Annotated in this window: 55 protein-coding genes, 3 tRNA genes, 3 rRNA genes, 1 other RNA gene and 1 other annotated feature (2 of these 63 running past the window's edge); of the genes, 7 read left to right on the forward strand and 55 right to left on the reverse strand. The window is 43.6% G+C overall.

All coding sequences use genetic code 11. The features are described 5' to 3' along the window. The 26 genes from ACXAFV_RS01370 to metG form a co-directional block, all read right to left on the reverse strand. Positions 1–176, reverse strand: partial view of a S1 domain-containing RNA-binding protein gene (locus tag ACXAFV_RS01370; protein ID WP_475123938.1) — the beginning only. 247 nt of this gene lie to the left of the window's left edge; the window shows 176 of its 423 coding nt (coding positions 1–176); the start codon lies at positions 174–176; the stop codon falls past the left edge of the window. 74 nt (positions 177–250) lie between these two features. Further along, on the reverse strand, positions 251–643 hold the full coding sequence (locus ACXAFV_RS01375) for an FtsB family cell division protein (RefSeq protein WP_475123940.1): 393 nt from the start codon (positions 641–643) through the stop codon (positions 251–253). Positions 644–690: 47 nt separating this feature from the next. Further along, positions 691–1,338 carry a spore cortex biosynthesis protein YabQ gene (gene yabQ / locus ACXAFV_RS01380; RefSeq protein ID WP_475123941.1) on the reverse strand — a complete coding sequence of 216 codons (648 nt, stop codon included), beginning with the start codon at positions 1,336–1,338 and terminating at the stop codon, positions 691–693. Next, the gene (gene yabP, locus ACXAFV_RS01385) at positions 1,335–1,637 is read right to left on the reverse strand and encodes a sporulation protein YabP (RefSeq protein ID WP_175989764.1); all 303 of its coding nucleotides are present in this window, start codon (positions 1,635–1,637) and stop codon (positions 1,335–1,337) included. The genes yabQ and yabP overlap by 4 nt, the downstream gene beginning before the upstream one ends. Before the next feature lie 83 nt (positions 1,638–1,720). Next, positions 1,721–1,990 carry an RNA-binding S4 domain-containing protein gene (locus tag ACXAFV_RS01390; protein ID WP_071618324.1) on the reverse strand — a complete coding sequence of 90 codons (270 nt, stop codon included), beginning with the start codon at positions 1,988–1,990 and terminating at the stop codon, positions 1,721–1,723. A gap of 22 nt (positions 1,991–2,012) precedes the next feature. Continuing rightward, the gene (yabN, locus tag ACXAFV_RS01395; RefSeq protein ID WP_475123943.1) at positions 2,013–3,479 is read right to left on the reverse strand and encodes a bifunctional methyltransferase/pyrophosphohydrolase YabN; all 1,467 of its coding nucleotides are present in this window, start codon (positions 3,477–3,479) and stop codon (positions 2,013–2,015) included. A 10-nt stretch (positions 3,480–3,489) separates the two neighbouring features. Further along, complete coding sequence (locus ACXAFV_RS01400; protein ID WP_475123944.1) at positions 3,490–5,112, reverse strand: putative polysaccharide biosynthesis protein; 1,623 nt, start codon at positions 5,110–5,112, stop codon at positions 3,490–3,492. 275 nt (positions 5,113–5,387) lie between these two features. After that, positions 5,388–5,924 carry a stage V sporulation protein T gene (spoVT, locus tag ACXAFV_RS01405; RefSeq protein ID WP_475123946.1) on the reverse strand — a complete coding sequence of 179 codons (537 nt, stop codon included), beginning with the start codon at positions 5,922–5,924 and terminating at the stop codon, positions 5,388–5,390. A gap of 518 nt (positions 5,925–6,442) precedes the next feature. Then, on the reverse strand, positions 6,443–9,976 hold the full coding sequence (gene mfd, locus ACXAFV_RS01410) for a transcription-repair coupling factor (RefSeq protein ID WP_475123947.1): 3,534 nt from the start codon (positions 9,974–9,976) through the stop codon (positions 6,443–6,445). Between the two features lie 136 nt (positions 9,977–10,112). Beyond that, positions 10,113–10,343, reverse strand: a complete 231-nt coding sequence (locus ACXAFV_RS01415) for an anti-sigma-F factor Fin family protein (protein WP_475123948.1) — start codon at positions 10,341–10,343, stop codon at positions 10,113–10,115. Between the two features lie 84 nt (positions 10,344–10,427). After that, positions 10,428–10,985: an aminoacyl-tRNA hydrolase gene (gene pth, locus ACXAFV_RS01420; protein ID WP_475123949.1), complete on the reverse strand. Its 558-nt coding sequence runs from the start codon at positions 10,983–10,985 to the stop codon at positions 10,428–10,430. Positions 10,986–11,068: 83 nt separating this feature from the next. Further along, the gene (locus ACXAFV_RS01425) at positions 11,069–11,722 is read right to left on the reverse strand and encodes a 50S ribosomal protein L25/general stress protein Ctc (RefSeq protein WP_475123950.1); all 654 of its coding nucleotides are present in this window, start codon (positions 11,720–11,722) and stop codon (positions 11,069–11,071) included. Positions 11,723–12,595: 873 nt separating this feature from the next. Then, on the reverse strand, positions 12,596–13,555 hold the full coding sequence (locus tag ACXAFV_RS01430) for a ribose-phosphate diphosphokinase (protein ID WP_475123951.1): 960 nt from the start codon (positions 13,553–13,555) through the stop codon (positions 12,596–12,598). 14 nt (positions 13,556–13,569) lie between these two features. Continuing rightward, complete coding sequence (gene glmU / locus ACXAFV_RS01435) at positions 13,570–14,943, reverse strand: bifunctional UDP-N-acetylglucosamine diphosphorylase/glucosamine-1-phosphate N-acetyltransferase GlmU (RefSeq protein WP_475123952.1); 1,374 nt, start codon at positions 14,941–14,943, stop codon at positions 13,570–13,572. Positions 14,944–15,573: 630 nt separating this feature from the next. Next, complete coding sequence (gene spoVG, locus ACXAFV_RS01440; RefSeq protein ID WP_172255667.1) at positions 15,574–15,867, reverse strand: septation regulator SpoVG; 294 nt, start codon at positions 15,865–15,867, stop codon at positions 15,574–15,576. A 194-nt stretch (positions 15,868–16,061) separates the two neighbouring features. Continuing rightward, the gene (locus tag ACXAFV_RS01445) at positions 16,062–16,436 is read right to left on the reverse strand and encodes a RidA family protein (RefSeq protein ID WP_475123954.1); all 375 of its coding nucleotides are present in this window, start codon (positions 16,434–16,436) and stop codon (positions 16,062–16,064) included. Between the two features lie 15 nt (positions 16,437–16,451). Next, complete coding sequence (gene purR / locus ACXAFV_RS01450; protein WP_475123956.1) at positions 16,452–17,288, reverse strand: pur operon repressor; 837 nt, start codon at positions 17,286–17,288, stop codon at positions 16,452–16,454. Positions 17,289–17,357: 69 nt separating this feature from the next. Then, positions 17,358–18,212, reverse strand: coding sequence for a 4-(cytidine 5'-diphospho)-2-C-methyl-D-erythritol kinase (gene ispE / locus ACXAFV_RS01455; RefSeq protein ID WP_475123957.1), 855 nt, complete (start codon positions 18,210–18,212; stop codon positions 17,358–17,360). A gap of 215 nt (positions 18,213–18,427) precedes the next feature. Next, on the reverse strand, positions 18,428–18,610 hold the full coding sequence (locus ACXAFV_RS01460; RefSeq protein WP_475123958.1) for a small, acid-soluble spore protein, alpha/beta type: 183 nt from the start codon (positions 18,608–18,610) through the stop codon (positions 18,428–18,430). Between the two features lie 495 nt (positions 18,611–19,105). Beyond that, positions 19,106–19,375: a biofilm formation stimulator Veg gene (gene veg / locus ACXAFV_RS01465; protein ID WP_064091133.1), complete on the reverse strand. Its 270-nt coding sequence runs from the start codon at positions 19,373–19,375 to the stop codon at positions 19,106–19,108. A 375-nt stretch (positions 19,376–19,750) separates the two neighbouring features. Then, positions 19,751–20,632, reverse strand: a complete 882-nt coding sequence (gene yabG, locus ACXAFV_RS01470; RefSeq protein WP_475123960.1) for a sporulation peptidase YabG — start codon at positions 20,630–20,632, stop codon at positions 19,751–19,753. A 550-nt stretch (positions 20,633–21,182) separates the two neighbouring features. Then, positions 21,183–22,061 (reverse strand): 16S rRNA (adenine(1518)-N(6)/adenine(1519)-N(6))-dimethyltransferase RsmA, encoded by an 879-nt coding sequence (gene rsmA / locus ACXAFV_RS01475; protein WP_475123962.1) that lies wholly within the window; start codon positions 22,059–22,061, stop codon positions 21,183–21,185. Further along, the gene (rnmV, locus tag ACXAFV_RS01480) at positions 22,054–22,614 is read right to left on the reverse strand and encodes a ribonuclease M5 (RefSeq protein ID WP_475123964.1); all 561 of its coding nucleotides are present in this window, start codon (positions 22,612–22,614) and stop codon (positions 22,054–22,056) included. Before rnmV ends, rsmA begins: the two co-directional genes overlap by 8 nt. Positions 22,615–22,771: 157 nt before the next feature. Beyond that, positions 22,772–23,992, reverse strand: a complete 1,221-nt coding sequence (locus ACXAFV_RS01485) for a ubiquitin-like domain-containing protein (protein WP_475123965.1) — start codon at positions 23,990–23,992, stop codon at positions 22,772–22,774. Positions 23,993–24,242: 250 nt separating this feature from the next. Beyond that, on the reverse strand, positions 24,243–25,010 hold the full coding sequence (locus tag ACXAFV_RS01490; RefSeq protein ID WP_475123967.1) for a TatD family hydrolase: 768 nt from the start codon (positions 25,008–25,010) through the stop codon (positions 24,243–24,245). Between the two features lie 510 nt (positions 25,011–25,520). Next, positions 25,521–27,560, reverse strand: coding sequence for a methionine--tRNA ligase (metG, locus tag ACXAFV_RS01495; protein ID WP_475126037.1), 2,040 nt, complete (start codon positions 27,558–27,560; stop codon positions 25,521–25,523). A 397-nt stretch (positions 27,561–27,957) separates the two neighbouring features. Between metG and ACXAFV_RS01500 the strand changes: the two genes are divergently transcribed. Then, a complete protein-coding gene (locus tag ACXAFV_RS01500; RefSeq protein ID WP_224878283.1) occupies positions 27,958–28,239 on the forward strand; it encodes an AbrB/MazE/SpoVT family DNA-binding domain-containing protein in 282 nt (93 codons plus the stop codon). A gap of 50 nt (positions 28,240–28,289) precedes the next feature. Here the strand turns inward: ACXAFV_RS01500 and rsmI are convergent, their stop codons facing one another. From rsmI to ACXAFV_RS01580, 16 genes are all read right to left on the reverse strand, one after another. Then, positions 28,290–29,168 (reverse strand): 16S rRNA (cytidine(1402)-2'-O)-methyltransferase, encoded by an 879-nt coding sequence (gene rsmI, locus ACXAFV_RS01505; protein WP_475123968.1) that lies wholly within the window; start codon positions 29,166–29,168, stop codon positions 28,290–28,292. Positions 29,169–29,197: 29 nt separating this feature from the next. After that, positions 29,198–29,941, reverse strand: a complete 744-nt coding sequence (locus tag ACXAFV_RS01510) for a tRNA1(Val) (adenine(37)-N6)-methyltransferase (RefSeq protein ID WP_475123969.1) — start codon at positions 29,939–29,941, stop codon at positions 29,198–29,200. A 109-nt stretch (positions 29,942–30,050) separates the two neighbouring features. Beyond that, entirely contained in the window at positions 30,051–30,425 is a 375-nt protein-coding gene (gene yabA, locus ACXAFV_RS01515; protein ID WP_175989784.1) for a DNA replication initiation control protein YabA, read from the reverse strand. Between the two features lie 14 nt (positions 30,426–30,439). Further along, positions 30,440–31,267 (reverse strand): PSP1 domain-containing protein, encoded by an 828-nt coding sequence (locus ACXAFV_RS01520; RefSeq protein ID WP_475123970.1) that lies wholly within the window; start codon positions 31,265–31,267, stop codon positions 30,440–30,442. 7 nt (positions 31,268–31,274) lie between these two features. Then, positions 31,275–32,258: a DNA polymerase III subunit delta' gene (holB, locus tag ACXAFV_RS01525; protein ID WP_475123971.1), complete on the reverse strand. Its 984-nt coding sequence runs from the start codon at positions 32,256–32,258 to the stop codon at positions 31,275–31,277. A gap of 13 nt (positions 32,259–32,271) precedes the next feature. Then, a complete protein-coding gene (locus ACXAFV_RS01530; protein WP_475123972.1) occupies positions 32,272–32,712 on the reverse strand; it encodes a YaaR family protein in 441 nt (146 codons plus the stop codon). A gap of 20 nt (positions 32,713–32,732) precedes the next feature. Next, positions 32,733–33,062 carry a cyclic-di-AMP receptor gene (locus ACXAFV_RS01535; protein ID WP_175989788.1) on the reverse strand — a complete coding sequence of 110 codons (330 nt, stop codon included), beginning with the start codon at positions 33,060–33,062 and terminating at the stop codon, positions 32,733–32,735. 309 nt (positions 33,063–33,371) lie between these two features. Further along, on the reverse strand, positions 33,372–34,001 hold the full coding sequence (gene tmk, locus ACXAFV_RS01540; RefSeq protein WP_475123973.1) for a dTMP kinase: 630 nt from the start codon (positions 33,999–34,001) through the stop codon (positions 33,372–33,374). Between the two features lie 17 nt (positions 34,002–34,018). After that, positions 34,019–35,443 carry an aminotransferase class I/II-fold pyridoxal phosphate-dependent enzyme gene (locus ACXAFV_RS01545; protein ID WP_475123975.1) on the reverse strand — a complete coding sequence of 475 codons (1,425 nt, stop codon included), beginning with the start codon at positions 35,441–35,443 and terminating at the stop codon, positions 34,019–34,021. A 234-nt stretch (positions 35,444–35,677) separates the two neighbouring features. Continuing rightward, positions 35,678–35,878, reverse strand: coding sequence for a sigma factor G inhibitor Gin (locus tag ACXAFV_RS01550; RefSeq protein ID WP_475123977.1), 201 nt, complete (start codon positions 35,876–35,878; stop codon positions 35,678–35,680). Positions 35,879–36,395: 517 nt separating this feature from the next. Then, a 5S ribosomal RNA gene (rrf, locus tag ACXAFV_RS01555) occupies positions 36,396–36,512 on the reverse strand. Positions 36,513–36,613: 101 nt separating this feature from the next. Then, positions 36,614–39,549 (reverse strand): 23S ribosomal RNA (locus tag ACXAFV_RS01560). A 170-nt stretch (positions 39,550–39,719) separates the two neighbouring features. After that, positions 39,720–39,792: transfer RNA gene (locus ACXAFV_RS01565), tRNA-Ala, on the reverse strand. A gap of 13 nt (positions 39,793–39,805) precedes the next feature. Then, positions 39,806–39,882: transfer RNA gene (locus tag ACXAFV_RS01570), tRNA-Ile, on the reverse strand. A gap of 115 nt (positions 39,883–39,997) precedes the next feature. Continuing rightward, positions 39,998–41,549: ribosomal RNA gene (locus ACXAFV_RS01575) — 16S ribosomal RNA — on the reverse strand. The 16S, 23S and 5S rRNA genes sit together here with 2 tRNA genes alongside, the layout of an rRNA operon. 373 nt (positions 41,550–41,922) lie before the next feature. Beyond that, positions 41,923–42,744, reverse strand: coding sequence for a hypothetical protein (locus ACXAFV_RS01580; RefSeq protein ID WP_475123978.1), 822 nt, complete (start codon positions 42,742–42,744; stop codon positions 41,923–41,925). A gap of 198 nt (positions 42,745–42,942) precedes the next feature. Between ACXAFV_RS01580 and ACXAFV_RS01585 the strand changes: the two genes are divergently transcribed. After that, positions 42,943–43,431, forward strand: coding sequence for a PaaI family thioesterase (locus ACXAFV_RS01585; RefSeq protein ID WP_475123980.1), 489 nt, complete (start codon positions 42,943–42,945; stop codon positions 43,429–43,431). A gap of 48 nt (positions 43,432–43,479) precedes the next feature. Here ACXAFV_RS01585 and ACXAFV_RS01590 read toward each other — a convergent pair whose 3' ends face one another. The 8 genes from ACXAFV_RS01590 to tadA form a co-directional block, all read right to left on the reverse strand. Continuing rightward, entirely contained in the window at positions 43,480–44,619 is a 1,140-nt protein-coding gene (locus ACXAFV_RS01590) for a glycerate kinase (protein WP_475123981.1), read from the reverse strand. Between the two features lie 112 nt (positions 44,620–44,731). Then, positions 44,732–44,995 (reverse strand): pro-sigmaK processing inhibitor BofA family protein, encoded by a 264-nt coding sequence (locus tag ACXAFV_RS01595; RefSeq protein ID WP_175989794.1) that lies wholly within the window; start codon positions 44,993–44,995, stop codon positions 44,732–44,734. Positions 44,996–45,056: 61 nt separating this feature from the next. Continuing rightward, positions 45,057–45,275 (reverse strand): YaaL family protein, encoded by a 219-nt coding sequence (locus ACXAFV_RS01600; protein ID WP_475123983.1) that lies wholly within the window; start codon positions 45,273–45,275, stop codon positions 45,057–45,059. Between the two features lie 16 nt (positions 45,276–45,291). Continuing rightward, positions 45,292–45,888 carry a recombination mediator RecR gene (gene recR, locus ACXAFV_RS01605; protein ID WP_175989796.1) on the reverse strand — a complete coding sequence of 199 codons (597 nt, stop codon included), beginning with the start codon at positions 45,886–45,888 and terminating at the stop codon, positions 45,292–45,294. Between the two features lie 11 nt (positions 45,889–45,899). Next, positions 45,900–46,223 carry a YbaB/EbfC family nucleoid-associated protein gene (locus tag ACXAFV_RS01610; RefSeq protein ID WP_475126039.1) on the reverse strand — a complete coding sequence of 108 codons (324 nt, stop codon included), beginning with the start codon at positions 46,221–46,223 and terminating at the stop codon, positions 45,900–45,902. A 60-nt stretch (positions 46,224–46,283) separates the two neighbouring features. Then, positions 46,284–47,972 carry a DNA polymerase III subunit gamma/tau gene (gene dnaX, locus ACXAFV_RS01615; protein WP_475123984.1) on the reverse strand — a complete coding sequence of 563 codons (1,689 nt, stop codon included), beginning with the start codon at positions 47,970–47,972 and terminating at the stop codon, positions 46,284–46,286. Positions 47,973–48,231: 259 nt separating this feature from the next. Then, an RNA gene (gene ffs / locus ACXAFV_RS01620) (signal recognition particle sRNA large type) lies at positions 48,232–48,496 on the reverse strand. A gap of 98 nt (positions 48,497–48,594) precedes the next feature. Next, entirely contained in the window at positions 48,595–49,089 is a 495-nt protein-coding gene (gene tadA / locus ACXAFV_RS01625; protein WP_475123986.1) for a tRNA adenosine(34) deaminase TadA, read from the reverse strand. Positions 49,090–49,175: 86 nt separating this feature from the next. Here tadA and ACXAFV_RS01630 point away from each other — a divergent pair, with 86 nt between their 5' ends. Together ACXAFV_RS01630 and ACXAFV_RS01635 are read left to right on the forward strand one after the other, a co-directional pair. Beyond that, positions 49,176–49,721 carry a cysteine hydrolase family protein gene (locus tag ACXAFV_RS01630; protein ID WP_475123988.1) on the forward strand — a complete coding sequence of 182 codons (546 nt, stop codon included), beginning with the start codon at positions 49,176–49,178 and terminating at the stop codon, positions 49,719–49,721. A gap of 192 nt (positions 49,722–49,913) precedes the next feature. Continuing rightward, a complete protein-coding gene (locus tag ACXAFV_RS01635) occupies positions 49,914–51,194 on the forward strand; it encodes a glycoside hydrolase family 18 protein (RefSeq protein ID WP_475123990.1) in 1,281 nt (426 codons plus the stop codon). A 3-nt stretch (positions 51,195–51,197) separates the two neighbouring features. Here the strand turns inward: ACXAFV_RS01635 and ACXAFV_RS01640 are convergent, their stop codons facing one another. Continuing rightward, a complete protein-coding gene (locus tag ACXAFV_RS01640) occupies positions 51,198–51,905 on the reverse strand; it encodes a hypothetical protein (protein WP_475123991.1) in 708 nt (235 codons plus the stop codon). Positions 51,906–52,492: 587 nt separating this feature from the next. On the opposite strand from ACXAFV_RS01640, the gene ACXAFV_RS01645 reads away from it, so the two are divergent. The 3 genes from ACXAFV_RS01645 to ACXAFV_RS01655 all read left to right on the forward strand — a co-directional run bounded on the left by ACXAFV_RS01645 (position 52,493) and on the right by ACXAFV_RS01655 (position 54,284). Next, complete coding sequence (locus ACXAFV_RS01645) at positions 52,493–53,149, forward strand: deoxynucleoside kinase (protein ID WP_475123993.1); 657 nt, start codon at positions 52,493–52,495, stop codon at positions 53,147–53,149. Continuing rightward, positions 53,133–53,801, forward strand: a complete 669-nt coding sequence (locus ACXAFV_RS01650; protein WP_475123995.1) for a deoxynucleoside kinase — start codon at positions 53,133–53,135, stop codon at positions 53,799–53,801. Before ACXAFV_RS01645 ends, ACXAFV_RS01650 begins: the two co-directional genes overlap by 17 nt. Before the next feature lie 123 nt (positions 53,802–53,924). Next, entirely contained in the window at positions 53,925–54,284 is a 360-nt protein-coding gene (locus ACXAFV_RS01655) for a hydrolase (protein WP_475123996.1), read from the forward strand. Positions 54,285–54,753: 469 nt separating this feature from the next. Here ACXAFV_RS01655 and ACXAFV_RS01660 read toward each other — a convergent pair. From ACXAFV_RS01660 to pdxS, 4 genes are all read right to left on the reverse strand, one after another. Further along, positions 54,754–54,846: transfer RNA gene (locus ACXAFV_RS01660), tRNA-Ser, on the reverse strand. Between the two features lie 105 nt (positions 54,847–54,951). Continuing rightward, complete coding sequence (serS, locus tag ACXAFV_RS01665; protein WP_475123997.1) at positions 54,952–56,226, reverse strand: serine--tRNA ligase; 1,275 nt, start codon at positions 56,224–56,226, stop codon at positions 54,952–54,954. Between the two features lie 83 nt (positions 56,227–56,309). Continuing rightward, positions 56,310–56,523: a binding site (T-box leader), on the reverse strand. A gap of 385 nt (positions 56,524–56,908) precedes the next feature. Further along, a complete protein-coding gene (pdxT, locus tag ACXAFV_RS01670; RefSeq protein ID WP_475123999.1) occupies positions 56,909–57,499 on the reverse strand; it encodes a pyridoxal 5'-phosphate synthase glutaminase subunit PdxT in 591 nt (196 codons plus the stop codon). A gap of 10 nt (positions 57,500–57,509) precedes the next feature. Continuing rightward, positions 57,510–57,671, reverse strand: the 3' end of a protein-coding gene (pdxS, locus tag ACXAFV_RS01675; protein ID WP_475124001.1) for a pyridoxal 5'-phosphate synthase lyase subunit PdxS. The gene runs 720 nt beyond the window's last position; the window shows 162 of its 882 coding nt (coding positions 721–882); its start codon lies beyond the right edge, outside the window — the gene reads right to left on this strand; it ends in the stop codon at positions 57,510–57,512.

Here is a 57,671-nt window from a genome sequence, read left to right on the forward strand (position 1 = left end):
TTAACTGTTACTTCGTCGCCAACTTTAAGGTGTTCATTGATATCCTTAACGTAGTTGTCCGCAACCTCACTAATGTGTACTAAACCAGTTGAACCTTCCGATAGCTCCACGAACGCTCCAAAATTTGTAATGCCTGTTACCTTACCCTGTAACTTGCTGCCTACTTCGATTGACATAAAAGAAATGCTCCTCCTTAAAATGATAAAAGATAAACCTTACTATATATTATAGCCAATTAAAAAAAAGAGTGTCAATAAGACTCCTCTTCTTCTTCCTTCTTTTTCTCCGGTTCAGGAATGTTAAAAATAATTTCACCTTCATCGGATAAGAAATAATCACGGCGTGCAAGCTTGGCGATGTATTCATCGTCGTTAAGCTTAACGATCTCTTCTTCCAAGGCACTTTGGTGATCTTTCAGTTGTTCCATTTTATGTTCAAGATGTGCTTTTTCTGCGCGTTTTTCTTCTAACATTTGGGCTCTGGAAATGAGAGTCGAGATCATAAATCCACTAATTGCCAGTACTAAAACGAAAAAAAAGGATAATCTTCGAACTAAACGCTTTTTTCTCTTAGATGAAGACTTATGTATATGCTCCTGGTGACGAACATATTCATTTTCCATAGACGTTACGTTTTTCCCCATTCCCAAACCTCCTTTTTTACTAGAGACAGCAGTAAAGGGAAAAGGCGCTATTTTTTAAAGCGCTTTTTCACCTTTTCTGCGACTCTATATATTTTTTTGATATAGACCGTAATAATTCCTGCCATTTTATTATATAACTTCTCGACTCTTTTTGTAAGATGATTCGGCAATAAATTCCATATACCTTTAATAATCCACCAAACCGGACTCAATACGAGCTTAATCGCCCATTTAATAATCGAATAAACCACCTTCAACAGGAAGGTTACGGCTTTTAAGAGCCCCTTCGCTATAGAAAGAACCAGCGTAATCAGTAAAACCACTAACCATTTTATCGGTGAATACAGTAACTTCTTCACCATTGAAACCAAAAAATTGTAAAGTGAAATGAAAAAAAGGATCAGTTTTTCCAGCAAATGAAGATATCCTTGTTTAAGCAGCGCCTGGTATCCGGCAAATCCGCAAAGCAGCGCGATGAAAATATAAAAGCGAAGCTCCCCGAAGTTGACGGAAAACAAGGTATAAAAAATCGACAGCGCTTGAAAGATCCAGAATAACAGGTCGTTTACGAAAACCAGCCACCGTTTCCTCTGAGACCGGTTTAAAAACCGATTGTAGGTGTCCAGTGACGCACCAAATAATGCTCCCATCCCGATCATTGAAAGCATGGTGTAAAACTGGGTCGTCAGAGTCATCGAAATAGCTTGCTAAAGAGCCCTTTAGCCTTCTCCGTATTGTGTTCATCCAAGTAAATCAGATCAAACACCTTTCCTTTTATCGAGACAATCCCTTTATCGACATCGAGATTTTTCATTTGAAGATTTTGACCTCTTACTGACAGGATCCCCATGACCGTTTCAAGGAGGAATTCTTCGTTATCGAAGCTTTCCACCTGTTTGACACCTGTAATATCAAGCAGCTTCCTGCCTCTCATGATGACATCATGTTCCTGGTAAGAAGTCTTGTCTTTGTTTCCATCATAATATTGGTTCATAATTATCCCTCACATTCACATAGTACTAGCTTTGTACTATATGTATGTAGACAGGGGGAATTTAGAACAAAAATAAGACGGGCTTACTCCGATTCCTCTTTGATTCTTTCTTCAGAAATGACGGAATAGAGGCTCGATGCTTCTTCTTTTTTCGTTGTATCAAGAAGCCTTTCTATCTTTACCCTCATCACTTTTTGTCCAAACCTAACACTCAGCTCGTCTCCCACTTTTACATTGGAGCTTGCTTTGGCCTGCGTGCCATTTACAAGGATCCGGCCCTGGTCGGCGATTTCTTTCGCAAGCGTCCTTCTTTTGATCAATCTTGAAACTTTCAAGTATTTATCTAATCTCATCGATACCATTTATAAAACTCCCCTACTCGATATTTTTCTTTTTCGCTTCATTCCAGAAGGCGTCCAGTTCTTCCAGAGTAAAATCGTCAAAGGTCTTTCCCGAGCTGCGGACTCTTTCCTCTACATAGGAAAAACGACGGTAAAACTTCGTGTTGGTCATCGCAAGCGCTTCTTCGGGAAACACTTTGTAGAACCGTGCAACATTGACAAGAGCAAATAAAATATCCCCAAACTCTTTCTTTATTGCGGTTTCACTATTATTCTCCACTTCGTTCTCGAATTCCTTCAATTCTTCCCATACTTTAGCCCAGGCCCCTTTAACATCCGGCCAGTCGAAGCCAACCTTGGCGGCCTTTTTTTGATATTCATACGCCTTTATGAGAGCCGGCATTCCCTTGGCAGTATCTTTCAGCATAGACACGGGTTCTTCCGTTCCGCCTTTTTCCTGCTGTTTGATCTTTTCCCAGTTCATCTTGACCTGCTCGGTATTTTCGACATCGACCGTTCCGAACACATGAGGATGGCGGCGAACCATTTTAGAAGCGATACTTTCAATCACTTCCTCCATCGTGAACATTCCTTCATCTTCCCCGATCTGGGCATGTAGCATGACTTGGAGGAGTACGTCTCCAAGCTCCTCGACGACATGATCAATGTCATCTTCTTCAATGGCTTCCAGTAATTCATAGGTTTCTTCGATCAAGTACTTTTTCAGGGATTGGTGTGTCTGTTCCCTATCCCATGGGCATCCGTTCGGCCCCCGTAAGGTTGAGATGATTTCTCTTAGCGTTCCATATTGTTTGAAGGAAGCCTCCATTTCTTTGACAGCCGGGACATAAAGACTCGTTAAGTTACTGAGACCTGCCGCGCGGTCAAGTTCTACGAGTGGAATTGTCTCCACTTTTTCTTCCTTGCTGCCTGCAGCCGTTACGAGCTTCACTTCGTAATCATATGGATAAAGCTCCATCAGCGTAAGTTTCACTTCAGAGGCGATAAAACCGTCATACACCTGTCCGATGATGAGCTGCTGGTTCATGTGGATGTCCTGAAGCTTCAGGCTCGTCCCATCCAATAATTGAAATCCGTCGATCGGGTCGGCCCCGACAGATGCAAACAGAGCATCAATGAAACTTTGTCCGCCGCCGACCTTCACTTCAATCTTTCCTTCCTTATGAAGCTCCAATAGAAGCTGAACGGTCTTTTCAGCCACAAGCGGATGACCTGGTACGGCATAGACCAGCGGCCCTTTTTCGGCATGAGACACAAGCACCTCTGTAATTTCCTCATACACCTGTTCAAATCGGTCATGTTTTTCATATATGTCGTCGAAGGATTGATAAGTCACTCCTTCAGCTGTTAAATCGGTCACCACAGGGTGTTCTTTTGTCCGTAAAAATAATGTTTCACCATTTTTAATAATCCGGTAGACACCTAAAGGCAGCTGCTCCAAATCCCCAGCTCCCAAGCCTACAATAGTTATGGTATTCATAACGATTCTCCTATCTGCTTTTTAAAATTGGCTCGATTTTCTCCATCAGCCACACCCACTTGCTTCCAAAGGGCAGAAAGCCGATTTCTTCCTGACTGAGTACATTCCCTCGCAGTAAAACAACCAAAAAAACCGCCCCGCCAATGAACACTCCTCCCAAAGAGAAGATGACTGCCATCTCGCGTTCAGGCATTCCGGCTGTCAAAACGATCTCATATAGCAGCATCAACCCCTGAAGCGCAAGCGTCATCGCTGCCCCGCTTATTAGCAGTGTTCTATAAAAAGAGGTATCGATCAACCTGATCGGGAAGATTTTCTTTAACCTAACAACCATGAGAAGTGTGATTACCGCCAAAGATAATATGGTTGAAAGAGATGTACCCATTGTCCCGAACACAGGAACCAGAATCGCATTCCCTGCATATTTAAGAACGACTCCGGCAATGATGCAAAACGCCGGATAGTAAATGCTGCCGATCCCTTGAAATATCCCGGCGAATGTAAGGATCAGACAGCTGAAAAAAATCGAGACGCAAAATACGGCAATCACACTGGAACCGGAGGCATTCTCGAACAGCATCGTATTCGTAGGAACGATGAGGTTAATCAAACCAAGCGACGCTGCGAAACCTATGATGATACTAATCTTTAACGATAATTGACTGTATTCTCTCACCAGCGACTCTTTCTTACTGATATATGCACTCGTCACCAGAGGAACGATGGTCAGTGAAATAGACGTGGCGACTACATTCCCCAGCTGCACAAAAGGCTGTCCGCGGTCATAGATCCCCTTCCACTTCTTAGCTGCACTTTCTTCCATGCCGGAGGAAGTCAACAACGCGTACACGTTTAACGAATCGATGAATTGAAGAAGAATCAACAGCATGGCACTGACACATATTGCTGTCCCGTCCGTCAACAGCCGTTTCCAAATAGACAGATAATCCTTTGAAAGCGTGAAGATTCCCGATGACAGAGGGTTGTCCTTTTTTAGTGCATGAAAGAATACCAATACGATAATTCCTGCTATCCCCCCGGTTATCGATCCGAATAACGCACCTTTTCCAACCATGTATAAAGAATATCCATGACCAACCAATAGGAATGAAAACACCAGGATCGTCACAACTCTGAAACTCTGTTCCGCCACCTGTGATACAGCGGTCGGGAGCATATTCTCTTTTCCTTGATAATAGCCTCTCAATGCAGACAAAGGGGGCAAAAGCAAAAATGACAGGGAAATGACCTGGATGAGAGGCATGAGGTTCGGGTCCCCCATCCACCCGGCAATGAGCCCTGCACCGAAATAGATGAGCATAAACCATATCAACCCGACGATGCACAAAAAAAGAAAGGAGGTCAGGGCAACATCCTTCGCCCCTTCTTCATCATTCTCTTCAATTTTCTCAGCAACAAGCTTTGAAATGATAACAGGAAACCCGTAAGTGGATAACGCGATGGCTATTCCATAAAAAGGGTAAACCTGCTGATATATATAAAATCCGATATCTCCAACGATATTCTGAAAAGGAACCCGATACACGGCGCTTAATATTTTCGTCACAAGCGCAGCCACGGTCAACACCATAGCCCCTTTAAGAAATTGCTTGGAGGAATACTGCTTCCTCAACGAGCTTCCTGCCTTTCCATATATAACTTCCAACGACCAAGCATATGTACAAACTATTGTCATTTTATCATAAAAGCAGAAAAGCGGAAGCGGCTCGCACAGAGGCGGGTGGCATAAGACGAATCGGTCACGAAGGCGCTCTTTGCCTTCTTGGGCGGTTTGGCTTATGACATGTGCCTCTAGCCGCTGGAGCTGGACAATGAAAAGCGGAAGCGGCTTGGTCAGAGACGCTCCTTCAAAAAAAAAGAAGAGTGGCGGCTGCCACTCTCTTTACATTATGATTCCATTTGTCTTGCCAAGAAGCCAGCTGCCGTTTCCACTGCCTTTTGTTCCACTTCACCAACAGTACGATCCTTTGAAAAGATAGCAACGGCACCAATTGGATCTCCATTTGCTACAATCGGAGCGATCGTATAAGAATTCAAATCTTCATCATGTCCATCAACAAGTTCTGCTTGTCCCTGCTGAGTGTTTAAAAGAGAAGAACGATCATCCATTACTTTTTCAATTAATTCACTTACATTTTTGTTTAAATACTCTTTCTTTGATGCACCGGCGATAGCGATCACTGCATCACGGTCGCAAATCAGGACCGCACTTCCTAAACTGTCGTATAATGCTTCCGCATATTCCTTCGCAAAATCACTGAGTTCACTGATAGGAGAGTATTTCTTTAAGATGACTTCCCCGTCACGATCAACGAAGATTTCAAGTGGGTCTCCCTCGCGGATCCTTAACGTTCTGCGAATTTCTTTCGGAATAACAACGCGTCCTAAATCATCAATACGACGAACAATTCCAGTTGCTTTCATCTATAGTTGCCTCACTTTCATCAGATGATTTTTATTTAGCAAGGCATTCATTTGCTTTGAATACTTTGCCATTGTTGAGTTTAGTATCTTACATCTTAGAAGTTCTATACACATTCAGTTATTTTTTCTGTAATTTCACTAAAATGCTAGTGCAGGTTACTTTTTCCAAAGTTGGCAGCTGCATTAATACTAATACCCTTATCATAGTAAAATAAACCAGTAAACGCGTTTACAGTTCAGTTACAATGTGATAACGAATATTAGAATTAAATGTCGAAAATCATCTGAATGTATCGAAAGTGACGGCTGAATTTTATGATTTAACCCCCGGTGTTAATCACCGCTTTTGATTTCCGTGCAAGACTTCGCTTTCCGCGGGCGAGCGTGGAGCCTCCTCAGCTTCGCTTTTCCCGCAGGAGTCTTCGTCTTGCACTCCAATCAACGCTAGATATTAGTTATATATGACATGTATTTTCAAAGTATCAAATAGTCAACTTAATTCTTTATTCAATAGTTTATCAAGAAACTGTGTTTTCTTCTTTTAGAGCTGTATCCAGTTTTTTTATGATGTCGTATGCCATGTGGAACCATTTTGATGTTTCTAGGCGCGCTGTGTTGATGGAGATTTTTAATTTGGAGCCTTCCATACCAAGGCCTACGGCACGTCCGTGTTTGCTGCAAAGATCGAATACTTTGGATCCGTCAATCCGATTGGTTCCTTCTGGGGACATATAGATATTGACGGTTTTCTGCACCTGTTTGATTGCTTCTAAATCTGTATTTTTGGCAAAAATCTTCATCTCGGATATGAGGAATAGATATTCCACTTCTTTAGGATATTCACCAAATCGGTCGAGCATCTCTTCCTGCAGTTCTTCTATTTCAGGAAGAGTCGAAAGTGAACGGAAGCGTTTGTACATCTCGATCTTCTGATGGCCGTCCTTGATGTAGTCGTCCGGAATATAGGCATCCACTTCAATGTCGACTTCAAAGGTGGACGCAGGCTCTTTAGGAAGATCTCCTTTCCGCTCTTCAATCGCTTCTTTCAGCATTTGCGAATAAAGATCAAATCCAACGGAGTCGATGAATCCATGCTGCTGGGCACCGAGCAGGTTCCCTGCACCGCGAATTGTCAAATCACGCATGGCAATTTTAAATCCGGACCCAAGCTCTGTGAATTCTTTGATCGCCTGCAGCCGTTTTTCAGCTACTTCCGTAAGCACTTTATCTTTACGGTACGTAAAGTAAGCATAGGCTACCCTGTTTGAACGACCTACACGTCCTCTCAGCTGATACAACTGGGATAAGCCCATTCGGTCTGCGTCAAAAACTATGAGTGTATTGACATTCGGTATATCGACCCCTGTTTCGATGATCGTCGTCGTGACGAGCACATCATATTCACCCGCAAGGAAGCTTAATATGACTGACTCCAGTTCACTTTCACCCATTTGTCCGTGAGCATAAGCAACCCTTGCATCAGGGACGAGCATCGAAATTTCATCCGCTTTCCGTTCGATATCCTCCACTCGGTTATAGAGGAAATAAACCTGGCCATTCCGAGCCAACTCCCGTTCAATCGCCTCTTTGATCAGCGGGCCATTGTATTCCATGACATACGTCTGTACGGGGAATCGGTTCTCAGGCGGCGTTTCGATGACAGACAAGTCCCTCACCCCGAGCATCGACATATGAAGGGTACGGGGAATAGGGGTTGCCGTTAAGGTCAACACATCAATATTCGTTTTGAGCTGTTTGATCTTTTCTTTATGAGTAACACCAAATCGCTGCTCTTCATCAATGATCAACAACCCGATTTCACGGTATACGATATCTTTAGATAATAGGCGGTGTGTACCGACAACGATATCCACTGTTCCGGCCTTCAGTCCTTTGATCGTCTCCTGCTGCTGTTTTCTCGTCCGGAAACGGCTTAATAATCCGATTTCAATCGGAAAGTCCTGAAAACGTTCCTTGATGGTTTCATAATGCTGTTGAGCTAGAATCGTCGTTGGTACTAGGAAGGCAACCTGCTTTCCATCTGCGATCGCTTTAAAAGCAGCACGGATGGCCACCTCTGTCTTCCCGTATCCGACGTCTCCACAGAGCAATCGATCCATCGGCCGTTCTTTCTCCATGTCGTGCTTTATTTCATGAATAGACCTTAATTGATCATCCGTTTCTTCATAAGGAAAGGCTGTTTCAAAATCGCGCTGCATATCACCATCCGGGGAAAAGGCATAACCTCTTGCCGCTTCACGTTCTGCGTAGAGCTTGATCAGATCGTCGGCAATATCCTGAACGGACGACTGCACTTTGGATTTAACCTTTTTCCACTCACTGCCGCCTAACTTATAAAGCTTGGGTTCTTTACTCTCAGAGCCGACATACTTCTGGACAAGCTCAATTTGCTCTACCGGAACATAGAGCTTATCGCTGCCTTGGTACTTGACGTGAAGATAATCCTTATGCACGCCATTGATTTCCAGTGTTTCCAACCCTAAATATTTCCCGATCCCGTGGTTGACATGCACCACGTAATCCCCGACTTTCAGTTCTGAGTAGCTTTTGATTCTTTCAGCATTTGAAAGCTTCTGCCTTCTCGGTTTCTTTTTTGTTTTTTTATTGAACAGCTCTTCCTCTGTGATGACAGCAAGCTTCTGCATCGGAAGCTCGAAGCCACTCGTAAGGCTTCCATTGATCATTTGAACCTTGCCCTTTAATAACTTGGAACCATCTTCGACAAACGCAATTTCGATTTTATAGTCATCGAGTACACGTTGAAGCTTCTTTACACGATCTTCATCCGGTCCAAGCAGAACAACGGTGTATTTCCCTTTTTTCCAGCGGTCAAGCTCTGCCTTAAGGACATTCATCTGACCATGAAAACTCTGCATCGGCTTGGCCGAAACATTGAATATGTTCTGCGGGCTTGTATTCGGGATATGGCGCAGAAACAACGAGAAATAAACCTTAGGCAGCTTCGTATTGGCTGTTAAGGATTGAAACTTGTGGGACACTGAAATATCGTGAATGATTTGTCCATCCTGCAAAAGGGACGTGTACCACTCTGCCTCTTCTCTTTCCAGGGATTCACTCATCTCCAGGATCCTGCTGTATTCATCAAAGAAAATCACACTGTCAGCCGGCAAATAGTCTAGCAAACTACTAGGCGTTTCGTAGGCCAGCGAGAGATACTTAAAGATTTGCTCAGGAATCTGCCCGTTTTCAAGCTGTGCGATCTCGTGCCCGATATATTCTGTGAGCTTTTCTTTCACACTGTCCGTTTTTATTTTTTTTAAGCTTTTGGACATGCCGGATTCAATCTTTTGAATTAAGCTCCCCATATCCTCATAATTCATCAATACCTCTGAAGCAGGACCTACTTCAATGGTTTTCAGCTTGTCTATGGACCGCTGATCATCGACTGAAAATGTACGGATGGAATCGATTTCTGTATCAAACAATTCAACACGCACAGGATTCGGTAGGGTTAACGGGTAAATATCGACAATTCCACCGCGGAGACTGAACTCACCCGGGGTGCTTACCATCCCGGTACGCTGATAGCCCATCTGAACCAATTGATTCAACACATCATCGAGATCGATGTCTTCTCCATACGCAAAGGTGATTTGATTTTTTTCCCACAGCTGTTTCTCGGGAAGAATCTTTCTTAACCCTGCAACAGGCACAATGTATACACCTTTTTTATTTTTTGAAAGTTTATTCAACACTTCTATTCGCTGGGACCTCAGCTCAGGACTTGCAATGCTAAGCTCTGCTGCAATCAACTCATTGGCTGAATACAGATAGACTTCATCTTCGGAAAGAAACTGGATCAGGTCATCATATATTTTTTGGGCTTGAAACAAGTTATGGGTAACCACCATGGTGGATTTATTTGTCTCTAGATAAACATCCGCTATATAAGCCGTACGCGAAGATCCTGACAGACCCGCAACAAGCTGTTCCGATAATCGTTCTTCAATTCCGGTAATGAGGGATTGAAGTTCTTCGCTCTGATGAATTTGTTTTACTATACCTTTCAAGAGTACGCTCCTCCCCGTGGATCTTTCTATATCTGCCGCTTCACTATTTTAATAACTTGGTGCAGGCAGTATTAATAAACAGAAAAATGCTTTGGTTCTGCTACCAAAGCGTTGTTCCTTTGAATGTTATATAAACTTACTGAATGATATAATCCAATTGATGATAATCCGGATTTCTTTCAAGACTCTCCTGACAATCTTCACAAATTGTCCGGACGTGGATATCTCCATTGTTCTGATACTGAACCATATGCAGCCGTTCTTCCTCAGTCAGTTTATGAATACCCAGCTGTTCTGAGTGAACCGACTTGTCGGAAATTGTCCCTACAGTTGTTCCACAATGACGACAATGATAGTGGATAGCCAATTGATATCCCTCCATTTACATTTATACGATTAGTATGAACGTATTAGAAGGGACTTATTCAGCTTGCCTATCCTTTTGCCTGGTTTAGTTGAATTTATTCATTACTTCGATAAACGGTTTATCAAACCATGTTTCACATGCTTCGACTGAGTCAGAGATGACTTTATCCAATTCAGCCTGTTCATCCTTGTTGAATTTACCAAGTACATAATCAGGTACGCTCATGCCGTTTGTCGGACGGTCAATGCCGACTCGTATCCGGTTGAAATTCTGAGTGCCTAAATGTGCAATGGTTGACTTGATGCCGTTATGGCCGCCAGCACTCCCCTTCTGACGCAGCCTGATCTTCCCTACAGGCAAGTCCAGATCATCATAGATGACAAGCAGGTTTTCTTCTTCTATATCGAAATAATCCATTAACGGGACGATGCTTTCTCCTGATAAATTCATATATGTAAGCGGCTTTAAAAGAACGATTTTCTCTCCTTTATAATGATAGGTTCCGTAGACCCCTTTAAACTTTGATTGGTTTAAAGAGACACCTAACCGCTCTGCAAGTGCATCCACAATCACAAACCCGATATTATGTCTTGTTTTTTCATATTGCGAGCCCGGGTTTCCGAGTCCAACGATTAATTTCATACTTCCACCTCATTCTGACCTATTACTTCTAGGATAAACGTAAAAAGCGCAACCTGCAAAAGGTTACGCTAAAAAATTTTATTTTATTCTTCAGAAGACTCGCTTTCTTCACTAGCTTCAGTCTCTCTGCCCTCTTCATTCTGAGGAACGCCCTCTTCCTGCTCTTCACCAGTCGAAATTTCTTCTTCTTGTCTAGGGGCAAGGATAGAAGCAATGGTGCGATCATCTTCTTCGTTTAATGTAACACTGTATTTATTACGTACATCACCGATGGTAACCGTGTCGCCAACTTGAAGCTCTGAAATATCCACTTCTATTGATTCAGGGATATCAGATGGCTTCGCAGTGACGGATACTTCATGCAGCGGCTGCTGTAGTACTCCGCCGTCTTTCACGCCTGCAGACTCTCCAGTTAGCTCAATGCGAACGTCTGCATCAATTTCCTGAGACATGTTAACCGCAAGAAAGTCAACGTGTGTAATCTCATCTTTAATATGATCCTGTTGATAATCACTTAAAATGACATTTTGTTTAGTACCGTTGATGTTTAAGGAAATGATTCCGTTTCTACCTACTTCGCGGATTGTTTTAATGAATGTGATCGAGTCAATCGCAATTGGTGTATTTTCTGTTTTATAACCGTAGACAACACCAGGGATACTTCCGCTGTGTCTAAGTTTCGTTAAAGTTGAGCGTTTGAAATCATCTCTTGTATTAGCTTTTAATTCTATTGCCATGTTTAATCCAACACCTTCCCTAATCATATAATTGTCGAGTTCTATATATAGTAATTACCCTATTCATATGGGGAATAAACATGTGAATTTTAGTTAGGTTAAAACTTGTCAGGTGAACCTGTTCTAAATACCGCTAATGATTTCCGTGCAAGTCTTCGCTTTCCGCGGGTAGCCCGTGAGCCTCCTCGGCAAGCCTGCGGGAAGAAAAGCGGAAGGGCTTTGTTCAGAGGCGGTTGGCATAAGACGAATCGGCCTGGAAGGCGCTCTTTGCCTTCTTGGTCGGTTTGGCTTATGACATGTGCCTCTAAGCCCTGGAGCTGGACAAGTCTCACATTAGCTACTCTTCCCGCAGGAGTCTTCGTCTTGCACTCCAATCAACCGCTGGAAAGTTGCGAAAATAGCTTTGATCAAACATCTCAAGAGTTCAGTGCCCCTGCAACTTGACTGTTATTATCGTGTGTAAGTGATTATTTGTCTTTTTTCAGCTAAAAAGGGCTCCAATTTGATTAAAAAGGGGGGCTGCTTACTAAGAACCTGCTGCATAGCATGAGTTCCCGCCCGTATTTATCCGTCAAACTAAGCTTTCCACTATAAGCTCCATAGAATATTATCAAAACCGGCCACTATATTATCAAAAATCCAATTTTATTATCAAAAACAGAAATATATTATCAAAACTGACACTTTTATTATTAAATCCTCTATTCACCGACCTAAAATACCCTCACTTGTATACAACGACCATCTCTGAGGATCGAATCATCTCCAGCGGCTGCGCATAAAAGTCCGTCAATATTCCACATAACAAAAGAACCCGCCTTCTCAAATTGAGAGGACGGGTTCTTTTCACAGCGCAAACACTGATATTAATTCTTAATCGAATAATGTACTTACTGATTTTTGTTCGTATACACGGATGATTGCTTCGCTGATCAGTTTCGCCACTGAAAGCTGCTTGATCTTTCCGATCATTTTCTCTTCAGGAAGCTGAATCGTGTTCAGTACCACTAACTCTTTGATATTCGAATTCTCGATACGCTCGATAGCAGGACCTGAAAGAACAGGGTGTGTACAGCAAGCGAATACTTCTTTCGCACCGTTTTCCACTAATGCGTTTGAAGCTAACGTGATTGTACCTGCAGTGTCGATGATATCATCAATTAAAATCGCAATTTTGCCATCGATATTACCAACGATATTCATGACCTCTGCCACGTTAGGCTTTGGTCGGCGTTTATCAATAATCGCGATCGGTGCTTTCAAGCGCTCTGCAAGTTTACGGGCTCTTGTAACACCGCCATGGTCTGGAGATACGATAACGATGTCTTCATTCTTAAAGCCTTTTTCCTGGAAGTACTCAGCCAAAATCGGCACTCCCATTAAGTGATCAATTAAGATGTCGAAGAAACCTTGGATTTGAGGAGCATGCAGATCCAGTGTGATGACACGTGTTGCTCCCGCAGTTTCCAATAGGTTCGCTACAAGCTTAGCCGTAATCGGTTCACGCGCTCTTGCTTTACGGTCCTGACGTGCATACCCATAATAAGGCATTACGATTGTGATCGTTTTTGCTGACGCACGTTTTAATGCATCTACCATGATAAGAAGTTCCATGAGGTTTTCATTAACAGGCTGAGATGTTGACTGAATAACGAAAACATCACATCCGCGGATGCTTTCTTCGATATTGATTTGGATTTCTCCATCACTGAAACGTTTAACAGAAGATTTTCCTAATTCAAGGCCAACTTCATCTGCGATTTCTTTTGCAAGTTCATGGTTCGAATTAAGAGAGAAAATTTTCAACTTAGAATTAATATAAGAGTTTGGCATGGTGGACCTCCAGTTTATTTCTTATGATTAAGATTTTGTACATAATTTTCTTTATTGACCTGGCGAGCCCTTGCAATTGAAAGCGACTCTCCCGGAACATCTTCAGTGATCGTTGAACCTGCTGCAATATAGGCACCTTTACCAACCTTCACAGGGGCAACTAAATTTGAGTTGCAGCCAACGAACACTCCGTCTTCAATCTTTGTAAGATGCTTATTCTTACCGTCATAGTTGACTGTAATCGATCCACATCCGATATTAACGTCACTTCCTACCTCGGCATCACCGATATAACTTAAGTGAGAAGCCTTACTTCCTTTACCGAATGATGCTTTCTTGATTTCAACGAAGTTACCGACCTTCACTTCATCCGAAATGCTTGAATCTGGACGAATATGAGCGAACGGCCCAATCTGAACATCAGAACCGATGGAACTGTCATGTGCAACGGATTGCTTCACAACCGTCCGATCTCCGATTGTTGAATCCTTTACTTCCGTATTCGGCCCGATCACGGAATCTTCACCGATGGAAGAGTTTCCTTTAATCACAGTGCCAGGCAAGATGACAGTGTCTCTGCCGATGGTCACTCCTGCATCAATATATGTGTTGGCAGGATCTTGAATCGTCACGCCGTTTCTCATATGTTTTTCATTGATGCGTTTTTTCATTGTCGCCTCTGCTTGAGATAATGCTACGCGGTCGTTTACGCCAAGTGTCTCATCAAAGTCGCTTGTTTGATAAGCGCTGACGATCTCGCCCTCTGTCTGAAGGATCTCAATGACATCCGGCAGGTAGTATTCACCCTGAACATTGTCATTTGATACCTTTTTCAACGTATTGAATAATGCTTTATTATCAAAGCAGTACGTACCTGTATTGATTTCTTTTACTTTTCTTTCATCTTCTGACGCATCTTTATGTTCGACGATGCGTTCCACCAAACCTGAATCATTGCGGATGATTCTTCCGTATCCATCAGGAGATTCTGTGTGCCCGGTCAAAATGGTTGCTTTTGCACCCTGTTCTTCATGGTGCTTCACAAGCGCCTCCATTGTTTCTCCCTTGATAAGGGGAGTATCACCGCATACAACCAGCGTTGTACCATCTAAATTGCCCAGTACGTCTTCTGATTGCATCACCGCATGTGCTGTACCCAGTTGTTCTTCTTGAAGCGCAAAATCACTTTTGCCTTCTAAGTGAGATTTCACGAGTTCAGCCCCGTGGCCGATGATTGTAACGGTCTTCTCTATATTTAATGTTGAAATTTGGTCGACCACATGTTCCACCATAGGCTTACCGCATACAGGGTGAAGAACTTTGTATAACTTCGATTTCATTCTTGTTCCCTGTCCGGCAGCTAATATAACGGCATATCGTTTTGTCATTTTTGGTCCTCCAATAACCTTTTTATCCATAACGAATATATCCTAAAAGCTCTTTCATTTCAAGGATAGAGAAAAATATACATATATTTGTCAAGTAATAGGTTTGTTAAAAAATATTTCGGCAGCAGTAACTCATTAAGAAGTATAAAGAAGAATAGTTTGCAGCGTTAATTTTGTTTAAAAAATATTATGCACTTCTAAATGCCGCTTTTGATTTCCGTGGAAGACTTCGCTTTCCGCGGTTAGCCTCCGGGGTCTTTCATGGCCAGCTGCAGGGCTTAGAGGCACATGTCATAAGCCAAACCGACCAAGAAGGCAAAGAACGCCTTCGTGGCCGATTCGTCTTATGCCACCCGCCTCTGTCAAAGCCCTTCCGCTTTTCAGATAGGAGTCTTCGTCTTGCACTCCAATCAACCGCTGGAACAGGTAATTATCCGGCGTTGGTTAATTGAATTTCCTATCTGTCATCAGTGACTATATAGACTGTGTAGATTTTACGATTTTCCCTAATAAAAAAATAAATGAAAATATTTTTTAAAAAAGGTTTCAGGAGGGGTTTATTGGGGTAATGGGAAGAAAAGAAAAAAAGAGCGCTACTGTGGAAGTAGGCTCTTGTTGCAATAGATTCTTTTAGGAAGCGCCAGCTTCTTCTAACTCCACTTCTTCAAGCTCACCTAGACGGTGATACTCTGATAGCACGGCATCTTGTATCTTGCCTCGGGTACCTGAGTTAATTGGGTGAGCGATATCACGAAATTCCCCATCTGGAGTACGCTTACTTGGCATCGCTACGAATAAGCCATTGTTCCCATCAATCACACGAATGTCATGAACAACAAATTCATTATCCAGCGTAATAGAGGCAATTGCTCTCATGCGACCGTCGGTGTTCACTCGGCGTAATCTTACGTCAGTAACTTCCATTCTGTTCACCACCTTTTTCCCTAGATGAAATCTACTGTACTTATTCAACGAAATTATTAGATATTCCTTCTTTAAATGTAAAATTTTTTGAAAAATTTTATTTTTCACTTAATCTTTTTGTGTTTCTTTTGACCTAATACTGCAATAAAAGCGTATATTAAGAGTCCCTGCGCACAAAAAAACACCCGTGAAGATTACTTCACGAGTGCGATTACTTCGATTTCAACCAGGGCATCTTTTGGCAGGCGGGCGACTTCTACACAAGAACGCGCAGGTTTATGTGTATGGAAATACTCCCCGTATACTTCATTGATGGCACCGAAATCATTCATATCCTTAATGAATACTGTGGCCTTTACTACGGTTTCAAGAGAAGCTCCGGCTTCTTCCAGAACAGCTTGCAGATTTTGAAAAACTTGGTGTGTCTGAGCTGCCACATCCCCTTCAATCATTGTTCCTTCTGTCGTCAATGGAATTTGACCTGAACTGTAGAATAAATTATTCACGATGATCCCTTGAGAATATGGTCCAATTGCTGCAGGTGCTTGATTTGTTGAAACAACACGCATCGTAACTGCCTCCCTTTAAGATAAGAATGTCAGATTTGATTGAAAGTAATTTCCTTCTTTCAAGGAAATTTGCTTATTCTTTTCATTTACATGAGATAATTTCAATAGCGAAACATAATCATCCACTAATCGTTCTTCGGCATTTTCCGACTCTACCAATACACCGATGCCCGAGAGCGTCGCAGAGAATTCTTCCAGCAGGTTCTTCATTCCGTTAACCGTTCCACCGGCTTTCATGAAATCATCGACAACCAGTACTTTCGAGCCTTCTTTCAGGCTTCTCTTGGAAAGAACCATTGATTGAATTCTCTTTGAAGATCCGGATACATAATTAATACTGACCGTCGATCCTTCCGTCACGCGGCTGTCCCTTCTGACGATGACGACCGGAACATTCAAGTAAGATGCGATGGCGTTTGCGATTGGAATCCCTTTTGTAGCAACAGTCATAATAACGTCAATTTCTTTTTCGGCAAAAGCTGAGGCAAGGAGCTTCCCTACTTTTTTCATAAGCAGCGGGTTTCCAAGCAGATCCGTCATGAATAAGTAGCCGCCGGGAAGAAGCCTGTCCGAGCTTTCCATGTGTTGGCATAGCTCCTCTATCACCTCTCCTGCTTCACTGCTATTAACCTTGGGGATGTACTTGACTCCCCCTGCCGCCCCCGGTACCGTTTGAACAATTCCTATCCCGCGTCCTTCAAAGGTTTCTTTTACGATCGTCAAATCTTCACTGATGGAGGACTTGGCAGAACCATAACGCTCAGAGAAAAATGTCAAAGGTACAAGTTGGTGAGGGCGCTCCAATAAGTAATGAGTCATATCGATCAATCGTTCACTACGCTTAAACTTCACCAAAATTACCTCCTAAATCCGAATATTATAAAGTAAATATATCATTAATATACGGATTTAAGCAAATACTTATTCACCAAGCATGCGCACTGCAAATACTTGGTCACAAAATCCTCTCAAACCATTATAGATTCGGTGAAGTCTTGATTCATATTGAACTAATCCATATACAGTCGGTCCGCTTCCGCTCATCAATACCGCATCTGCTCCAAAGCGTTCCATCTGATCCTTGATCTGAGAGACTTCAGGATACATATCGAGCGTCACTGACTCGAGGACATTCCCAAGATTGGCACAGATATCGCTGTAGGAACCACGGTTTAGTGCTGAAATCATCGCTTCTGTATCAGGATGCTGAATGTTTGATACGTCTAGATTTTTATAAACATCAGCAGTTGAAACCCCTATAGTCGGCTTGGCCAAAATAACCCAGCAATTAGGAGGGGCGGGTAAGTGTTCGATCTTCTCCCCCCGACCCGTTGCAAGTGCGGTGCCACCGTAAACACAGAAAGAAACATCCGACCCTATCTCTGATCCCAACTCAGCGAGCTCGTCCAAGCTAAGTCCCAGATCCCATAAACGGTTCAGTCCTTTTAACGTAGCAGCCGCGTCACTGCTTCCACCAGCCAATCCGGCAGCCACCGGGATCACCTTGTCGATGGAGATCGCGACTCCCTTTTTGATATCGAGTCTATCCTTTAACAGCTGAGCAGCCTGATAGGCAAGATTCCTTCCATCATCCGGAACAAATCGATTATGAGAAAGAATTTTAATCGTGTCATCTGAAAGATTCGTGAGTTCAATTCGATCTGCTAAATCGATGGTCGTCATGATCATCTCAACCTCGTGAAATCCATCGGGGCGTTTATGTAAAACATCAAGTGATAGGTTAATTTTTGCCGGCGCCTTCACTAATAACCTCATTTCATCACCTTCTTACCATATCTTTTCACTTATTGTATCATACACTTCTTCGAGAAGTGTCATCATCTTACGATACTCATACAAATATGATATTTTACCACGTTAAAAGGCAATAGGAAAGTGGTCTGTATATAAAAAAGGATCAACTCAAGTCAACCGCCTTAGATGATCCTTCCACTGGTACTAAAAGGTTAGCCACTCCTAAAAGAAAAGAATTACTGGCTGTTTTGGGCTGCCAGCCGACCGCTGGCACGTTCCACGGCTCGTTTCACCATATTCCCGGCATCCCGTGATGTGATGCCGCCCCAGCCTTCTTTCTGAACAACATCATAGAACCCAAGTTCCTGTGCAAGCTCTTCTTTTAATTGATCAGACATAATCCCTCTTCTTCTGCTCATTGTTTTTCCCCCTTCGGATGTACCATATGTTTAATATGTGTTCAGAGGGTTAAAACATTACTAGGGTGTGAAAACCAATTTTTGAAGGATTTTTCGGTGTCAGTTTTATATACCGCTGTTAATTTCCGTGCAAGACTTCGCTTTCCGCGGGTGACCCGTGAGCCTCCTCGGCTTTGCCTGCGGGGTCGAAAAGCGGAGGAGGCTCGCTTAGAGGCGACAAGCTTAAGGCGAGCAAGCCGGAAAGGCGCTTTTTGCCTTTTTGGCTTGCTTGACTTATGACCTCGAGCCTCTAGCCGCCGGAGCTAGACAATTCTCACATTGGCCACTTCTCCCGCAGGAGTCATCGTCTTGCACTCCAATCAACAGCTGGAACCGGTTAGAATTAATATATATGCATTAAACAAGCCTATAATAGGTGATATCCCACCCTTTAAATTCAAGAAAAGGCGAAAAACAGACTTTTTAAGCAAATAAAAAAGCAGCAAACAAATTTGTTTACTGCTGGCTAAAGATGATACTTCCTGTTGCTTCATCATAAAATGTTAATTGAACTGTCTCAGTGAGAACATCTGCATAGCTGTAAGAAACTCGTTCAAACGCATTCTCTTCTTGGTCAAGCTGTACGACAAATACAGAAGGATACGTTTCGGCTAGAACGCCTGAACGCTCAATTGTTTTTCGACGTCCACCGTTTGCTTTAAGCATTAAACGTTTCCCGAGATTCGAATCAAGGGATCTTTTAATGTCGGCTAATGTTTTTGGCATTTCGCTTCCACCTCACTGTATAAAATTATAACACATTATGTAATTTAAGTCAAATAAATTTATTATTTTAACAAGAAATTTAAATACCTGTCAATATATTTTATTCAACAAAAAATACGTTTTTTCTACAACATTACCTTTCCCTGGTAATTGATAAATTATGTAAACTCTTTTTATTATGACGATTTCCCTTTCAAATCAACTAAATTTGGAGAGTCATTCCTTTATCAGAAGAGGAATTCAGTGGCTCTTTTCCTCCATTGACAAAATTCTTAATCACGGATAATAAAATAAACGCCTATCCTGCCCCACAAAAATAAACCCCGCAATTCATATTCACAATTGCAAGGTTTCAGTCTTTATGTCGAAATGTTTCTATTCCTCTTCTTCGACAATTTTATAGGGCATTCCAGTACGTAACACACCTTTCGTCTCCACACCGCCGAGTCCTTTATCTCCGGTCAACGTATTCCGGATCACATCCCATACATTGACGGAATCCTTAAAAGCGGTGTAACTGATCTTCGCGACAATATATACCGGGTCAAGGGCGTGAATGTTGACTCTTGAGGGTGAGCTTGCAAAATTCGCACCTGCATGAATCAGGGATTCAAAATGAGACTGACAGGCTCCTGCGAAAATAACGAGCTGATCCAAGTGAGGATATCTCTTTCTCACTTCCCTTACCGCTTGAACAAAATATCTGGAATGACGGTAGGCGTTAATATCTGACTTTAACCCCTTTGCTTTGGAATAGGCATCGTGACCCGTAATCACTACAATATTCGGTCTGTATTTATCAATGAGGGGGCCAATTTCATTTGGCATTTCTGTCTCACTGCAATGAACACCCTTCACTGGCACTCCGATTCTCTCATAAAGATCTAGACATTTTCGTAAATAGCTGGGATCTCCATCAAGATGAAGAACTTTACCGGGAACCTGGAAATAGTTAAACTCATCTCTATAAGCATTCGTCATTGTATATTCTTGCTTTCGCTTAAGGAGCTCAATATCCTGTCGAAACAAATCAAAAGACTGTTCTTCTTTAGAACGAAACTCTTGAATGATCCGATCCTGCTCTCTAGGGTCCATCTTCTTCAAATCATGAAAAGGAGCATCCGCTATTAATCGATAATCTTCCCCGTAAAGTACAGCCGTTCTTTCATTGTCTATCATGCGAATATCAATGACTCTGAACAAGATATCACACTTATACGAAAGACGACCCACGACATCATTGATTTCGATCTTCACATCCGTCACTCCCATGGACTTACATTCATTATGGAAAAAGCAAATAAAGGGCTGACGCCACCTGAATTTTTCTTACGCCCTGTATGCCCTCTTCATTTTCCATTTTTCATAAGTAATTACTCCCTTTGATAACCTATGCAGGGTATGAGTGTTAGGTGTATGTAAATGTCGTGGGATCCAGGGAAGACGGATATTGATGATGAGGCGGAGTGGAATGGATTTTTAACCATTTTAGATTGAATCTGTCGAATTGTATCCTCATCCGGACACCGAAACAGATATATAAGGATAACCCGCTTTTGTGGCGTGATATTTATTTGGACGTCAGTCAATGTTTCATTTTATGCTGACTAATCAGAGACTTATGCGTAAAATTTTCATTTTATGCTGACTTTTTGAGGTTTATGCGTAATTATTTGTGTTTATGCTGAAAAAATCAGATATATGCTGACTTTAACAAAATATGTAAATCATACGGCTCCTCAAACAAAAAACCGCCTCCCAAAATCATTCCATGATTTCAGAAGACAGTCTCATAAAGTTCAGCTATTTAATTAAAAAGCGGATAAAGTGCATCACTTAACGCACCAAATTCCTGGATGGTAAGGGTCTCCCCTCTTCTCGAAGGCTCCACTTCCGCCTTTGATAACGCTTCTAAGATGTATTCTTTCTTTTCTTTTCCCTCCGGCAGCTGGCTGGTCAGATTGTTCAGTATTGTTTTCCTGCGCTGAGCGAAGGAAGATCGAGTCACTGTAAAGAAGAAATCCTCATCAATCACTTCCACCGGGGGTTTTTCTCTCTTCGTCAAACGGATTACAGCTGAGTCTACATTCGGCTGCGGCATGAAGACCGTCTTCGGTACCGTCATGACCATTTCCGCTTCTGTATAGTATTGTATCGCGATCGATAATGAACCGTATTCCTTTGTTCCAGGCTTCGCTGAGATCCGGTCCCCGACTTCCTTTTGAAGCATGACACAGATTCCCCTGATCGGCAGTCGTTCCATCAAGAGCTTTAGAATGATAGGCGTGGTCACGTAATACGGAAGGTTGGCCACGACCATGATGTCCTCATAGCCTTCAAACTCTTCCTGGATGATCGATTTTACATCTGCCTCCAAAACATCCTTATTGATGATTTTCACGTTGTCATAAGGTGACAGTGTATCCCCGAGAATCGGAATCAGCCTCTGATCGATCTCAAATGCGACTACCTTGCCTGACGTGCGGGCCAAATGCTCTGTCAGTGCACCGATGCCCGGTCCGATTTCAATGGCTGCAGTATCCTTCGATAGGCCTGCATGTTCGGTTATATTACGTAAAATATTTGGATCGATCAGGAAATTCTGACCGAGGCTCTTTTTAAAAGAAAATCCGTATTTTCCCAATATCTCTTTTGTACGCAGCGGGGTGGCAATATCTTTATGCATTAGTTTCCTCCTGAATAATTTCCATTAGCGCACGCTTGAATTCATCCTTCTGGATATTGAACATCATCAAACGTTTATGAAGCTGTTTACCATTAGTGTATCCGATTCTAAGCTTCTCACCAAGTGCTATTCTTCTGTCCTTGGACTTGGGACTCCCGATAAGCCCTGCCGTGACCAAGTCATCCTTTGTGATGATTTCTTCACCTTCATCCTCGATCATATGAGCTTCCCTGAGAGCTTCCCTTATCACTTCAGGAGAAGCATGCTCTACGCCTATTCCTCTCCCTGCCTTTGGGAGGGCATCCTTCTTGTGGACAAAGGCGTGTTTACAGCCGGGAACGGACTCGCTCACAATCTTCCGGATTCGTTCACCGGGGAAATCCGGGTCTGTGAAGATGATGACACCTCTTTTTTCCTGCGCATGCCTTATCTTTTCAATCGTGACAGCAGAAACAGCCGAACCGTTCGTTTCAATCGTATCGGCTGACACGGCCCTCTGAATCGCAACCGTATCATCTTTGCCTTCCACCACAATGATTTCTTTTATTTTCATAAAACCTCCAAAAAAAATGAAACTTATTTTTAGTTACGTTCGTCTAATTAGTAGAACTCATTATTTTTATTATAACTAAATTCTTTGAACGCTTATACAAAAAGGTCTATTAACCGTTTTTCTAAAAACAAAAAAAGCAGGAGAAGACCCCCTGCTCTTAGTCTAATATTTTTACTTTTATCGTTTTTCTTCCCCAGCGATACGCATCTGACTTGGAGGCAAAGAAAACATCGATTTTATTCCCTTTAATTGCACCGCCTGTATCAGCCGCCACGGCATAGCCGTAACCTTCAACATAAACCTTCGTACCTAACGGAATAACAGAAGGATCGACTGCAATGACTTTAATACCAGGATTAGATTTAAGGTTGATTCCTGTCGCGGTATAGCCTGAGCATCCGTTACATGACGCAGTATAGGCTGTCGAGCTCACATAGAACTCCCTGCCGCCGCTCTCTGCTGAAGCCGCAGCGGAAGAAGAGCTTCCACGTGAAACCTGAGCCACGAGAACTTTTGTTCCGACCCTCACAATTTTATCCTGGCTGTCTTTTACCACTTTTTCACTGACTAACTTCCTGGAAACTTCTTTTCCATTTTCTTTGACGATTTCGTATTTCTTTTCAACAAGACCCTTCTTCCCTTCCTGCACAACTTCTTCCTTGCCTTTGGAAAGGTTTGAGTCTTTTCGAGAAACAACCGTAAAGTCAGTTGTCTCTTCCACTACATCGGTGACTTTTTCAACTCGAACGACATTAATGACATCATCTGCTTTGACGATTTTGTCTAAGCCTGGTTCAACGCGATCGGTTTTATTGAGTGTGATTCCCTGTTGCTTTAAAAAGTCAGCGACCGTAGTCGAAGTGGACCATGCCTTTTGCTTTTTGCCTCCATCCACGAGTTGAAGTGGAAAGGCTTCATCAATGGTAATCTTCATGTCCCCTGTGATCTTTTCGGATAAGTCTGGCTGAACCTTATCATGTTCCCCTACTTCTATCTCGTTCTCCGATAGTAACTCTTTAACGGTATCAGCATTGGTCCAGATTTTCTTCTTCTGATCCCCAACTGATACTTCTACCTGTTTTGCCGGTTTCCAAACAATCTTCATATTGTTTGTAACCTTTGTTGTTCCCGAGGGATACAAATAGTCTTCTGAGCGGGTTGAAATCTCTAAATCTTTTAATATATCTTGAATCGTGTTTGCATGCGTTCTTATCTCTTTTTGCTCGCCGTCTAGGGTCAATGCTACAGTGTTTTTGGAACCTTCATAAAAAAGAATTCCGAATACAGCTGCTGATGCTGCAATGGTTGCGATTGCAGCGATCCATTTCCTTCGACTCAAAGACTTGGAAAACAGGCTTTTCATGTTTTTAATCTTCATGAAAAACGCCTCCTTTTCTCGGAGTGATTATATAGAGTATTCCAGAGAGTGTCAACCCTTGCTTCTTTTTTCTTAATCTAGCAAAATATTGAAAACCAGGGAACATAGGACATATTATGCATAAAAAAAGAGAAAAAGAAAAGAGAGAGTTATCGACATGGTTATCCTATGAAAGGCAAAAGCTATGTAGAACTTTTTGTTTTCATTAACTATTAGGACATGCTCTCTCAATTCTCGACAACATTTGATGTCAGTTTATGTTGAATAATTTATTTGCATTTTCGGTTGTAATCTTTTCTACTTCTTCTAAGGAAATGCCTTTCAGTTCTGCAATCTGCTCCGCTACCAACTTCACATAAGCAGGTTCATTCCTTTTCCCTCTGTTCGGATGAGGGGCAAGATACGGGCAGTCCGTCTCGATGAGAAGCTTTTCCAAAGGAATTTCCTGAGCTACTTCTTTTGGCTTCTTCGCGTTTTTAAACGTTACCGGTCCGCCGAGAGAAATATAGAAATTCATGTCAACGCATTCCTGGGCAATCTCTGGACTTCCACTGAAGCAATGCATGATTCCGCCTACCTCTTCAGCCCCTTCTTCCCGAAGGATATCGACAATATCCTGAGTCGCTTCTCTGTTATGTATGATGATCGGCAGTTTCACTTTTTTCGCTAAGTGAATTTGTTTTCTGAACACTTCTTTTTGAATGTCTTTCGGTGATTTATCCCAGTGATAATCAAGGCCCATCTCACCCAGGGCGACTACTTTAGGATGTGAGGAAAGCTCTTCGATCCAAGCGAGATCCTCATCTTTCATATCAATTGCATCTACAGGGTGCCATCCTACGCTAGCATATAGAAAATCATAGCGTTCCACCAGTTCCATGGCTCTTTCTATGGTAGGACGGTCAAAGCCGACCACAACCATCTTTCCTACTCCTGCTTCCTTTGCCCTTGAAATAACCTCCTCCAGATCTTCATTGAATTGTTCAGCATTCAAATGAACATGTGTATCAAATAACATGTGTGACACTCCTCGTATTAAAAATAATTTTATTATAAAAATGAGTAACAAGCATCTCAGTAACGTAACATTTAGGTTACAAATTATGGATGGGTGAGAAAATATTTACTTTGGCGCTTTACCGGATGTTTCCTGGAAAGCACTGAAATACCGCTGTCGATTTCCGTGGAAGACTTCGCTTTCCGCGGGTAGCCCGTGAGCCTCCTCGTCACTTCGTTCCTGCGGGGTCTCACATAAGCTACTCTTCCCGCAGGAGTCTTCGACTTCCACTCCAATCAACAGCTAGATCAGGCTAATATCTATTCTGTCATCTTTAGTATTTACTTCCTCCATTTATTGTATAGGCTTTGAAGTAAATTCTAAAACAATTTGATTTTTCCTTAGATCATGATTATTCCTATATAGTGTTACTTATCGACAAAACCCATTTTGATATGTGATGATAACCTCATAGTATTATCTCGATATAACAAAAGGATGTTCCACGTGGAACATCCTTTTGTTGCTTATTTATTTTACTTTCGTACCGTTTGGCAGTGTTTGGTCCACTGTTGCAATGGAGAGGGTACCGTTTTCTTCTCCTGCGAGGATCATCCCCTGGGAAAGTTCTCCACGCAATTTAACCGGTTTTAGGTTTGTTACGCAGATGACTTTCTTGCCGATTAACTCTTCCGGATTATAGTGTTTGGCGATTCCGGATACCACTTGTCTCTTTTCGTACCCGAGATCAAGTTGGATTTTAAGGAGTTTATCCGCTTTTTTAACAGGTTCAGCATCTACTACTTGCGCCACTCTAAGCTCTACTTTCATGAAATCATCAATTGTGATTTCGTCACTCTCATCTGGTGCTGGTGCAGCTGCTTTTTCTTCTTGTGCAGGTTTGCTTCCCTGCATTTTCTCTTTGATATAGTCAACTTCTTCTTGAAGATCAAGGCGCGGGAAGATCGGCTCACCTTTCTTCACCACTTCTGTTCCTTCAGGGATGGCACCAAATTGTTCTAAACTTTCCCACGTTTGAAGTTTTTCTTCGTGGAGATTCAGCTGTTCAAAGATTTTCTTTGGTGTTCTAGTCAGGAATGGCTGCAGGAGAACGGCGACTCTGCGCAGGGATTCTGCCAGATGGCTCATTACACTTCCCAATTCGGCTTTCATTTCTTCTTCTTTCGCAAGTGCCCAAGGCTGGGTTTCATCAATATATTTATTTGTACGGCTCACCAGCTGCCAAAGGCTGGATAACGCAACCGAGAACTCCATGTTTTCCATTGCTTCTTCGTATTTTTTCACCGTGTTCTTATTGATATCTAACAGATTCTGATCGAACTCTCCATTAGAATGGACATATGCAGGAATGACTCCGTCGAAATACTTGTTGATCATTGCAACCGTTCTGTTCAACAAGTTACCAAGGTCATTGGCAAGATCGAAGTTGATGCGTTCCACAAATCCTTCCGGGGTGAATACCCCGTCAGAACCGAATGGAACTTCTCTTAATAAGTAATAACGCAATGAATCGAGACCGTAGCGGTCAATCAGCGTAACCGGATCGACAACATTCCCTTTTGACTTAGACATCTTCCCGTCCTTCATCAACAGCCAGCCGTGGGCAAATACTTTTTTAGGCAGCGGCAGGTCTAATGCCATCAACATGATCGGCCAGTAGATAGTATGGAAGCGGACAATTTCCTTCCCCACCAAATGAACATCCGCAGGCCAATATTTTAGATAATCCTTATCATTATCACTGCCATATCCTAATGATGTAATGTAATTGGATAGCGCATCGACCCATACATAAATAACATGCTTGGGATCTCCCGGAACCTTCACACCCCAGTCAAACGTGGTTCTCGATACAGCCAAATCCTCCAAGCCAGGCTTGATAAAGTTATTCACCATCTCGTTTTTACGTGACTCAGGCTGAATGAATTCAGGGTTTTCATTATAATAAGCCAGCAGACGATCCACGTATTTACTCATCTTAAAGAAGTATGATTCTTCTTTTACCTTTTCGACAGGACGTCCGCAGTCCGGGCAGTTTCCGTTTTCAAGCTGTCTTTCAGTGAAGAAGGATTCACATGGCGTACAGTACCATCCTTCATATTGATCAAGATAAATATCACCCTGATCCACCAGTTGTTTGAAGATTTTTTCGACGATGTCTTTATGTCGTTTCTCCGTTGTACGGATAAAATCATCATAAGAGATGTCTAATTTTCCCCACAGGTCCTTGATGCCTGTGACGATATCATCTACGTAGCTTTGGGGGCTGATACCCTGCTCTTCCGCTTTACGCTGGATTTTTTGTCCGTGCTCGTCAGTACCTGTTAAATATTTGACATCAAAACCGCGCATTCTTTTATAACGGGCCATCGCATCTCCGGCCACTGTCGTATAGGCATGGCCAATATGTAAATTTCCACTTGGATAGTAGATTGGTGTTGTAATATAGAAGGTCTTCAATTTCTCTTCCACTTTCGCTTCCTCCTCTTTCTTTCTAAAATACCCACATAAACATTCAAGCGTATCCGAATGGTATATAGTGGATTTTATTCTATTGTCTTACCTATTATCTTAACCTCTTATCTCATCAAAATATACCTAAAATATAGTGATTCTGCAACTGCACCACTCACCCATCAGAGGATGTCGAACTGAAAGAGGAAAAATGTCGATTTTTGTCGAAACTTTGTACTGTTAAAGATTTTTCGACAAATTTCTTTTGATTACAATAATATTAAATTGGTAATACATTTTTTTACAATACTTCGTAAAGCTTGTCATATCAACTTTTTTACTGTAAGTTATTTTTAAAAATTTACAAATTTAATTATTGACGATAGGTAAAATCGTTGGTATGATATTACCAGATACAGAAAAATGTCGAATATTGACGAACCCAGAACTAACTAGAGAGATAAAATAAATCATTTTTTGGAGGAGAAATTACATGAAATCTACAGGTATTGTAAGAAAAGTTGATGAATTAGGCCGTGTCGTTATTCCAATCGAACTTCGCCGTACACTTGGCATCGCTGAGAAAGATGCTCTTGAAATCTACGTGGACGACGAAAGAATCATCCTTAAGAAATACAAGCCAAGCATGACTTGCCAAATTACTGGTGAAGTGTCTGATGACAACATCAAGCTTGCTGATGGTAAATTAATTCTAAGCCGTGAAGGTGCAGAACAATTAATCAAAGAAATCCAAGATTCTTTCCAAGCAAAATAAGCTTTTTATGATATAAATATAAGGGCTGAGTTACGCACTCAGCCCTTTTTCTATTCATTCTCTACGTGAAATGCCTGATATACTTCTCTCTTCTGGAGATTTCTTTCTTTGGCCACTTCTTTAATCGCCAGTTTAGAGGGCATTTCTTTTTCTTCTATATAATATTGAACATGATCTTTTAAGGAATAATCCTTCCACCATTCTTCATGTTCTTCTTCATCCGGCTGCTTATTTCCTTCTATCAGTAAACAGAATTCCCCTCTTATTTCACCGTTCTCAGCCCACTTCAATACTTCTTCCAAAGGACCGCGAATAAATTCTTCAAATTTCTTTGTCAGTTCACGGCATATGACAATCTGCCTGCTTCCCAGGGCCTGATGCAACTCCTTGAGTGTTTCCTTCAGTCTATGCGGCGATTCATATAGGATGAACGTATCCTTCAAGGAACGAAGGTTTTCTAACTCTGCACGCTTCTCTTTCTTTCCTCTATGTAAGAACCCGTAAAAATAAAACGGCTGGGGAGCTAAGCCAGAAGCGATCAATGCTGTCAATGCAGCATTTGCCCCTGGAAGAGGAATGACGGACAGGTCGTTCTCTATGGCTGCTTTCACCAGTTCATAACCGGGGTCGGAAATGGAGGGCATCCCTGCATCACTGACAAGAGCAACCGTTTCACCCTGCTCCATTCTCTCGATCAGCTTCGGACCGCTCGATTCCTTGTTATGCTCATGATAACTGATAATCGGCGTATCGATTTCAAAGTAGTTGCTCAGCTTCTTCGTATTTCTTGTATCCTCTGCTGCAATGACATCGGCTTCCTTCATGATGCGGATCGCCCTAAATGTCATGTCCTCAAGATTCCCGATAGGAGTGGGTACAAGATAAAGGCTGCCTTTATTACTTTCCTGATAGCTTTTTTGCTGGTTCATGATGGATTTCACCTCCTGATTGATCTAGCTTATTCTTTCCCGTAAAGAATTTCATGAACTTCCTGAGAATATTCGTTGTTCTCATTATACACAAACAATGGCGGAAGAACCTTCAAGTCCGGTTTGCCGTCTTTGATTCCTTCGATTAAGAGCGTATTGGCTTCTTTTCCCGGCCTCGGGTAGACGAGCCTCATCCGCTTCGGTTCCAGGCGGTGCTTCCTCATCAGGGACAGAATATCCATCAGTCTTCCCGGCCTGTGCACGAATGAAGCTTTCCCTCCCTGCTTCAGCAGGTAGCTCGCAGCCTGGATTGTATCTTCCAATGTGCACAGAACCTCATGACGGGCGATGGTGTAATGTTCATTCATGTTTTGAATCGCGGTTGGAAGAGTTTCAAAATAGGGCGGATTACACGTCACAACATCATAATGGGAATGATGCAGCAGTTTGTTTATTTCTTTCACATCCCCAAGCTTCATCGATACCTGATGTTCGACGCCATTATACTCGATGCTTCTCTCTGCCATATCGAAGAGCCGCTCCTGTATCTCTACACCTGTGATTTCAACTTCTGTTCTGGCGCTTAATAACAGTGGTATGATTCCGTTTCCCGAGCACAAATCTACCACTTTTCCTCTCTTTAACGGCAAATAGCTGAAACGGGCCAGTAATACAGCATCCAAAGAAAAGGAGAATACAGATGGACTTTGGATGATCCTCATGTTTTCTGCCAGTAAATAATCTAATCTTTCATCCTCTTTTAATACAACCATGTCTTTCCTCCGTCTGTGAAACCGTTTCTTTCAATAAAAAGGACCAATCCCTGTCGAATGGATCAGCCCTTTTCGTTGTTTATCATATTCTTACACTTTAGGTTCTTCTTTATTTCTTATTTAAGAAAGAAAGACAGAACAAGCAATCCTCGTCTTTACGCGGGCTTCCAAAATGGATATTGCAAATATGGAAGCCTTCCTGGTATAAGCGGGCAAGATTATCGTATCCTTCCCCGATATCCAGTTGTTTATCTTCTAAGTCTGACTCACTCGTCGTACCCGCATCGCCTGTTGTTTGTTCCTTTTTCGGTGAGTTCTCCGTCTGTTCCAGTCTTCGGCGCAAATGTTCGTTTTCAAGCTTGAGGGAATTATTCTCCTCAAGCATTTCAGCTAGGCATCGCTTAAGCTCGCCTAATTGATTATATAAATCACCAATTTGTTGTTCCATATTGCTGACTGAATCAAAGAACTCTTTTTTATCCACGACACTACACCCCGTTACTCTGTGGCTTGGAATGATACGGCACCTTCGTTCATTATTTCATCTAAAGTGAATTCTAATACACGTTCTTCTTCTTTGATTTCGACTTGAAGAACACGTTCAAGAATATTGAGACCTACCACTTTACCTTTCCCGCGAGGTGTCTTAATCACTTCACCAATATCAGGCAATTCTTCTTTGGCTGCTTCATATTCGTCATTTTCGTATTTCAGACAACACATCAAGCGGCCGCACAGCCCTGAAATCTTGGTAGGATTAAGGGACAGATTTTGATCCTTCGCCATCTTGATGGATACCGGTTCAAAATCTCCTAAAAAGGTCGAACAACAAAGCATACGGCCACAAGGACCAATACCACCCAGCATTTTTGCTTCGTCTCGAACGCCAATTTGACGAAGTTCAATGCGTGTACGGAAAATTGAGGCCAGGTCTTTCACCAGCTCCCGGAAATCAACACGCCCATCAGCAGTAAAATAAAATATGACTTTATTGCGATCAAATGTATATTCTACATCTACTAATTTCATATCTAATTGATGCTGATTGATTTTGTCACAACATACATTGTAGGCTTCCTCTGCAGAAGATTTATTTTCTTCCACTGTTAAACGATCTTTTTGATCCGCGATGCGAATCACCTTTTTTAAAGGAAGCACTACATCATTTTCACCGACTTGCTTTCTTTCTACGACTACTTTTCCAAATTCAACCCCGCGGACGGTTTCCACAATCACATAATTGTTTCTTTGGACATCCAGTTCTCCGGGGGCAAAATAATAGATTTTACCCGCTTTTTTAAAGCGTACTCCTACAACATCGTACAAAGGACCATCACCCCTGCAGTTTTAGCATAAGCTGTTCTACCAGCAGCTGAGAATTCATATTGGCGTTTAACTTGCGTTTTGCTTCAAGTATTGCCGTCATACTAGTAGAAAGACGGTTTGTAGATACTTGAAGTGCGTTTGATTTCCATATTTCCTTTTGGTCCGGGTAGACGAGCTGTTCTTCTTTTCCTAACTGGATCTGAAGTAAGTCTTTATATATCAGAAGTAAAAGATCTAATGCTCGATCAACTTGATCTTTTTCTTTGAAGTGCTGTACAAAATCCTCTTGAATTTTCACCATTGCTTGGAAGGGACTTTTCTGGAGGACTTCATATAATTTTAACACTATTATTCTTGCTTGTGCAAACCACTCATTTTGACATATTTCTACAGCTTCTTCGTATCGGTTGGTCAGATTTGCAGCCAGCGACGCCATATGTGCCGGCATCCCCTCATCTAGCAGCTGTTTTGTCAGATGTTCTTTCGGAAGCGGTTTGAAGGAAATCGTCTGGCACCTTGAAAGAATGGTAGGCAGCATTCTATGAATATTTTCAGTGATAAGGATCGCCGTCGTATCCGCCAAGGGTTCTTCGAGGAACTTCAACAGACTATTAGCGGCATTGGCAGTCATTTTATCACTATGAACAATGATATAAATCTTTTTCTTTGATTCGACTCCGGTCTTGGAGAACTCTTCTTGAAGCGATTTAATCTGCTCTTTTTTTATTGAAAGGCCATCCGGCTCAACTAAATGAAGGTCCGGATGATTTCCATTATTCACACGTCTGCAGTTATTGCATTTTTCACAAGCTTTGCCATCCCTGCGATTCCCACAAAGTAATGCTTTCGCAAACAGCATACTTACTTCCTTTTTCCGTGTGCCTTTCTCACCTTCAAATAAATAGGCATGCGCAACACGGTCCTTCATGATGCTGTTTTGAAGCATCTGCAGGACCACCGGCTGAAACGATTGTATTTCTTCAAACTTCATGTCGACCACTCACTTACATATAGAGATTGATCAGTAATCCCTTTATTTCTCCAATTTTCCCCAATACATCGATAGACTTCTTTTCTTTATCCATAACGGCTTCGGTTAATTCGACAAGCTGCAGGTCGACGGTTTCCACGATATTAAGCTTTCTTCCCTCGCCATATTGATTCCATGTATGGGACTGTTTAAGGTCCATGCCGAAATCTACCGCTTCTCTTACAAACTTTTTAACCAGTGTTTTATATTTTGCAAGGTCTTTGAAGGTTCTCGATTTTGCCAAACGGCTTCCTGCGTCTTCAATCGTGACCAAAAGCTTATTCAGCTGCTCCATCTGCATTTTCTGATCGTGCTTTTGGACAAGATGACCGAATTTCACTTGGCTCGTCCCTGTTGTCTTGCTTTCTTTTTGAAGCTTGTCTAAAGACACACGGGTATCCTGGTTGATCTTCATACCTTAAACTCCTCACTTAATTAAAACTGATGAAATTGATCGACCGGAAGGACAAACACCGTGGCTCCCCCGACCTCGACCTCAACCGGGTAAGGGACATACGAGTCCGCATTTCCTCCCATCGGGGAAACAGGTGCAACCAATTGATCACGAGATTGGCAATTATCCTTGATCACCTGCAACGCTTTATCTACACGAATATCTTCAGTACCAATGATGAATGTGGTATTCCCGGACTTTAGGAACCCTCCGGTACTTGCAAGTTTTGTCGAACGAAAATTGTGTTCCATCAACGCATTAGACAAACGATTACTATCTTTATCCTGAACAACAGCCATAATGACTTTCATATGTGGCTTTCCTCCGTTTCGAAGACATTTACTTCCTTCTATTATATCAATAAATGGGTTGGGCTGACATCCTGCATATAGGTTCTTTTTGGAAAAACTATATGAAATGTCCTTTTATACCGCTGTCGATTTCCGTGGAAGACTTCGCTTTCCGCGGATAGCCCGTGAGCCTCCTCGGTAATCCTAAGGGAGTTTCACTGTCCAGCTGGAACTGGTTAATTACATAGACTCCCCAAATGAAAATCATATAATAAAAAGACAACCTCTTTATGGACTCATTTTGTCATATAGAAGCTGCCTTTATAATGGCTAACCTATAAATCTCTTTACGATGTCATATGCATGTTTGAATACTTCTTCTTTGCTTTTACTTGCATCCACAACCTTGATTCGGTCAGGATATTGGTTGATGAGGGTTTGGTAGCCCTCGTAGACTTTCTGGTGGAAATCAAGGGATTCAAGGTCTAACCGGTTCACTTCACGGCCGTCGTGCTGAGCAATTCTCTTCAAGCCTTCTTCGGGGTCAATATCGAAGTAAAGTGTAAGATCAGGCATTTTATCCTCGATTGCAAATTGATTGATGTTCATCACTTCAGTCATCCCGATGCCTCTTCCATTCCCCTGATACGCAAGGGAACTGTCAATAAAGCGGTCACAAATGACAATGGCACCTTTTTCAAGAGCCGGTATAACAATCTCAACCAGATGCTGCCGTCTGGCAGCGGCATACAACAATGCCTCTGTCCGGATATCCATTGCCGTATTGTCCTTATTTAAGATCACTTCTCTGATTTGCTCAGCAATGGAGATGCCTCCGGGCTCTCTTGTTTGCACGACTTCATGGCCATCTTCAACCAGCTTTTCGTAAAGATCTTTCAATATCGTTGACTTACCTGCTCCGTCGGGGCCTTCAACTGTAATAAATCGTCCCTGTTTCATGTTTCTATACCCTCCATCTATCGATAAACACGTACGTAGTACTCATCCAAGCGATGATCTCCTTGTATGTTTGCTTTATTTTTCACATAATGTGTCAGCCTTGCAATTGCTTCCTTAGAAATTCTTTCACCTGGAATCAACAAAGGTATTCCTGGTGGATAAGGAGTGATCATCTGTGACGAAATCTCCCCCTCAGCCTCCTGCAGCAAGATCCACTTCTCATCCTTATCTTCCATTTCTTCAAGACTTAATGCAAGCGTACTATAGTGTTGATTACCATCTTTTTTTATAACATCAGCGGTCGTTTCTTCTGAATCCTCTACATCCTTTAATGCTCTCTGTATCCGATTTATCGCTTCTTGGTATGGAAAAGATCGATCACCTTTCACTAAAGGAAGAATCAGAAGAACATAAAAAGGGTCTGCAAGCTCACAAAAAACGCCTTGTTTCTCCAATAACCCCTGCAGCTCATAACCGGATTTCCCTTTCATATAAAGGAGCAGCTTTAAAGGATCATCGGTTCGTTTTACCCCTAGTCCCTCGTGAACTCCTTTTAATGCTTGTACAAATCCACTGATCTCATCAATATTCCGTTTAATATCATCTTCTGTCATTGTTCCTAAATACGACCTGGCATAATCAAGCGATGCCATAATCGGATATGAGGGACTGCTTGATTGCAAAATCGATAAATATTCACGTATTTTCCTTTCATTGACACGATTCGTCCCTATGTGTAAAAAGGATCCCATCGTCATGGCCGGCAGCATCTTATGAGCCGAGTGAATCACAATGTCCCCGCCTGATTCCAAAGAAGACTTCGGGAAAGGAGCCCCTGCCTGAAAATGCGGACCATGAGCTTCATCAATGATACATACAACCCCATGTTGGTGTAATTCAGTGATTAACGCTTCTACATCATATGTCATTCCATAGTATGTCGGATACGTCAGAATACAAGCCTTCGCGTTCGGGAACGCTTTTAACGTCCCTCTTAAAGACTCCAGGTTGACGCCGGTCGGCATTCTTCCTTCTCGATCCCACTCTGTTTCTATTAAAATAGGAACTGCTCTCGCAAGCTTGATTCCATTCAGTACAGACTTATGACAGTTTCTTTGAACAAGCACAGTATCTCCAGGCGAACACGAAGCCATTATTGCAGCTATATTCCCTGCCGTACTGCCATTCACGAGAAAATAGCTCTTCACACTTCCATACAAATCACTGAGCAATGATTCTGCTTCTTTTATGGCTTCCGCGGGATCATGTAAATCATCTAATCCGCTAAGCTCAGTCAAATCGCGTTTATAAAAAAACTGCTTGTCCTTCTCATCAATGAACAAACCATTTTTATGACCGGGAACATGGAATGAGATGGGCTCCATCTCAAGATGTCTATCGATTGCTTCAATAAGAGGCTTTCTGGATTGATCGCACTTCACGTTTACCCCTCTCTCTCACCACAAATATCAATCTTCATCGTACCATACTTTATCCTTCTAAAACGAAGAAAAGCGCGGCACCTTGATCAGCCCCGACCAGTGAAGTCATTTTTTGACTTAATGCCCGGGGGAAACGTTTCGAGGGGCTAGGCGCTCGAGCTGGCCATTTCTCTAATTAAGGTTGTACTTTATTACAATTATAAAAAAATCATAACCAAGCTGTCTATCACCTGGTTATGAATAAATTTGAGGGGTATTTACTTTTTTTAATCGTTGAACGAATAATTTGTACACGGGATCATTCGTCTCCGTCTGTACCATTTCCCGTTCACATTCTGTGCAGATAAACGATGTGTATAGATGGATTCCAACCGACTTTTCACTTTGACACACAATACACTGCTCTTCAACCACCTTACGTTCAGCATTCACCATAAGGATCTCCACCTCCATACAATCTATTGTGCCCCAAGTGCTTCAATTGTATACAGTATTTTAAACTTTTAAACTAACAGAATTATCAAGTGTACTTTTATCTTATGTAGCAAGCGCCCAGTCTGTGTATGTCTTTCTAAAAAAGTTTGGAAAAAGTGATTGAAGGCGGTTGGGTTTTTGAATGGAATTTGGTTAGTGAGAGGTGATTGGGGTTGTGGCTGGTATGGGGGGTATGCGCTTGACGCCTTCGATAGACGTGAGCCGGCCGTCGTAAGGTCTCGGCAGATGCCAAAACGGTTTTGATAATATAATTGGATTTTTGATAATAAAAGGGCCGTTTTTGATAATATATCGGAATTTTTGATAATAAACCCATCGATTTTGATAATATATCAGTCAGCTGCCTCAAAATATCATGACGATTTCAGCCCCAATCGAGCGTCTTCCCACCCCATTTACACCTTAAACCTATAAAACCACAAAAAAACAGCCCCAAAATGAGCTGTTTTTTCTATTTGCCTGGCGACGTCCTACTCTCACAGGGGGAGAGCCCCCAACTACCATCGGCGCTGAAGAGCTTAACTTCCGTGTTCGGCATGGGAACGGGTGTGACCTCTTCGCCATAATCACCAGACGAATATTCAATTGAAGGGTTTGTTCCTTCAAAACTAGATAAAGGATTGATGTCAAGAAAGTCGAGTATCGACCAATGTGTTCATTTAAAAATGACTCTTTGTGGTTAAGTCCTCGATCGATTAGTATCAGTCAGCTCCACATGTCACCATGCTTCCACCTCTGACCTATCTACCTAGTCATCTTCTAGGGATCTTACTCACATAAAGTGATGGGAAATCTCATCTCGAGGGGGGCTTCATGCTTAGATGCTTTCAGCACTTATCCCTTCCGCACATAGCTACCCAGCGATGCCTTTGGCAAGACAACTGGTACACCAGCGGTGCGTCCATCCCGGTCCTCTCGTACTAAGGACAGCTCCTCTCAAATTTCCTGCGCCCACGACGGATAGGGACCGAACTGTCTCACGACGTTCTGAACCCAGCTCGCGTACCGCTTTAATGGGCGAACAGCCCAACCCTTGGGACCGACTACAGCCCCAGGATGCGATGAGCCGACATCGAGGTGCCAAACCTCCCCGTCGATGTGGACTCTTGGGGGAGATAAGCCTGTTATCCCCGGGGTAGCTTTTATCCGTTGAGCGATGGCCCTTCCATGCGGAACCACCGGATCACTAAGCCCGACTTTCGTCCCTGCTCGACTTGTAGGTCTCGCAGTCAAGCTCCCTTGTGCCTTTACACTCTGCGAATGATTTCCAACCATTCTGAGGGAACCTTTGGGCGCCTCCGTTACTCTTTAGGAGGCGACCGCCCCAGTCAAACTGCCCACCTGACACTGTCTCCCACCCCGATAAGGGGCGCGGGTTAGAATTTCAATACAGCCAGGGTAGTATCCCACCAACGCCTCCACCGAAGCTGGCGCTCCGGCTTCCAAGGCTCCTACCTATCCTGTACAAGCTGTACCAAAATTCAATATCAGGCTACAGTAAAGCTCCACGGGGTCTTTCCGTCCTGTCGCGGGTAACCTGCATCTTCACAGGTACTATAATTTCACCGAGTCTCTCGTTGAGACAGTGCCCAGATCGTTACGCCTTTCGTGCGGGTCGGAACTTACCCGACAAGGAATTTCGCTACCTTAGGACCGTTATAGTTACGGCCGCCGTTTACTGGGGCTTCGATTCGCACCTTCGCTTGCGCTAAGCACTCCTCTTAACCTTCCAGCACCGGGCAGGCGTCAGCCCCTATACTTCGCCTTACGGCTTCGCAGAGACCTGTGTTTTTGCTAAACAGTCGCCTGGGCCTATTCACTGCGGCTCTTCGAGGCTATGCACCTCAAAGAGCACCCCTTCTCCCGAAGTTACGGGGTCATTTTGCCGAGTTCCTTAACGAGAGTTCTCTCGCTCACCTTAGGATTCTCTCCTCGCCTACCTGTGTCGGTTTGCGGTACGGGCACCTTTTTCCTCGCTAGAGGCTTTTCTTGGCAGTGTGGAATCAGGAACTTCGCTACTATAATTCGCTCGCTATCACAGCTCAGCCTTCGCGATGATGGGATTTGCCTCATCATCAGCCTAACTGCTTAGACGCACATATCCAGCAGTGCGCTTACCCTATCCTCCTGCGTCCCCCCATTGCTCAAACGGAAAAGAGGTGGTACAGGAATATCAACCTGTTGTCCATCGTCTACGCCTATCGGCCTCGACTTAGGTCCCGACTAACCCTGAGCGGACGAGCCTTCCTCAGGAAACCTTAGGCATTCGGTGGATGGGATTCTCACCCATCTTTCGCTACTCATACCGGCATTCTCACTTCTAAGCACTCCACCAGTCCTTACGGTCTGACTTCACTGTCCTTAGAACGCTCTCCTACCACTGACACCTAGAGGTGTCAATCCACAGCTTCGGTGATACGTTTAGCCCCGGTACATTTTCGGCGCAGAGTCACTCGACCAGTGAGCTATTACGCACTCTTTAAATGGTGGCTGCTTCTAAGCCAACATCCTGGTTGTCTAAGCAACTCCACATCCTTTTCCACTTAACGTATACTTTGGGACCTTAGCTGGTGGTCTGGGCTGTTTCCCTTTCGACTACGGATCTTATCACTCGCAGTCTGACTCCCATGGATAAGTCTTTGGCATTCGGAGTTTGTCTGAATTCGGTAACCCGATGAGGGCCCCTAGTCCAAACAGTGCTCTACCTCCAAGACTCTTACACATGAGGCTAGCCCTAAAGCTATTTCGGAGAGAACCAGCTATCTCCAAGTTCGATTGGAATTTCTCCGCTACCCACACCTCATCCCCGCACTTTTCAACGTGCGTGGGTTCGGACCTCCATCCAGTGTTACCTGGACTTCATCCTGGACATGGGTAGATCACCTGGTTTCGGGTCTACGACCACATACTCATTCGCCCTATTCAGACTCGCTTTCGCTGCGGCTCCGTCTCATCGACTTAACCTTGCATGGGATCGTAACTCGCCGGTTCATTCTACAAAAGGCACGCCATCACCCGTTAACGGGCTCTGACTACTTGTAGGCACACGGTTTCAGGTTCTCTTTCACTCCCCTTCCGGGGTGCTTTTCACCTTTCCCTCACGGTACTGGTTCACTATCGGTCACTAGGTAGTATTTAGCCTTGGGAGATGGTCCTCCCAGCTTCCGACGGGATTTCACGTGTCCCGCCGTACTCAGGATCCACTCAAGAGGGAACGAAGTTTCAACTACAGGGTTGTTACCTTCTTTGACGAGCCTTTCCAGACTTCTTCGTCTACTCCGTTCCTTTGTAACTCCGTATAGAGTGTCCTACAACCCCAAGAGGCAAGCCTCTTGGTTTGGGCTACATCCCGTTTCGCTCGCCGCTACTCAGGGAATCGCATTTGCTTTCTCTTCCTCCAGGTACTTAGATGTTTCAGTTCCCTGGGTCTGCCTTCCATACTCTATGTATTCAAGTAAGGATATTGTTCCATTACGAACAATGGGTTCCCCCATTCGGAAATCTCCGGATCAAAGCTCACTTACAGCTCCCCGAAGCATATCGGTGTTAGTCCCGTCCTTCATCGGCTCCTAGTGCCAAGGCATCCACCGTGCGCCCTTCATAACTTAACCGAATTGGTTGTTACATAAGGTTTAAAACCTAAAATGGCGATACTCGGTAATTTCTTGACTATCAATATATCTTTATCTAGTTTTCAAAGAACAAGTTTGGATGTTCATGTAATCATGAAATCCGGGTGGTTGGTTCTTTTACTCCGCTGACGCTTCGTAAAAAACCTAAGTGGAGCCTAGCGGGATCGAACCGCTGACCTCCTGCGTGCAAAGCAGGCGCTCTCCCAGCTGAGCTAAGGCCCCGTATGAATGAATATGGTGGGCCTAAGTGGACTCGAACCACCGACCTCACGCTTATCAGGCGTGCGCTCTAACCAGCTGAGCTATAGGCCCCTACTCATAAAAAGGATGATAAGCATCGCTTATCATAAAGTATTGAATTTAATGGATCAAACCATCAAAACTGAACAAAACTTCGACTGTCAAACGTTTCATATATATTCCTTAGAAAGGAGGTGATCCAGCCGCACCTTCCGATACGGCTACCTTGTTACGACTTCACCCCAATCATCTGTCCCACCTTAGGCGGCTGGCTCCAAAAGGTTACCTCACCGACTTCGGGTGTTACAAACTCTCGTGGTGTGACGGGCGGTGTGTACAAGGCCCGGGAACGTATTCACCGCGGCATGCTGATCCGCGATTACTAGCGATTCCAGCTTCATGCAGGCGAGTTGCAGCCTGCAATCCGAACTGAGAACGGTTTTATGGGATTGGCTAAACCTCGCGGTCTCGCTGCCCTTTGTACCGTCCATTGTAGCACGTGTGTAGCCCAGGTCATAAGGGGCATGATGATTTGACGTCATCCCCACCTTCCTCCGGTTTGTCACCGGCAGTCATCTTAGAGTGCCCAACTGAATGCTGGCAACTAAGATCAAGGGTTGCGCTCGTTGCGGGACTTAACCCAACATCTCACGACACGAGCTGACGACAACCATGCACCACCTGTCACTCTGTCCCCCGAAGGGGAAAGCCCTATCTCTAGGGTTGTCAGAGGATGTCAAGACCTGGTAAGGTTCTTCGCGTTGCTTCGAATTAAACCACATGCTCCACCGCTTGTGCGGGCCCCCGTCAATTCCTTTGAGTTTCAGTCTTGCGACCGTACTCCCCAGGCGGAGTGCTTAATGCGTTAGCTGCAGCACTAAAGGGCGGAAACCCTCTAACACTTAGCACTCATCGTTTACGGCGTGGACTACCAGGGTATCTAATCCTGTTTGCTCCCCACGCTTTCGCGCCTCAGTGTCAGTTACAGACCAGAAAGTCGCCTTCGCCACTGGTGTTCCTCCAAATATCTACGCATTTCACCGCTACACTTGGAATTCCACTTTCCTCTTCTGCACTCAAGTTCCCCAGTTTCCAATGACCCTCCACGGTTGAGCCGTGGGCTTTCACATCAGACTTAAGAAACCACCTGCGCGCGCTTTACGCCCAATAATTCCGGACAACGCTTGCCACCTACGTATTACCGCGGCTGCTGGCACGTAGTTAGCCGTGGCTTTCTGGTTAGGTACCGTCAAGGTGCCGCCCTATTCGAACGGCACTTGTTCTTCCCTAACAACAGAGTTTTACGATCCGAAAACCTTCTTCACTCACGCGGCGTTGCTCCGTCAGACTTTCGTCCATTGCGGAAGATTCCCTACTGCTGCCTCCCGTAGGAGTCTGGGCCGTGTCTCAGTCCCAGTGTGGCCGATCACCCTCTCAGGTCGGCTACGCATCGTCGCCTTGGTGAGCCGTTACCTCACCAACTAGCTAATGCGCCGCGGGTCCATCTGTAAGTGATAGCTAAAAGCCACCTTTCAACAGTTCCTCATGCGAGGAACTGAGTTATCCGGTATTAGCCCCGGTTTCCCGGAGTTATCCCAGTCTTACAGGCAGGTTACCCACGTGTTACTCACCCGTCCGCCGCTGATCTCAGGGAGCAAGCTCCCTTTGATCCGCTCGACTTGCATGTATTAGGCACGCCGCCAGCGTTCGTCCTGAGCCAGGATCAAACTCTCCGATAAAAGTTTGAATAGCTCTTTTTGCAACGATTCTATCGTTGCGGTAAATCTAGAATTAACGTTGACGTATTGTCTTGTTTTGTTCAGTTTTCAAGGTTCAATATTTTAAGATGAGCTCTCATGAGCACCTCTTAAATATAACATCTTTCATCATAAAGCGTCAAGCTTTTTTTGAAATTTGTTTTTGTTGTCGTTTTGGCGACAAGGAATATACTATCACCTTTTCTAGTAATGAGTCAATACTATTTATCACTTTTTTTAAAAAGAAGTCATTAAAGTCTCTTCCTCATTTAGAAACCTCTCACAATATGACCCTTCCATACTATAAAAACAGCCATACCCGCTCTCTCCTCTTTCATCGAGTATGGCTGGATGTTCAGTTGGATTTACGAATATACTTTTCTCCCTTTTCAGGAAAAACATTAATAGTGGCTAACCAATCCCATACAAGCTCATGCGATTTTTGCCCGATGGTGCCAGTTATGATCGTTTTGGTTGATAGTTTGTTTACGGGGAGACTTTTTGTCAGATAAGTATGATGAGTATGGAGGTCCTTGAGGATGACGCATTCATCAGCAAAAGCGGTAACTTTGAACATTCCGTCTACTGTGCTGCTGTATTTCTCAAGGTTTCTTTCCCAGTGATGAAGGTCTTCTTCGTAATCCCAGTCTTCCTGGTGGAAACGCGGATAGTCTTTCAGGAATAGATGATTGAGGAGGCATTCGCACTTTTTCAGGATTGGAGTTCCTTCTGCAATGTATCCTTCAACCAAACTTGAAAAGGTGGTGCCTTCCCTTTTATCGAGCCAGCGGACAAATTTTCTTAATTGGAGAAGGAAAGTCTCAGTGTAGTTTTTCTTTGGAATGATTTTTGTGTAGTGCGGGAGGTAGGCGAAGATTAACTCTTCCCAGAAGGAGGCGGGACATTCTTTCCATGAAGGCGGGCAGTCATCTTCCAAGTGATCCGTCATATAGTGAGAAAAGGTTCGAAGGAATTCATTTCGTTTTTTGTTTGCCTTTTGTTCTTTTTTGTAGGCGATGAGGGCTTTGCCGTAGTACTCTATCAATCCGCGGTGTCTCATGTCGAATTCCTGGCTGAGCTTCAAATTGTCGAGGAGCTCCGTATGTTCCCCGGGCGCAGTGAATTCCTGCAGCCAAATGCGTGTGTTTGAATCTTCGTGGACGATTCTTCCTTTCATCAATAAACCACCAGCTTTCTTCAATTTTTTAATAGATTGATTGGGAAAAAATAGAGGAAGGGAGATGTATGCGAGGTCTAATCCAAATTATACCATTAGACTTTTATAAAGAATAGTTATTTTTAATAGAGGAAGCCCTACGTGTTTAATAGAAGAATATATAGTTGAGAAGATTATCTGAACTTAATGGGAGGATCTATGATGGATGAAATCAAACATGCTATACAAGATGATTACCCTGTTGATTTTGCCTGGTGCTATGGCTGCGGGCGCTTGAATAAAGATGGACACCTTTTCCGCACGGGGATTGAAGGGGAGAAAACGGTGACGGTTTATACACCTAAACCTGAACATACAGCTCTTCCGGGATTTGTGTATGGAGGACTGATCGCTTCGTTGATCGATTGCCACGGAACCGGATCAGCCGCTATTGAACTCCACAGATTGAATGGCGGGACTTTGGGGGATGGAGAAGAACCTCCCCGTTTTGTCACTGCTTCTTTACACGTCGACTTTATGAAACCCACTCCTCATGGTGTTCCATTAAAGGCTGTCGGAACGGTTGAAAAAATCCATCCGAAGAAATTCAAGGTGGTGACCGAAGTTTTGGCTGAAGGCGAGGTATGTGCCAAGGGTGAGGTTGTAGCTGTGGTGATGCCGGAGACGTTTGTAAAAAGTCAAAAGTAGGTTTGTCTATGAAAAAGCCTTCTCCTCTGGGACAGGAGAAGGCTTTACTTAGTTTTTCTCATTCAAAACCATGGCTCTCATCAAACGTTCTGCAGCTTTCTCCAGTAGTTCTTGCCCGTTTTCCATTGCCTCATCTAAAGACATGGGTGAATCCACGATCGGAAATACCAGGCTTATCCCCTCTGAAGAAACGTTTTGTATAGTTCCTTCAAATTTCCCGGTGAAAGCGACTGTCGGAATATGATATTCCTTAGCTATCCTTCCGATACCTACCGGCACCTTTCCATAGAGAGACTGAGCATCCATTTTCCCTTCCCCTGTCAGGACCAAAGAAGCCTCTTTGATTTCATTGTGTAATCCACCTAGTTCACCAATCAGGCTGAATCCGCTTTGGAAAGAAGGGTTAAAAAAAGACTTGAGAGCAAAGCCAAAGCCTCCGGCAGCCCCGCTTCCTTTTTCCGAACTGCAGTCTATTCCTGTATGCTCCCTTACCTTTTGAGCATAGTGTTTCATGCCGGCTTCAAAGGTCATCAATTTGTCCTTGGTGACTCCTTTTTGAGGACCAAATACAAAGACAGCTCCTTCTTCTCCCAGTAAAGGGTTCGTCACATCGGACGCCACGACCCATTCCACTTCATGTAATCGGGGATCAAGGTCTGATGAATCGATGGTGTGAACAAGGCCCAGTATCTTTCCGCCCCGTGGCAGCTCAATCCCTTTATCATCTAAAAAGCGGACCCCCAATGCCTGAAGAAAACCAGTGCCTCCATCAACCGTGGCACTGCCGCCTAAGCCAAGGATGATTCGCTGCATCCCAAGGTCCAATGCCCGTGCAACAAGCTCACCTGTACCATATGTAGATGATTCTTCAGGGTTTAATTCAGAGCACTTTAATAGAGGAAGACCGGAAGCGGCCGCGGTTTCTATAACGGCTGTTTTTGTGTCTGGAAGCCAGCCGAAGAATGCTGGAATTTGTCTTTTGAGTGGGTCACAGACACTTCTTTCCAAGGTTTCTCCGCCAAGAATGGACATGACCGCTTCAACGGTCCCTTCCCCTCCATCAGCCATGGGGATGACAGTGGTATCCGAGGATGAGTTCACTCGCCAAACCCCTCTTTGTATTGCGGCTGCAGCTTCTATACTTGTCATTGAACCTTTAAAGGAATCGGGAGCAATCACAATCTTCATCTCATGACCACCTTTCTTGGAACTGTTTATGTAAACATTATATAGATAGGATTTCTCTATATTAAAGAAAAAGCAGCCCTCACAAAAGGCTGCTAATTTCTTTCAAACTGCTCTACAAGATCCACATCTGTATCACCGTAAGTCCCACGACTCCAGGAATGCCAAGGATTCCGGAAATGGAGGACGTCGCCAGATTGATGGGGACGTGGATCCCGTACTGACTACCAAAGGCATTCAGGAAAAATAGAAATAGTGCTCCGATCATTACTTTCATGGCGACTTGTCCTACAAATCGCAGCGGTTTGATGGGTGTACCTGTAATTAACAGAAGGACGATGAGTCCGCTGATTACAGAAATCACGATTACCGGGTTCATACCCTCTCTCCTCTCAACATAGAACATTTATAATCTCTTATTGAAAGGATATGAGGGTTGTCTACCTTTTTATGACGATCTTTCTATGTTTCGCTTCTCTAAATAAGAAAAAATATTTTGCTTCAGCGATTTTCGATGAGCAGTGAAGGTTTAGATTGTAGTCTACACTCATCTCATCGATGCTTCGCTGCTGGTTCCAATGCTCTTTCGCTTCCTCTAATGTTTGAAGCAGGGCTTGGTCATACTCTCGTTTGAGTTTCCCTTTTTTACGGAAAAACATAGATGCTCTCTCCCTTTTAAACGTCTCTTCTTCCTTCAAGGGCTTTTGACAATGTGACTTCATCCGCATATTCAAGGTCTCCACCTACAGGCAGGCCGTGGGCAATACGTGTGATGCGGATGCCGGATGGTTTGACGAGCCGCGAAATATACATGGCGGTTGCTTCACCTTCAATATTCGGGTTTGTCGCAAGAATCACTTCCTGCACCTCGTCGCTTTGAAGACGTTTAATCAGGTCCGGTACGTTGATGTCTTCAGGGCCGATCCCATCCATAGGGGAAATGGCGCCATGAAGCACATGGTATAAACCGTTATATTCCTTCATCTTCTCCATCGCAATAACATCTTTCGGGTCCTGGACCACACAGACGATACTGCGATCTCTTCGCTGATCCTCACATATATAACAAGGATCCTGGTCTGTAATGTGACCGCAGACAGAGCAATAGCTTAAATTACGTTTTGCATTCACCAGCGCTTTTGCAAAGTCCAGTACAGTGTCTTCTTTCATGCTAAGTACAAAAAAAGCCAGCCGGGCCGCGGTTTTCGGCCCGATTCCCGGCAATTTCATAAAGCTGTCGATCAGCTTTGATATAGGCTCAGGATAATGCATGATATTGCCTCCTAGAACATACCCGGAAGGTTCATTCCTTTAGTGAATTGACCCATAGTAGAGTTTGTTAATTCGTCTGCTTTCTTAAGTGCATCGTTTGTTGCAGCAAGCACTAAATCCTGCAGCATATCGATATCTTCCGGATCTACCACTTCTTCATTGATTTTTACATCAAGAACTTGTTTGTGACCTGAAACGATGACAGTGACCATGCCGCCTCCTGCAGATCCTTCGATTTGCTTTTCACCAAGCTCCTCTTGTGCTTCCGCCATTTTCTTTTGCATCTTTTGCATCTGCTTCATCATGTTTTGCATATTACCCATTCCACGCATAATTCATGACCTCCAATAGTTTTTATAAAAATTATTCATACACTTAATGTGGTATTTCTTTCATCAATCATTGAGTTCGACTAAATCACCGGCAATCTTTTCAGCTTCCGAGAGAAGAGTATCCTCTTGCTTTGCTTCACCTGATTCGCCATCCCCGGGTTCCGTTTGTGAGTTGCGGATGAATTCTTCCCTTAATGGGAGCCACTGGTCTTCAGGAATCCCGATCGGGAAGTAGCTGTTTCCGGTGAGCTCTTGAAGGATGGCATCCATACTTGAGATGAAAGCCTGGTTCTCCATCGCCATTTGGCAGTGGATATCATACTTGAATTTTAACACAAACGAACCTGCTGTTGCCGCAACCGGCTCTGCATTATTCAAGAGGGCCGCCTGCGAGCGCATTTGACGCTGATTCAGCGTTTCCATCATGTCTCCCCAGCGGCTCTTGACCAGGTTAAGGTCTTCTTTCGTGGCATTCTTCAATACTTCCTGAATCTGTCCAACCGGCGCACGGAAGCCTTTTTTTGCACGAACAGGCTTTTTGGCTTGCTGTGCAGCAGGTTCAGACTGTGCCTTGACGCCATTCGCCTTCAGCTGCTGGATTTCTTTTTCAAGCGCTTGGATCTTCTTCATCATTTCGCCGACTTCAGGTGAAGACGCGCTTCGAGGTGCTTCGAGCTGACAAAGCTTCACGATGGAAACCTCTAAGTAGATGCGGGCATGATTGCTGAATTTCATCTCCTGCCCCGCTTGATTCAGCACATCGATATATTGATAAATCTGGCCTGCCTGCGTTTCTTGTGCAAGCTCCTTGAATTCATCATCGAGCATGACTCTTTCCATCGATTCCTCGAGATTTGGTGCCGTTTGATAGAGAAGCATATCCCTGTAATAAAGAATGAAGTCTTCCGCAAATCGGGCCGGGTCCTTCCCTTGGAAAAGAAGTTCTTCGAGTGCATCCAGGCCTTTTGAGACATCTTTCTCAATAATCGCCTTTGCAAGTGTATTCAAGTACCCTTGAGAAACGGCACCGGTCACCGTTAACGCATCATCCACAGTGACAATATCCTGGCTGAATGAAATCGCCTGATCGAGCAGGCTGAGTGCATCACGCATTCCGCCTTCAGCCGCTCTTGCGATGACCATTAACGCATTCTCTTCATAATTTACACCCGATTCAGTGGCGATATGACTCATTCTACCGACGATATCCCTTGCTGTGATCCGTTTGAAGTCAAAACGCTGACAACGGGAAATGATCGTGAGAGGAATCTTGTGGGGCTCTGTAGTCGCCAATATGAAAATGACGTGCTTCGGAGGCTCCTCCAATGTTTTTAAAAGGGCATTGAATGCTCCGATGGAAAGCATATGAACCTCATCGATGATATAGACCTTGTAATCAACCACGTTCGGTGAATACTTTACTTTATCGCGTATGTCGCGTATTTCCTCTACTCCGTTGTTAGAAGCAGCATCAATTTCAATGACATCCGGGATGGACCCGTCCGTGATTCCTTTGCATGCGTCACACTCATTACAAGGCTCGGCAACAGGTGATCGTTCACAGTTGACTGCTTTTGCAAGAATTTTTGCTGCACTCGTCTTTCCTGTTCCGCGTGGTCCTGAAAATAGGTACGCATGGGAAATTTTTTGATGAAGGAGAGCATTTTGCAGTGTTTTCGTAACATGCTGCTGCCCGACGACATCTACAAATGACTGCGGACGCCACACACGATATAATGCTTGATATGCCAAAATACTCCCCCCTCTTTTTTTATGTATATATGCTGTGTTTATAGTGCCGTTCGACATCCAGTCAGGCACATTCAGCCTGATCCTCCAGCCAATTCATCGAATGGCACTTTTCATATATGATATCTTATTTATTATAACGTAATTTCAAGCAGGATTACAAAGAAAACCGGGGACTGATTTGGGAAACTTTAATACACAATCCTTCCAAACAAAAAGCCCATCCCGGTAAAGGATGAGCTGTTGTATATGTATGAAACTGCCGTGCACCTTTCGTCGACAAGCAACCATAGGCGTTACTCAAGCAGTTAGCTCGGCCCAGGCAACCCTGCGGCACATGGGAGCTTCCACTTAATGCTGCTTCCTTCCGGACCTGACATGGTTCATGGATTCCCATTGCGCAGGACCCAGGCGTCAACACCACTTACTTGAGGCAGACCCTACAGTATGCAAGCCTCGGAAAGGAATTCGGCCTCGCTGGAGCGGATTGCGAGTACAGGGCACCGCTACCTCCCCACCTAGCACGGCAAAATTGATACCAAATATTAAGTTGCGTCAACAACGACGCAAGATTAAGTATACAAGGGTTTACGTTAAAAAGCAATGGTTTGTGCCTGTAAGTTATTTACAACGAAGATGGTTTATTCTTCTTCTCAGCTTTTTTCCTGGCTCGGAGCTCCCTGAAAAAGTCGGAAAGGATCGAACCGCAGTCTTCTTCAAGCACCCCCGGGACGACAGCGCACTGGTGGTTGAATCGGCTGTCATCTAAAAGATTCATCAACGTGCCTGCGCATCCTGCCTTGGGATCGGCTGCACCGTACACCACTTTTTCGATCCGCGAAAGAATGATGGCACCCGAGCACATCGGACACGGTTCAAGCGTCACATAGAGTTCGGCACCCTCGAGTCTCCATGTCCCAGCTTTTTTACACGCTTCCTGAATGGCAAGGGTTTCTGCATGGGTGATGGCATTCTGGGTCGTTTCCCTTAGATTATAGCCGCGGCCGATGATCTCATCCCCCATCACTACGACAGCGCCAATCGGCACTTCATTGACCTCTCTTGCTTTTTCCGCTTCTTTCAGCGCTTCCATCATAAAATGTTCTTCTCTTGTTTTCATATAGAACTCCTACTCATAGATTCATTTTATTTATTTTATAAAATTTCACCAAACATTCCAAACTATAAAGGAAAGGGGCCTATGCGATGATACCTAAAGATACCGCTCTCCTGGTGATCGATATCATGAATCCATTTGATTTCTCACACGGGGAGATACTTGCCCAGCATACAAAAAATATCGTAAAACCGATTAACGACCTGCGCGATTACTGTAAAGAAAAAGGCCATCCGGTCATCTATATCAATGATCACTATGAGCTCTGGAAGGCAGATTTGAAGCTGATTTATGAAAAATGTCACAACAAAATAAGCACGGACATCCTCACCCCGCTGCGCCCGTCTGATGACGATTATTTTCTCATCAAACCTAAGCATTCCGCTTTCTACGGGACAGCCCTGAATACATTGCTTCATCATCTTTCGATAAAAAACATCATCCTTACAGGAATCGCCGGAAACATCTGTGTTCTGTTCACTGCAAATGACGCATACATGAGGGAATTTACTTTATATGTTCCGAAAGACGCTATCGCTTCCGTCAGCGAAGAGGATAACCAGTATGCCCTGACAATGATGAAAAATGTGTTGAAAGCAGAAATTGATGATACCGCGTCGTTATTGCAGCCTTGATTGTAGAGTGTTGATCGTGAAGCTGAGCCTGGCTCAAACCGGGGAAATCGAGCCTGCTCAAAACACTTCGTTTGAGCCAGGCACCCGGCGCCTTCATCCGGCACTTCAGACAGCCATTAACAAAATATCCGGCATAACCTGCCTTCCGTCTTCATAGGTTGATTATAGTGAAGACAAAGGGAGGGCCTTAGTATGCAAATTCATGTTGTCCAGCCGAACCAATCATTGTTCGGCATTGCTCAAGCGTATGGGTCAACTGTTAACGATATAGTGAAAGCGAATGAGCTTCCGAACCCGGATAATCTTGTCATCGGTCAATCGCTCGTGATCCCGATCGTCGGCAGTTTCTATTATGTGCAGCCTGGCGACAGTCTGTGGTCAATCGGTCAAAAAGTAGGGGTCCCTTATCAGGAGCTGGCGAGGATAAACGGCATATCGCCCAATCTGCCGCTTCAGGTCAATCAGCGTTTATATGTTCCCCCGAAACCAAAAGTAAGTGCTGAATTCAACGCCTATGTGGAACCGTATGGGAAAGAAGTTGCACCGAATTTAGAGGAAAGTGCCAAAGAAGCAGCTCCTTATCTGACATACCTTGCTCCTTTCAGCTTCCAGGCGAAGCGTGACGGTACGCTCCAGGAACCTCCATTGGGGAATCTGCTGCAAACCGGTAAGGATAACGGAAATGTACTGATGATGGCGATCACGAATCAGGAAGAGGGCCAGTTCAACGATGAACTCGGACGCATCCTCCTAAATGACATGGCCATCCAGGATAAATTCCTTAACAACATCGTTCAAACCGCGAAAAAATATGGGTTCCGTGATATCCATTTTGATTTTGAGTACCTGCGGCCCGAAGACAAGGAAGCATATAATCAATTCCTGCGAAAAGCAAAGAGGAGATTTGATCAGGAGGGATGGCTGCTGTCCACGGCTTTAGCTCCAAAAACGAGTGCAGATCAGAAGGGGAAATGGTACGAAGCTCATGATTATAAAGCTCATGGGGAAATTGTCGATTTCGTTGTCATCATGACCTATGAATGGGGATACAGCGGCGGACCGGCGATGGCCGTCTCTCCAATCGGACCCGTTCGTGACGTGATTGAATATGCCCTTACGGAAATGCCTGCTTCCAAGATCATGATGGGTCAGAATCTTTATGGGTACGACTGGACACTCCCGTTCAAGCCGGGAACAACAGCTAAAGCGATCAGCCCTCAGCAGGCGATTGAAATCGCGGCCGCTAACAACGTACCCATTCAATATGACCAGAAGGCGCAGGCTCCATTTTTCACATACAGTGCTGAAGGAAAAGACCATGAAGTATGGTTTGAAGATGCCCGGAGCATCCAAGCCAAATTCGATCTTATGAAAGAGTTGAAGCTGAGAGGGATGAGTTACTGGAAGCTGGGCTTATCGTTCCCTCAGAACTGGCTGTTGATCACGGATAATTTTAACGTGGTGAAAAGATAAGATCTATTTACGGAATAGAGAGAAAAGCCAATCCCATTTATCTTTTGGTTTTTGTATCGCTTCTTCCAAGCGTTTATTATAGTCATTTTGGGCACGCCATTCCCTTTGCTGCTCTTCCCGCAACTTCTGTAACTCACCCTGTAAAAATTCGTTTTTTTGGATTTCTTGTTCCAGCAGCGTTTCGTGTTGGCTCTTTTGAAGTTTTGATAATTCCTCGATTTTACGCTGCGTTTTTTGAGCTGAATTTGAAATATTTGAGCTTAAATCATGATGATCTTGCTTAAGCCTGCTAACCTGAGTTTTAAGCTGGTTCATTTCATTGACTACTTGAACATTCATTTCGCGGGAAGCAGCAAGTTCATTGGCTAAATAGGATAAGATTTCTTTTAATTGATTGGGATCCTGAGGCAAATGATTGTATGTATCGCTTGGCGATATGTCTGTATTATTGGATCCTTCCAATCTTTCTTTTTGTTGATGGGCAAGGATTTTCGCTGTATCGTCAAGGGGATTGTCCGTATCGCGTAACGCTATGAGCGCATCAATATCGGATTGAACGAAGATCCTCCGGTCGCCATCTTTAAAAAACTCATATCCATTTCTCTCTAAGATTTGGCCATACTTCCGAACTGTGGGGGTTGCAATTCCTGCTTGTTCTGCCGCTTCCTTGGAAGTGAAAGATCGTTCATACGGTTGTATATCGTTTCGCATATCATACCTCCGTTTTTATTTTTAGTGTAAGGGTATCAGATTTACTTACAAGAGTCATATCACCCAGTGATATGATATAAACAAGTGACTATTAGCACCTTTCACACGGTGTATCGCCAGACGATATAGACCGTGTGTATCAGTATATCTATATTCCACTTTAAAAAAGACAAAATAACACAATTATTTCCCTGAAAATACATTCTACGATTATTTTCTTAATTATATATCCTTCAGAGACTTAATGAAATGGGTATCTCATCAATCCATGGTAATATGCAAAACAGCTGGACTTTTTTTAAAAAGAACTATGTTATTACTCATGTTAATTTTTACAGCGGAAAATAAAAAATAAATAGAAGCTGGCATTTAGGTAAATCTATAATCACCTATAATGCCGGCTTTTTTGTTTTAACTAAAATAAGAAGATAAATAACCGATGTAAACAACGAGCGAATTTTGTTGGATCTTGCAAATAACCTGAACAAACCATCCAGATATTGTGTTACAATAATTCCTGTCGTTATTTTATTTATACGCTTATAAAAACACACACATAGATAGTTGTAATATGAGGAGGACATTAAATGGGGAGAATTCCATTCATCACGGTTGAAGGCCCGATTGGAGTAGGAAAAACTTCTCTGGCTAAAGCGATTTCTGAACACTTCCATTTTCATTTATTAAGGGAAATCGTTGATGAAAACCCGTTTTTGGATAAATTTTATGATGATATTGAAGAGTGGAGTTTTCAAACAGAGATGTTTTTCTTATGCAATCGATACAAGCAGCTGGAGGATATAGATAAGTACTATATTTCTCAAAATAAATCGGTTGTAGCGGATTATCATATCTTAAAGAACATCATTTTCGCTAAACGCACATTGAAGGACGAGCAGCAATATAAGAAATATCTTAAGATCTATGATATTTTGACTTCTGACATGCCGAGACCGAATGTGGTGATTTACTTAAATGCAAGTTTGGATACACTGCTGAAGCGGATTGAAAAAAGAGGCAGAGACTTCGAGAAGAAAATCAGTCCTCTTTATTTAAAGCAATTATCATTGGATTATGAAGAATATATGAACACATTTGAAGAAACTCACCCGGATATCCCTGTTCTTCGCTACAATGGCGACCACGTTGACTTCGTCCAGAGCAAAGATGATTTGGACAATATTCTAACTCAATTAGATACTACACTAAAAAAAGGAGTTCACTATCATGAATCTTCGCAATAAATACGGCATACCAAACAATGCTGTCATTACCATTGCCGGAACAGTCGGAGTCGGGAAATCCACGATGACAAACGGATTGGCCAATGCCCTTGGATTCCGTACATCCTTCGAAAAAGTAGATACAAACCCGTATCTGGATAAATTCTATCAGGACTTCAAGAGCTGGAGTTTCCACCTGCAGGTCTACTTCCTGGCTGAACGCTTTAAGGAACAAAAGAAAATCTTCGAATATGGCGGCGGCTTCATCCAAGACCGCTCGATCTACGAAGATACAGGAATCTTCGCTAAGATGCACCATGAAAAAGGCAATATGTCAGATATCGATTATGAAACATATACAAGCCTTTTTGACGCCATGGTAATGACACCTTACTTCCCTCATCCGGATCTCCTTATTTATCTGGAAGGATCGCTTGAAAACGTTATCGACCGCATCCGTGAGCGAGGCCGCCCGATGGAACAGCAAACACCGGTTGAATACTGGGAAGAAATGCATCAACGCTATGAAAATTGGATCAATTCCTTCAACGCATGCCCTGTCCTCCGCCTGGACATCAGTGAGTATGATCTGGTCAACGAAGAAAATTCCATCGAACCGATCGTTGAAAGAATCGGTTATTTCATTGAACAAACAAGAATGTTAAAAAGCTAATAAAGTAGAGGTGCTGCCTATGATGGCGGCACCTCTTTTTTTTGAACACTCCTCCATTCGTTTATTTCCACCCGATAGGAGGTATGTATATAACAAGAAAAGAATTTAAGGGAGATGAATAGCATGGAAACGAGAGATACGTACTTTATAGATATTAGCAGCGGGGATATCGTGCCTCATGCCGAAGAAGCGAAAAGTGTAAGCTATCAAATTCAGGCTACTCCTGAGGAAGTTAACCACCTGAAGACGCTATTAGAAAAAAATTATGATGATGAGATGTCGACGTTTACCAGGGCGCATATTCCATTCCGTGAATACCATAAAGATCCTGAAAATGCACAATATGACCACTCAATGAAAGAAATTTTTGAAATGATCTACAAACTGGGAACCGAAGAAACACGCAGAAACATCAAAGAAATGGGCGTGCTGAATTACAACGAGGATAGTAACACCAGAAGTGATATAGAGAATTTAAAATAGAGAAAAAGCCTTGTACATTTTAACCGTACAGGGCTTTTATAAATTTCATGGGTTTTTTAAGATCCTTATTTGGTCTTAACCGTATCTAGCTTTTGATTGGAGTGGAAGACGAAGACTCCTATCAGAAAAGCGGAAGGGCTTTGTTCAGAGGCGGGTGACTTAAGACGAATCGGCCTGGAAGGCGCTCTTTGCCTTCTTGGTCGGTTTGGCTTATGTCATGTGCCTCTAAGCCCTGCAGCTGGACAGTTGCCGCCTTGATTGAGGAGGCTCACCAACCGCCCGCGGAAAGCGAAGTCTTCCACGGAAATCAAAAGCGGTATTCAAAAGATTATCTTTAATAAAAAAAATCCTCAAATTATCAAACTATTATCAATTTATAAAAATCTATAGAAACCAAAAAAATTCGTTACATCTCCAGTAACGAATTTAAAAATCTCCAATTTATGCGCTATGGTTATAAATAAATCAATGGCGGAGGAAGAGGGATTCGAACCCCCGCGGGCTTTAACACCCCTGTCGGTTTTCAAGACCGATCCCTTCAGCCGGACTTGGGTATTCCTCCGTATCGACAAGAATTATAATATCACGGTGAGAAAATAGAGTCAAGCACTTTTCTAAAAAAGATTAAAGGTACCCGGCACTTTGCCGAATACCTTTAAAAATACTATTATTTTATCACTTCTGCTCCACCCATGTATGGACGCAGAACTTCCGGTACAATGACAGATCCGTCTTCCTGCTGGTAGTTTTCCAATAGAGCCGCAACAGTACGGCCAATCGCCAATCCAGAACCATTCAATGTGTGAACGTGTTCAGGTTTTGCATTTGCTTCCCTTCTGAAACGGATATTCGCACGTCTCGCCTGGAAGCCTTCGAAGTTACTGCAAGAAGAAATCTCACGGTATGTTCCGTAGCTTGGAATCCAAACCTCGATATCATATTTCTTAGCAGCCGTGAAGCCAAGATCCGCGGTACACATTGATAAAACGCGGTATGGCAGTCCCAGGAGCTGAAGGACTTTTTCAGCATGTCCTGTCAGCTTCTCAAGTTCATCGTAAGAATCCTCAGGCTTCACAAAGCGGACAAGCTCTACTTTATTGAATTGATGCTGACGAATCAGTCCTCTTGTATCTCGTCCGGCAGATCCCGCTTCAGAACGGAAGTTAGCGCTGTAAGCTACATAGCTGATCGGCAGCTCTTCACCTTTGATGATTTCATCTCGGTGATAATTCGTTACTGGCACTTCTGCTGTCGGAACAAGGAAATAATCTTCACTTTCGATACGGAAAGCATCTTCTTCAAATTTCGGAAGCTGCCCCGTTCCTGTCATGCTTGCACGGTTCACTAGGAATGGCGGGATCATTTCTGTATATCCGTGCTCATCCATGTGCAGGTCCATCATGAAGTTCAATAACGCACGCTCAAGTCTTGCACCCAACCCTTTATAGAATACAAAGCGGCTTCCCGTTACTTTCCCTGCACGCTCAAAGTCAAGGATATCAAGTCCTGTTGCAATATCCCAGTGCGGCTTTGCTTCAAATTCGAACTCACGGATTTCACCCCATTTGCGGGCTTCCACGTTGTCGTCCTCTGTTTCGCCGACTGGAACAGATTCATGAGGAATATTTGGGATAGACAGAAGGATACGCTCCAACTCTTCCTCGATGCCTCTAAGCTCATCATCGAGCTTCTTGACCATGCTGCCGACTTCACGCATTTCAACGATCATATCCTCTGCATCCTGCTTCTCCTTTTTCATCTGAGCGATTTTTTGAGAAACTTCGTTACGCTTGCTCTTTAAGTTTTCACTTTCAACAAGAAGCTCTCTTCTTCTCTTATCAAGTTCTTCAAACTTATCAAAGTCCTCAAGGTCTTCCCCGCGATGCTGAAGACGGTTTTTCACATCTTCCAAATTGGCACGTAAGTATTTAATGTCTAACATGTTTGTTCCTCCTTTAATGATATGTGTTTGTTGGTTAGAACGATGGCAGGATCCGGGAAAATAAAAAAACCCCCGTCCCTGGTAAAAGGGACGGAGGTTTCCGCGTTGCCACCCTAATTGAAAACAACAAAGCTGCTTTCCTCTTAGAGATGGTAACGGAATCACCGAAAATACCTACTGAACGGTTCAGTATTTCACTCAAGGATGGATTCGTAAAGATTCTGCACCGGTTTGCACCAACCACCGGCTCTCTTTCAGCAAGAAGCCTTCACTACTATTTCCTGTCAACGTTTTAAACTCATATTGGTTATTTCATAATCTACTACAATGTTTTCCATTTTGCAATAGGTTTATGCCAATGTTTTTTCTAACTTGTTTAATCGCCGCTAATGATTTCCGTGCAAGACTTCGCTTTCCGCGGGTGACCCGTGAGCCTCCTCGGCTTCGCCTGCGGGAAGAAAAGCGGAAGGGCTTTGCTCAGAGGCTTTGGCATAAGGCGAATCGGCCACGAAGGCGTTCTTTGCCTTCTTGGACGAGTTGACTTATGACATTTGCCTCTAAGCCCTGTAGCTGGACAAGTCTCACATTGGCCACATCTCCCGCAGGAGTCTTCGTCTTGCACTCCAATCAACCGCTGGTACCAGCTCTATCCATCGCCGAAATTAAGCACGATAAAACATTATTATAAAACCGCTTTTTCCTTAGACTCTTTCACCATTTCGATGAAGTAAGCCGTTAGACGATTGTCGTCTGTCAGTTCCGGGTGGAATGAGCAGCCGAGGTATTGTCCATGGCGGGCAAGGACGATCCGTTCGTTGTGCTTGGCAAGGATTTCGACGTCCTCTCCCGCTTCCACGATGTGAGGTGCGCGGATGAATACGGCATTGAAGTGGTCCCCGACATGGGCGATGTTCAAATCGGCTTCGAAGCTTTCCTTTTGACGTCCAAAGGAATTTCGCTCAACCATGACATCCATTACACCAAGATGCGGCTCATCATAACCGACGATCTTATTTGCTAAAAGGATAAGGCCTGCACATGTACCGAAAATCGGTTTTCCGGTTGCTGCAAATTCTTTCAGCGGCTCTAAAAATCCATAGCGGTCGATGAGGCGTCTCATCGTTGTACTTTCTCCACCTGGCATGATCAAGCCGTCCAGCTCGTCCAGCTGCTCCGTACGCTTCACCACCACTGCTTCGGCATCACATGCCTCAATGGATCGTACATGCTCTCTGACAGCCCCTTGAAGTCCTAATACACCAATTCTCATCATAATGTACCTCTTACCATCCTCGGTCTTGCATGCGCTGTTCTGGCAGAATAGAAGAAATTTCTACACCCTTCATAGCCACACCCAACTCTTTGGACAGCTCAGCAATTAACTTGTAGTCCTGATAGTGAGTAGTCGCTTCCACGATCGCTCTTGCAAACTTCTCAGGGTTTTC

The organism is Rossellomorea sp. ABR4_012, assembly GCF_056159545.1.

Excerpts from the sequence above, each read along its gene's own strand:
- ACXAFV_RS01375 (WP_475123940.1), bottom strand. The coding sequence starts at position 643 with ATGGGGAAAAACGTAACGTCTATGGAAAATGAATATGTTCGTCACCAG.
- yabQ (WP_475123941.1), bottom strand. The coding sequence starts at position 1,338 with ATGACTCTGACGACCCAGTTTTACACCATGCTTTCAATGATCGGGATG.
- yabP (WP_175989764.1), bottom strand. The coding sequence starts at position 1,637 with ATGAACCAATATTATGATGGAAACAAAGACAAGACTTCTTACCAGGAA.
- ACXAFV_RS01390 (WP_071618324.1), bottom strand. The coding sequence starts at position 1,990 with ATGAGATTAGATAAATACTTGAAAGTTTCAAGATTGATCAAAAGAAGG.
- yabN (WP_475123943.1), bottom strand. The coding sequence starts at position 3,479 with ATGAATACCATAACTATTGTAGGCTTGGGAGCTGGGGATTTGGAGCAG.
- spoVT (WP_475123946.1), bottom strand. The coding sequence starts at position 5,924 with ATGAAAGCAACTGGAATTGTTCGTCGTATTGATGATTTAGGACGCGTT.
- pth (WP_475123949.1), bottom strand. The coding sequence starts at position 10,985 with ATGAAATTAATCGTTGGACTCGGAAACCCGGGCTCGCAATATGAAAAA.
- ACXAFV_RS01425 (WP_475123950.1), bottom strand. The coding sequence starts at position 11,722 with ATGGCAATAGAATTAAAAGCTAATACAAGAGATGATTTCAAACGCTCA.
- ACXAFV_RS01430 (WP_475123951.1), bottom strand. The coding sequence starts at position 13,555 with ATGCCAAACTCTTATATTAATTCTAAGTTGAAAATTTTCTCTCTTAAT.
- glmU (WP_475123952.1), bottom strand. The coding sequence starts at position 14,943 with ATGACAAAACGATATGCCGTTATATTAGCTGCCGGACAGGGAACAAGA.
- spoVG (WP_172255667.1), bottom strand. The coding sequence starts at position 15,867 with ATGGAAGTTACTGACGTAAGATTACGCCGAGTGAACACCGACGGTCGC.
- ACXAFV_RS01445 (WP_475123954.1), bottom strand. The coding sequence starts at position 16,436 with ATGCGTGTTGTTTCAACAAATCAAGCACCTGCAGCAATTGGACCATAT.
- ispE (WP_475123957.1), bottom strand. The coding sequence starts at position 18,212 with ATGAGGTTATTAGTGAAGGCGCCGGCAAAAATTAACCTATCACTTGAT.
- ACXAFV_RS01460 (WP_475123958.1), bottom strand. The coding sequence starts at position 18,610 with ATGAGCAGAAGAAGAGGGATTATGTCTGATCAATTAAAAGAAGAGCTT.
- veg (WP_064091133.1), bottom strand. The coding sequence starts at position 19,375 with ATGCCAAAAACATTAGCCGACATTAAAAGATCCCTTGATTCGAATCTC.
- rsmA (WP_475123962.1), bottom strand. The coding sequence starts at position 22,061 with ATGCATAAAGATATTGCCACCCCGCTGCGTACAAAAGAGATATTGGGA.
- rnmV (WP_475123964.1), bottom strand. The coding sequence starts at position 22,614 with ATGAAAATAAAAGAAATCATTGTGGTGGAAGGCAAAGATGATACGGTT.
- ACXAFV_RS01485 (WP_475123965.1), bottom strand. The coding sequence starts at position 23,992 with ATGAAGATTAAAAACATGAAAAGCCTGTTTTCCAAGTCTTTGAGTCGA.
- ACXAFV_RS01490 (WP_475123967.1), bottom strand. The coding sequence starts at position 25,010 with ATGTTATTTGATACACATGTTCATTTGAATGCTGAACAATTCAATGAA.
- ACXAFV_RS01500 (WP_224878283.1), top strand. The coding sequence starts at position 27,958 with ATGAAATCTACAGGTATTGTAAGAAAAGTTGATGAATTAGGCCGTGTC.
- rsmI (WP_475123968.1), bottom strand. The coding sequence starts at position 29,168 with ATGAACCAGCAAAAAAGCTATCAGGAAAGTAATAAAGGCAGCCTTTAT.
- ACXAFV_RS01510 (WP_475123969.1), bottom strand. The coding sequence starts at position 29,941 with ATGGTTGTATTAAAAGAGGATGAAAGATTAGATTATTTACTGGCAGAA.
- holB (WP_475123971.1), bottom strand. The coding sequence starts at position 32,258 with ATGAAGTTTGAAGAAATACAATCGTTTCAGCCGGTGGTCCTGCAGATG.
- ACXAFV_RS01530 (WP_475123972.1), bottom strand. The coding sequence starts at position 32,712 with ATGAAGATCAACCAGGATACCCGTGTGTCTTTAGACAAGCTTCAAAAA.
- ACXAFV_RS01535 (WP_175989788.1), bottom strand. The coding sequence starts at position 33,062 with ATGAAAGTCATTATGGCTGTTGTTCAGGATAAAGATAGTAATCGTTTG.
- tmk (WP_475123973.1), bottom strand. The coding sequence starts at position 34,001 with ATGAAACAGGGACGATTTATTACAGTTGAAGGCCCCGACGGAGCAGGT.
- ACXAFV_RS01550 (WP_475123977.1), bottom strand. The coding sequence starts at position 35,878 with ATGGTGAATGCTGAACGTAAGGTGGTTGAAGAGCAGTGTATTGTGTGT.
- ACXAFV_RS01580 (WP_475123978.1), bottom strand. The coding sequence starts at position 42,744 with ATGAAAGGAAGAATCGTCCACGAAGATTCAAACACACGCATTTGGCTG.
- ACXAFV_RS01585 (WP_475123980.1), top strand. The coding sequence starts at position 42,943 with ATGATGGATGAAATCAAACATGCTATACAAGATGATTACCCTGTTGAT.
- ACXAFV_RS01590 (WP_475123981.1), bottom strand. The coding sequence starts at position 44,619 with ATGAAGATTGTGATTGCTCCCGATTCCTTTAAAGGTTCAATGACAAGT.
- ACXAFV_RS01595 (WP_175989794.1), bottom strand. The coding sequence starts at position 44,995 with ATGAACCCGGTAATCGTGATTTCTGTAATCAGCGGACTCATCGTCCTT.
- ACXAFV_RS01600 (WP_475123983.1), bottom strand. The coding sequence starts at position 45,275 with ATGTTTTTCCGTAAAAAAGGGAAACTCAAACGAGAGTATGACCAAGCC.
- recR (WP_175989796.1), bottom strand. The coding sequence starts at position 45,888 with ATGCATTATCCTGAGCCTATATCAAAGCTGATCGACAGCTTTATGAAA.
- tadA (WP_475123986.1), bottom strand. The coding sequence starts at position 49,089 with ATGAAAACAAGAGAAGAACATTTTATGATGGAAGCGCTGAAAGAAGCG.
- ACXAFV_RS01630 (WP_475123988.1), top strand. The coding sequence starts at position 49,176 with ATGATACCTAAAGATACCGCTCTCCTGGTGATCGATATCATGAATCCA.
- ACXAFV_RS01635 (WP_475123990.1), top strand. The coding sequence starts at position 49,914 with ATGCAAATTCATGTTGTCCAGCCGAACCAATCATTGTTCGGCATTGCT.
- ACXAFV_RS01640 (WP_475123991.1), bottom strand. The coding sequence starts at position 51,905 with ATGCGAAACGATATACAACCGTATGAACGATCTTTCACTTCCAAGGAA.
- ACXAFV_RS01645 (WP_475123993.1), top strand. The coding sequence starts at position 52,493 with ATGGGGAGAATTCCATTCATCACGGTTGAAGGCCCGATTGGAGTAGGA.
- ACXAFV_RS01650 (WP_475123995.1), top strand. The coding sequence starts at position 53,133 with ATGAATCTTCGCAATAAATACGGCATACCAAACAATGCTGTCATTACC.
- ACXAFV_RS01655 (WP_475123996.1), top strand. The coding sequence starts at position 53,925 with ATGGAAACGAGAGATACGTACTTTATAGATATTAGCAGCGGGGATATC.
- serS (WP_475123997.1), bottom strand. The coding sequence starts at position 56,226 with ATGTTAGACATTAAATACTTACGTGCCAATTTGGAAGATGTGAAAAAC.
- pdxT (WP_475123999.1), bottom strand. The coding sequence starts at position 57,499 with ATGATGAGAATTGGTGTATTAGGACTTCAAGGGGCTGTCAGAGAGCAT.